Source organism: bacterium, assembly GCA_021372515.1.
Classification (GTDB): Bacteria; Gemmatimonadota; Glassbacteria; order GWA2-58-10; family GWA2-58-10; genus JAJFUG01.
In genome coordinates this window covers 1-45951 of the sequence record JAJFUG010000146.1, presented here as the reverse complement: position 1 = coordinate 45951, position 45951 = coordinate 1, and the positions used below count along the sequence as shown (strand labels likewise).

General features: G+C 63.7%; 36 protein-coding genes. 17 read left to right on the top strand and 19 right to left on the bottom strand.

The features are described from left to right. Nucleotides 1-210 (top strand): hypothetical protein (locus tag LLH00_13975; GenBank protein MCE5272382.1); only part of this gene is annotated, 210 nt, incomplete at its 5' end. Nucleotides 211-1171: 961 nt separating this feature from the next. Here LLH00_13975 and rsfS read toward each other — a convergent pair. The 6 genes from rsfS to LLH00_13945 all read right to left on the bottom strand — a co-directional run bounded on the left by rsfS (nucleotide 1172) and on the right by LLH00_13945 (nucleotide 5441). After that, nucleotides 1172-1594, bottom strand: a complete 423-nt coding sequence (gene rsfS / locus LLH00_13970) for a ribosome silencing factor (protein MCE5272381.1) — start codon at nucleotides 1592-1594, stop codon at nucleotides 1172-1174. Between the two features lie 66 nt (nucleotides 1595-1660). Beyond that, nucleotides 1661-2074, bottom strand: a complete 414-nt coding sequence (gene folK, locus LLH00_13965) for a 2-amino-4-hydroxy-6-hydroxymethyldihydropteridine diphosphokinase (protein ID MCE5272380.1) — start codon at nucleotides 2072-2074, stop codon at nucleotides 1661-1663. Then, nucleotides 2071-2430 (bottom strand): dihydroneopterin aldolase, encoded by a 360-nt coding sequence (locus LLH00_13960; protein ID MCE5272379.1) that lies wholly within the window; start codon nucleotides 2428-2430, stop codon nucleotides 2071-2073. The genes folK and LLH00_13960 overlap by 4 nt, the downstream gene beginning before the upstream one ends. Continuing rightward, on the bottom strand, nucleotides 2430-3149 hold the full coding sequence (locus LLH00_13955; GenBank protein MCE5272378.1) for an SDR family oxidoreductase: 720 nt from the start codon (nucleotides 3147-3149) through the stop codon (nucleotides 2430-2432). The genes LLH00_13960 and LLH00_13955 overlap by 1 nt, the downstream gene beginning before the upstream one ends. A 200-nt stretch (nucleotides 3150-3349) precedes the next feature. Next, entirely contained in the window at nucleotides 3350-4354 is a 1005-nt protein-coding gene (locus LLH00_13950) for an aldo/keto reductase (protein ID MCE5272377.1), read from the bottom strand. A gap of 604 nt (nucleotides 4355-4958) precedes the next feature. Then, the gene (locus LLH00_13945) at nucleotides 4959-5441 is read right to left on the bottom strand and encodes a ferritin family protein (GenBank protein ID MCE5272376.1); all 483 of its coding nucleotides are present in this window, start codon (nucleotides 5439-5441) and stop codon (nucleotides 4959-4961) included. Nucleotides 5442-5643: 202 nt separating this feature from the next. On the opposite strand from LLH00_13945, the gene LLH00_13940 reads away from it, so the two are divergent. The 8 genes from LLH00_13940 to LLH00_13905 all read left to right on the top strand — a co-directional run bounded on the left by LLH00_13940 (nucleotide 5644) and on the right by LLH00_13905 (nucleotide 16066). Beyond that, nucleotides 5644-7101 (top strand): menaquinone biosynthesis decarboxylase, encoded by a 1458-nt coding sequence (locus tag LLH00_13940; GenBank protein ID MCE5272375.1) that lies wholly within the window; start codon nucleotides 5644-5646, stop codon nucleotides 7099-7101. After that, complete coding sequence (ubiA, locus tag LLH00_13935; GenBank protein ID MCE5272374.1) at nucleotides 7091-7981, top strand: putative 4-hydroxybenzoate polyprenyltransferase; 891 nt, start codon at nucleotides 7091-7093, stop codon at nucleotides 7979-7981. The genes LLH00_13940 and ubiA overlap by 11 nt, the downstream gene beginning before the upstream one ends. Nucleotides 7982-7987: 6 nt before the next feature. After that, entirely contained in the window at nucleotides 7988-8596 is a 609-nt protein-coding gene (locus LLH00_13930; GenBank protein MCE5272373.1) for a UbiX family flavin prenyltransferase, read from the top strand. Between the two features lie 738 nt (nucleotides 8597-9334). Further along, on the top strand, nucleotides 9335-10156 hold the full coding sequence (locus tag LLH00_13925; protein ID MCE5272372.1) for a class I SAM-dependent methyltransferase: 822 nt from the start codon (nucleotides 9335-9337) through the stop codon (nucleotides 10154-10156). Nucleotides 10157-10767: 611 nt separating this feature from the next. Then, complete coding sequence (locus LLH00_13920) at nucleotides 10768-10944, top strand: hypothetical protein (protein MCE5272371.1); 177 nt, start codon at nucleotides 10768-10770, stop codon at nucleotides 10942-10944. Nucleotides 10945-11167: 223 nt separating this feature from the next. Continuing rightward, nucleotides 11168-12853 (top strand): amidohydrolase, encoded by a 1686-nt coding sequence (locus tag LLH00_13915; GenBank protein MCE5272370.1) that lies wholly within the window; start codon nucleotides 11168-11170, stop codon nucleotides 12851-12853. A gap of 40 nt (nucleotides 12854-12893) precedes the next feature. After that, nucleotides 12894-14336, top strand: coding sequence for a DUF4832 domain-containing protein (locus LLH00_13910; GenBank protein MCE5272369.1), 1443 nt, complete (start codon nucleotides 12894-12896; stop codon nucleotides 14334-14336). Nucleotides 14337-14620: 284 nt separating this feature from the next. Further along, a complete protein-coding gene (locus tag LLH00_13905; GenBank protein ID MCE5272368.1) occupies nucleotides 14621-16066 on the top strand; it encodes a hypothetical protein in 1446 nt (481 codons plus the stop codon). Between the two features lie 80 nt (nucleotides 16067-16146). On the opposite strand, the gene LLH00_13900 is transcribed toward LLH00_13905, so the two are convergent. Further along, complete coding sequence (locus tag LLH00_13900) at nucleotides 16147-16674, bottom strand: hypothetical protein (protein ID MCE5272367.1); 528 nt, start codon at nucleotides 16672-16674, stop codon at nucleotides 16147-16149. 45 nt (nucleotides 16675-16719) lie between these two features. After that, entirely contained in the window at nucleotides 16720-18597 is a 1878-nt protein-coding gene (locus tag LLH00_13895) for a hypothetical protein (protein MCE5272366.1), read from the bottom strand. A 166-nt stretch (nucleotides 18598-18763) separates the two neighbouring features. On the opposite strand from LLH00_13895, the gene LLH00_13890 reads away from it, so the two are divergent. Further along, on the top strand, nucleotides 18764-21346 hold the full coding sequence (locus LLH00_13890) for a PEP/pyruvate-binding domain-containing protein (GenBank protein ID MCE5272365.1): 2583 nt from the start codon (nucleotides 18764-18766) through the stop codon (nucleotides 21344-21346). Nucleotides 21347-21436: 90 nt separating this feature from the next. Here LLH00_13890 and gdhA read toward each other — a convergent pair whose 3' ends face one another. From gdhA to panB, 10 genes are all read right to left on the bottom strand, one after another. After that, entirely contained in the window at nucleotides 21437-22780 is a 1344-nt protein-coding gene (gene gdhA, locus LLH00_13885) for an NADP-specific glutamate dehydrogenase (GenBank protein ID MCE5272364.1), read from the bottom strand. A 173-nt stretch (nucleotides 22781-22953) separates the two neighbouring features. Beyond that, a complete protein-coding gene (locus LLH00_13880; protein MCE5272363.1) occupies nucleotides 22954-23472 on the bottom strand; it encodes a bacterioferritin in 519 nt (172 codons plus the stop codon). 418 nt (nucleotides 23473-23890) lie between these two features. Continuing rightward, nucleotides 23891-26458: a hypothetical protein gene (locus tag LLH00_13875; GenBank protein MCE5272362.1), complete on the bottom strand. Its 2568-nt coding sequence runs from the start codon at nucleotides 26456-26458 to the stop codon at nucleotides 23891-23893. Nucleotides 26459-27137: 679 nt separating this feature from the next. Then, nucleotides 27138-27806: a peroxiredoxin gene (locus LLH00_13870; GenBank protein ID MCE5272361.1), complete on the bottom strand. Its 669-nt coding sequence runs from the start codon at nucleotides 27804-27806 to the stop codon at nucleotides 27138-27140. 248 nt (nucleotides 27807-28054) lie between these two features. Beyond that, nucleotides 28055-29215: a hypothetical protein gene (locus LLH00_13865; protein MCE5272360.1), complete on the bottom strand. Its 1161-nt coding sequence runs from the start codon at nucleotides 29213-29215 to the stop codon at nucleotides 28055-28057. A 57-nt stretch (nucleotides 29216-29272) separates the two neighbouring features. Further along, a complete protein-coding gene (rfaD, locus tag LLH00_13860) occupies nucleotides 29273-30253 on the bottom strand; it encodes an ADP-glyceromanno-heptose 6-epimerase (protein ID MCE5272359.1) in 981 nt (326 codons plus the stop codon). 374 nt (nucleotides 30254-30627) lie between these two features. Continuing rightward, nucleotides 30628-31980 carry a Gfo/Idh/MocA family oxidoreductase gene (locus tag LLH00_13855; GenBank protein ID MCE5272358.1) on the bottom strand — a complete coding sequence of 451 codons (1353 nt, stop codon included), beginning with the start codon at nucleotides 31978-31980 and terminating at the stop codon, nucleotides 30628-30630. Between the two features lie 433 nt (nucleotides 31981-32413). Next, complete coding sequence (locus LLH00_13850; protein ID MCE5272357.1) at nucleotides 32414-34720, bottom strand: hypothetical protein; 2307 nt, start codon at nucleotides 34718-34720, stop codon at nucleotides 32414-32416. 179 nt (nucleotides 34721-34899) lie between these two features. Beyond that, on the bottom strand, nucleotides 34900-36132 hold the full coding sequence (locus tag LLH00_13845; protein ID MCE5272356.1) for a Xaa-Pro peptidase family protein: 1233 nt from the start codon (nucleotides 36130-36132) through the stop codon (nucleotides 34900-34902). Further along, nucleotides 36129-36962 carry a 3-methyl-2-oxobutanoate hydroxymethyltransferase gene (panB, locus tag LLH00_13840; GenBank protein ID MCE5272355.1) on the bottom strand — a complete coding sequence of 278 codons (834 nt, stop codon included), beginning with the start codon at nucleotides 36960-36962 and terminating at the stop codon, nucleotides 36129-36131. Before panB ends, LLH00_13845 begins: the two co-directional genes overlap by 4 nt. Nucleotides 36963-37152: 190 nt before the next feature. Here panB and LLH00_13835 point away from each other — a divergent pair, with 190 nt between their 5' ends. From LLH00_13835 to LLH00_13825, 3 genes are read left to right on the top strand one after another with little or no spacing between them, the layout of a single operon-like run. Beyond that, nucleotides 37153-37998 (top strand): RNA methyltransferase, encoded by an 846-nt coding sequence (locus tag LLH00_13835; GenBank protein MCE5272354.1) that lies wholly within the window; start codon nucleotides 37153-37155, stop codon nucleotides 37996-37998. Between the two features lie 51 nt (nucleotides 37999-38049). Then, entirely contained in the window at nucleotides 38050-38775 is a 726-nt protein-coding gene (locus LLH00_13830) for a prepilin peptidase (protein MCE5272353.1), read from the top strand. Between the two features lie 37 nt (nucleotides 38776-38812). Beyond that, the gene (locus LLH00_13825; protein ID MCE5272352.1) at nucleotides 38813-39127 is read left to right on the top strand and encodes a hypothetical protein; all 315 of its coding nucleotides are present in this window, start codon (nucleotides 38813-38815) and stop codon (nucleotides 39125-39127) included. Between the two features lie 102 nt (nucleotides 39128-39229). Here the strand turns inward: LLH00_13825 and LLH00_13820 are convergent, their stop codons facing one another. Further along, nucleotides 39230-39715, bottom strand: a complete 486-nt coding sequence (locus LLH00_13820) for a hypothetical protein (GenBank protein ID MCE5272351.1) — start codon at nucleotides 39713-39715, stop codon at nucleotides 39230-39232. Between the two features lie 313 nt (nucleotides 39716-40028). Here LLH00_13820 and LLH00_13815 point away from each other — a divergent pair, with 313 nt between their 5' ends. From LLH00_13815 to LLH00_13800, 4 genes are all read left to right on the top strand, one after another. Continuing rightward, on the top strand, nucleotides 40029-41018 hold the full coding sequence (locus LLH00_13815; protein ID MCE5272350.1) for a 2-hydroxyacid dehydrogenase: 990 nt from the start codon (nucleotides 40029-40031) through the stop codon (nucleotides 41016-41018). A 249-nt stretch (nucleotides 41019-41267) separates the two neighbouring features. After that, nucleotides 41268-43001 carry a beta-galactosidase gene (locus LLH00_13810; protein ID MCE5272349.1) on the top strand — a complete coding sequence of 578 codons (1734 nt, stop codon included), beginning with the start codon at nucleotides 41268-41270 and terminating at the stop codon, nucleotides 42999-43001. Between the two features lie 49 nt (nucleotides 43002-43050). Next, a complete protein-coding gene (locus LLH00_13805) occupies nucleotides 43051-45381 on the top strand; it encodes a hypothetical protein (protein MCE5272348.1) in 2331 nt (776 codons plus the stop codon). A 140-nt stretch (nucleotides 45382-45521) separates the two neighbouring features. After that, nucleotides 45522-45951: hypothetical protein (locus tag LLH00_13800; protein MCE5272347.1), on the top strand; the 430-nt coding region annotated here is incomplete at its 3' end.

The following is a 45951-nucleotide window of genomic DNA, read 5'->3' as shown; positions in this document are numbered from 1 at the left end:
GGCTACCGTGAGGTGCGCGCACCGGGCATGGAGGCGGCCCGCCGTGCGGTGGGGCTGCTGCTCAGGAGCGGGGCACAGCCGGAGCCGGAGATGGAAAAAGGAGACACGAACGGCAACGGGGCAAACGGTGCAGTGGCGGGTTTCGGCTGGAGCCGGATCGGGCCGGCCTCGCGGCTGCTCAGCAAGCACAGGCTGGTGGAGAAAGGCTGAAGATGGCGTGCCTCCACCTTTTTCAAAGAGGGATCGAGGCAGCAATGTCCGGTTAGGGAGTTGCAGTGAGAAGCCGAAAGACCCTTTTCTGCTTTGGTTTCGGCCAAAGCAGAAAAGCCAGCGGGGGCGGCTTGCCTCGTCCCAACCGCGCCACTATTTCTGACTATCGAGTTCGCAAAGCATCGATTCCGCTGCCGCGTTGCAGCGGCGGCGCTGCCGCGAATCGCCGCCGGACAGTACGGCAATTTGAGCCCTGGCCGTTTTACGCTCGATAACACGCTGCCCTGGCGGGAGGCTCAGACAGGTGCGGCCCCCAAAGGCAACAGCGGCGGCCTGTCAGCCGCGCGGGGCTTGGCTTTGACCCAGGATCGAATCATTCCGATACGAACACTGTGTTCGCCCAAGACATTCTATGCAAAAACCTAACCGGACAAAGCTGGGACCGAGGGGGATTCGATCGAAATAAAAATGGCACGGCGCGCCGTGCCCCTGCATCTGTAACATCCTCACTGTGTTTTTCATCCCCCCGCGGCCCGCAGGGCCGCCGGGAGGCCGTATGTCCGAGCCTCGCCGGAGGAGCGGAGTAGCCGCCCCGTGCACACCGAAACCAGGAGCGTAGCCGCAGGCCCGGCGGGCAATCAGCGCCAGCGTCGCCCCGCAGCGTGGGCAGCGTGCAGGAGCCCCGTGCACACCGACGGTTGAAAAGCCCAAAAGGCCCGGGCGAGTTTACGGCCCCCCAATGGCTTCTGGTTCTCTTGGCCGTCACCAAGAGAACGAAAAGCCTTTGCAGCGATTATACAGTTAATCCAGACATAAATGCTGGGCGACATGTATGTCGCCCCTACGACAGGAATGCAGTATGTAGCGGGAAGTGAATAAAAAAAGGGACACGGCGTGCCGTACCCCTTCATTTATCGACATATTTAACCACGCCGGGCGTAGCCGCCCGGCCTCGCCTCAATCACTCGCCCTTGCTCTCGGCCGCCGCGGCCGGCTCATCCTCGATCTTGCGCGCCGGGGCATCCCCCCACAGGCGTTCGAGCTGGTAGAAACGTCGCGCCTCGGGCTGGAACACGTGCACCACGTAGTCGAAATAATCCAGCAGCACCCAGCGTCCGTTCTCCATGCCCTCCACGTGGTTCGGCCGGCTGTTGAAACGCTTCTCCACCTCGTCGATCACGAACTCGGCCACCGAGCGTACGTGGATATCGGTATACCCCTCACACACCACGAAAAAGTCCGCCAGGTCCGAAACTTTCCTCAGGTCCAGAATCTGCACGTCCTCAGCCTTTTTCCCCAGGCAGCAGCGCCCGGCGAACAGGGCCTGCTCCTCGACTTCTTTGTTCGGCTTGCGCGGCCCGGCGGGCCTTTTGGCTCTCGGCATTCAGTCACCTTTCAGGAATCGTAAGTTAACGAGCGGGGCAGGCACGCGCCGCTCAGTCTGCACCTGTCACGCCGCCCCGTGCGCCCCGCCGAAACGGCCGGACTTGACCGCCGGCAGAAGCTCCAGCACGGCGTGACGGACAAAATCGCGTTCATAGAAATCCCGATCCACCACCCAGCCGTTCCAGACCACAATATCCAGGTCGATTGTGCGCGGCCCGTAGCGCGGCCCCTGGCGCAGGCGTCCCAGGCGGTCCTCGATCCCGCGCAGACGGTGCTTTAGCGCCGCGCGCTCCAGCTCGGTCTCGACCAGCACCGCGCCGTTCAGGAAATCGGGCTGGTCGGTGATCCCCAACGGCGCGGTGTGCACGAAAGCGCTCACACTGCGCAGCCACCCCTCACGCCGCAACAGGGCCAGGGCCCGCCGCACGTGGCGCTCGGGCTGGATGTTCGAGCCGACAGAGAGCACCGCGCGGTTCATGGCTGCCTCCGGGCACTCAGCGAGGCCGAGACCGAATCGGCGAAACGCAGGCTGTGTGGCTTGTCCACCTCCACCGTGGCCTCAGTCACCCGCGGCTCCTGCATGACCAGTTCCAGCACTGCGGCGGCCAGGGATTCGAGCATGCGGTAGCTGGTCGCCTCCACCGCGGTGATTATGCGCTTGCTGACTTTTTTGTAATCCACCGCCTCCTCCACCACATCACCCGCCAGCGCCGCGCCGGCCTCGTATTTCAGCTCGACATTCAGCACCACGTCCTGCTTTTTCTCGCGCTCCCAGTCGTTCAGGCCGATCACGCAGCGAAGGCGCAGGTTTTTGATTTTCAGGCTGACCAGCATCAGAGGCTCTCCCCCCCGTCGACGAAGAGCACCTGACCGGTGACATAATCATTCTGCAGCAGGTAGACCACCGCCGAGGTGACCGCCTCCAACGAGCCCACGCAGCCCAGCGGCGCCTTGAGCGCCAGGCGTTCCAGGTACTCGGGGCCCTCACCCTCCGGCGGCAGGATCAGACCCGGCGCCACGGCGTTGACCCGCACTGCCGGGGCGAACTCCACCGCTGCCAGACGGGTCAGCTCGGCCAGGGCTTTCTTGGACAGGGTGTAGGCGGCGTAAATCGACCCGCTGGCCGCGACCCGGGTGTCCAGAAGGTTGATCACCACGCCCGAGGTGCAACTGGCGGCGAAATCGCGGGTGAGCAGGAACGGGGCGATGAAATTCACCTCCAGGTGCTCATCCAGCAGGCTTTCCGTGGTCTCGGCGATCGGCCCGCGGCGGAAGATCGAGGCGTTGTTTACCAGCACGCTCAACTCGGGGAACGCCTTGCGCGCCTTGGAGATCAGGCTGCGGGTCTCGGCGCGGCGGGACAGGTCTGCGCGCAGCAGGCTGCAGCTCACACCCAGGGTGCGCACCTGCTCGGCGGTCCGCTCGGCCTCCTCGCGCGAGCTGCGGTAGTGCAGGGCGATGTCGTAGCCCAGCGCAGCCAGGCTGAGGGCTATCGCCTGCCCGATACGGCGCGCTCCACCGGTCACCAGGGCGGCCCTGCCGCTCGTTTCCATCCGGGATACTCTCCTTTTGCTTGGCGCGGCTTCGCCGGAATATCCAAAAACTCCTTCGTAATTGTAACCCCGGCGGGAGGAATTCTCAAGGGCTTTCGGCCGGAGGCCCTCTGATCGCCGGTCCCCGCGTGGGTCATAAAAAGGGGCCGCCCGACTGATCCGGCCGGAACGGCCCATACGGAATACAAATGCGCCGAGGCTCAGGCTTTGAGGTCCTGGCTCCAGGGGTCGCGGTTCCATTCAAATTGCGCCAGCTCGGCCAGGGCCGCGGGCTTGAACAGCTCCATGCCGGTCACTTTCAGGTTCTGGCGCAACTGCTCGCGGTTTTTCAGCCCCACGATCACCGTGCCGGCATCCGGGTGGCTCAGGGTGAACAGCAACGCCAGGTCGACCAGGCTCAGCTCCGGGTGGCGCTCCGCCTTGAACCGCCGCACCAGTTCCACATGCTCCAGGGTGACTTTCAGGTTGCCGCCGCGGAAATAGTGGCGGCGGAAATCGCCCTTGGCAAAAATTGTCTGCGCGGTGAACTTGCCGGTGAGCGAGCCCTCGTCCAGCGGCACACGGATGATCGTGGCCACGCCGTTACGGCCGCAGGGGGCGAGAACGGATCGCCCGGTGCCCTGCTCGAACAGGTTGTAGATCACCTGCACGCTGTCTATCCGCCCGGCCTCGACCAGGGGGGTGACATCCGCCGGACGCTGCTCGCTGGCCGAGATGCCGTAGGCCAGCAGCTTGCCCTGGCGGCGAAGGTCCTCCAGAGTTTCCTGCCACTCGGTGTACTTGTTGAACCCCGAGGTCCAGGTGTGGAGCTGGATCAGGTCCAAGGTCCCCACTTTCAGGCGTTTCAGCGACAGCTCCACCCGCTCGCGCAGGTAGGCGGAGGGGTAGAAACGCTGGATGTCATCGTAATCCGGGTCCACCCACCAGAGTTTCTTGTCCGCGGGCGGTATCTTGGTGGCCACGTAGACCCGCTGTGCCCCGCTGCCCCGCGCGGCGAGCGTGCGGCCGATCAGTTCCTCGCTGTGCCCGTCGCCGTAAGCCTGGGCCGTGTCGATGAAATTGATCCCCGAATCCAGGGCCTCCTCCAGGGTGCGGAGCGACTCGCTGTCATCGGTGGCGCCCCAGGCGTCCCCGCCGATAGCCCAGGCCCCGAAACTCAGCTCGCTTACTTGCCAGCCCAGGCGTCCGAAAGTTCTGTAACGCATTCTTTGCCCCCATACTTACCGTGAACGAACCTTCCGGGACAGCCGTTCTCAATCCTTTTTTAAAGTACCGGCCGGGGCGCGTGCCTGTCAAGCCGCGGGCCTGTAACGGCCTTGTTGATGAATTTTACACTGAAGGAGCGACTCATATTTCCACTCGGTTTTCCTTCCGCCCTTTCGGTCTTGCCCAGCAATGTCCGGTTAGGGAGTTGCAGTGAGAAGACGAAAGACTCTGTTCTGCTTTGGTTTCGGCCAAAGCAGCAAAGCCAGCGCAGGCCGCAAACTCGTCCAGACCACGCCTCCGCTTCGATCTTAAGTGTTTACGGAGTGTTGATACCGCTCGCGCGATGCAGCGGCGGCGCTGCCGCGAATCGCCGCCGGACAGTACGGCAATTTGAGCCCCGGCCGTTTCACGTTCGATTGCACGCTGCCCTGGCGGGAGGCTCAGACAAGTGCGGCCCCCAAAAGAACTGCGACGGCCTGCGGGCCGTTTGGGACGGAGTGACATCTCTGATCTTATTCGTGCAGGGGCGGACCGCCCACAAAAACACCCCCGTCCGGTGCGGACACCGGCGGGGGTGCGGGATACTCTCTGTCCGGACAGCTCTCAGAACTTGTCCAGGTTGGTGAACTCGCGGTCGGCCAGCCAGTTCTCGGGACGGCTCACGAACTGGATGATGTGTTCGAGGACGAAATAGTGACGGTGCTCCTCCTCGGCCAGGCGCGCCAGGATGTCTTTCTGGGCGGCCTCTTTCACTTCGGCGGCCTTGGCGCGGTAGAAATCCTCGCTCTGCTTCTCCAGCTCCTGGGCGTGCTTGTACAGCTCCACCTGGGCCTTGTCCGGATTGAAAAAGCCCTTGTTGCCGGCGTTCTTCTCGAATACGTTCTTCACGTTCTTCAGGATGTCGGTCGGGGGCAGCTTGGGCGTGCGTCGTTTCATCTCGGAAAGGACCTGCCAGTGGTGCTCCTCCTCATCCGCCAGCATGTTCATGATTGTCGCCAGGCCTTTGTCTCCAGCCTTTGCGGCTATTTCACGGTAGTAGTTTTCCCCATCCTTCTCGAACTTCATCGCAAATTCGAAGATATCCATTTGAAGCCTCCATATATCGTTTGATATTTTTGGGCACGGCTCAATGGTTTAAGATAATCCACGCGGTGAAAGGTGTCAATCCTGACTGGCAGGTTTTCGGGCCGCGTTGCGGCTTGACAGGCGGGGAGGGCGGACTATCTTTAAGCCATGAGTTCCGGAAAATCAAGGCAGTGGAACATATAATACTTTTTCGGCGGTGTAAATGGCTTACAGGGACCAGCGGGAATTTATCATACGCCTGGAACGCGAGGGCGAGCTGCGGCGTATCCGCGAACGGGTCAGCCCGAATCTCGAAATCACCGAGATCGCCACGCGGGTGATGCACGCCGGGGGGCCGGCGCTCCTGTTCGAGAACGTGGAGGGCAGCCACTATCCTCTTTCGATCAACCTCATGGGCAGTGCGCGGCGCATGGCCCTGGCCCTGGGAGTGGAGAATCTGGAGGAAATCGCCGGCCGGATCGAGGGCCTGCTCGACACCCGCGTGCCGGAATCCCTGCTGGGCAAGCTGGCCCTTCTGCCCAAGCTGGCAGAGATGACCAAGTACCCGCCGCGCACGGTCAAGAGCGAGGCGGCAGTGCAGGAGGTGCTGGCCGAGGGGGAGGCGGTGGACCTGGGTACGCTGCCCGTACTCACCTGCTGGCCGCAGGACGGCGGCCCGTATTTCACCCTGCCGCAGGTGATTACAAAGGACCCCGAGACCGGCATGCGCAACGTTGGCATGTACCGCATGCAGGTGTTCGACCGCCGCACCACCGGCATGCACTGGCACCTTCACAAGCACGGGGCCGTGCATTTCGAGAAAGCGCGACGGCTCAGGCAGCGCCTGGAGGTGGCCGTGGCCCTGGGCGGCGACCCGGCCCTGACCTACGCCGCCAGCGCCCCTCTGCCAGACAGCATCGAGGAATACCTGTTCGCCGGGTTCCTGCGCCGCGAGCCGGTGGAGCTGGTCCGGGCGCGCACGGTGGACCTGGAGGTCCCGGCCGGGGCGGATTTCGTGCTGGAGGGCTATGTCGACCCGTCAGAGCCGTTGCGCCGCGAGGGACCCTTCGGCGACCACACCGGCTACTACAGCCTGGAGGATGACTACCCGGTGTTCCATGTGACCGCGCTCACCACGCGCCGCGACCCGGTCTACCCGGCCACGGTGGTGGGGCCGCCGCCCATGGAGGACTACTGGATGGGCCACGCCACGGAACGCATTTTCCTGCCCCTGCTGCGTCTGGTGGTCCCGGAAATAGTGGACTACCACATGCCGCCCGAGGGGGTGTTCCACAATCTGGTCTTCGTCTCTATCCGCAAGCGCTACCCGGGGCAGGCGTTCAAGGTGATGCACGCCCTGTGGGGCCAGGGTCTGATGATGCTGGCCAAGGTGCTGGTGGTGGTGGATGAGAGTGTGGACGTGCGCTGCCCCGCCGAGGCCTGGTGGGCCGCGCTCAACAACATCGACCCGCAGCGCGACTCCATATTCACCCCCGGCCCGGTGGATGCCCTGGACCACGCCAGCCGCCTGCCGCACTACGGCAGCAAGCTGGGGCTGGACGGCACCCGCAAGATGGCCGAGGAGGGGTTCAGCCGCCCCTGGCCCGACAAGATCGTGATGAGTGACGAGGTGAAAAGCAAAATCGACCGTCTGTGGAAAGGACTGGGGCTTGAAAGCTGAGCGTACGGAAGCGTCGGGGGAGGGCCTGAACGGCCTGGCAGCGGATTTCAGCGGGCTGGTGATGCTGCCGCACACACTTTTCGCCTTGCCCTTTGCCCTGACCGCGGTGGTGCTGGCAAGCTACAGCGCGGATGTCACCTGGCTCAAGGTGCTGCTTATAGTTACCGCGTTCACCGGGGCGCGCTCGGCGGCCATGGCGTTCAACCGTCTGATAGACCAGCGGGTGGACTCGGCGAACCCCCGCACCCGGGGCCGTCACCTGCCCGCGGGGCGGCTCAGCCGCTGGCAGGTCTGGCTGTTCGTGGCCGCCGCGGTGGGCGTGTTCGAGGTCTCGGCCGCGCTGCTGGGAAAGCTCTGCCTGGCGCTCAGCCCGATTGCCCTGGCCGTGATATTCGCCTATTCCTGGACCAAGTATTTCACCGCGGCCAGCCACCTGGTGCTGGGCCTGGCCCTGTCGATCGCGCCGGTGGGGGCGTTCATCGCGGTGACCGGCACGCTGACGTTCGGGGTGCTGATGCTGGCCCTGGCGGTGGTGCTCTGGGTGGCCGGGTTCGACATCATCTACTCACTGCAGGATGAGGCTTTCGACCGGGAGCAGGGCCTGTTCTCGGTCCCGGCGCGCCTGGGCGCGGCGCGGGCGCTGTGGCTGTCGCGCGCCCTGCACCTGCTTTCTTTCGCCGCCCTGGGCGCGGTGGGCTCGTATTTCCCGGTGGGGATCCTGTACTGGGTGGGGGTGACGCTGATCGGCGCGATGCTGGCTTTCGAGCACTCGCTGGTGTCACCGGATGACCTGAGCCGGGTCAACGCGGCTTTTTTCACGGTCAACGGCGCGGTGAGTATCATTTTCCTGGGCCTCAACCTTGCCGACCGGCTGCTCTGAGGATAAATGTCCACGGATAACAAATCTCCCCTGACAGTGGCGGTCACCGGCGCCAGCGGAGCGCCCTACGCCCTGGCCCTGCTGCGTGAGCTGGCTCGCCTGGGGCAGAGCGTGGAGCTTGTCGCCAGCGATATGGGCCGCGACATGCTGCGCCGCGAAACGGATGTGCCCTCCGAGGGTGCGCTTCTGCCGCACCTGGACGGAAAGGGGATCGGCACGAGCCGTTTCCGCGAGTACGCCAACGACTGCCTGGGCGCGCCCCCGGCCAGCGGCAGCCACCGCACTCTGGGCATGGTGGTCTGCCCGTGCAGCGTCAAGACACTGAGCGCTGTCGCTGTCGGGGCCTGCCGCAGCCTGATAGAGCGCGCGGCCGAGGTCTGCCTCAAGGAACGTCGCCCCCTGGTGCTGGTGCTGCGAGAGACTCCCTACAGCCTGACCGTGATCGAGAGCATGCGCGCGGTCACCCTGGCCGGGGCGGTGGTGCTACCGGCCAGCCCGGCGTTTTACCACAATCCGCAGAAAATCGAGGACCTGGTGGATTTTGTCGCCGCGCGGGTGCTCGACCGCTTCGGCCTGGAGCACGGGCTCCTGCGGCCCTGGGATGGCGGCCAGTGAACCGGACTTCGCCATGTCGAGAGTGCAATTGGTTTTCTAAGCCGTCCCTGGGTATTATATTGCTGCGAAAATTACGAATTAACAGGGCGAGTATATTTCGACTCAAGGTGAAAGGTCAGTTTTGACAGTATTAGTCTCCGACTGGAATTTCAGGCTTCAAAGGTTACTTCTGAGGCAAGTCTCAATGCTTACCGTGAGCCTGGAGGCATTGGGATTATTCGAGTCTGGGTTAAAAGTCTCAGCGATAGAGGGACTGGACGCCACGTTCAGCATAGGATAGAGATTCCGTCACGTCAAGCGGCAGCAAGTCGTCTTGGTGGATACGGGGATGTCAACCGTTCCGTTCGGATGGGCAAAGACCAAGTGATGTAAGCCATCGCCGGGAAGAAGAATCTCAGGAAGAACGCTTAAAGCGCCAGCACGATGGTATTATTTGAGGCTGAAATGTTGGCGATCAGAGGCAACCAAGCAAACGCGAGTCATTTTTTACATTTTCAATTCCAATATGGGAAATATCGGTTAAGGCGTGGTGTATGCTTCAATAATCGCAAATCCTTTAGTAAAGAGATTTCAGGAAAATGCTGCCTCCGTGGAAAGCTGCGAGATAATACGCCAAGATCATGGCGTTTCGCGCATCATGCAAATGCCATACTCTATGTGAGAGCTCCGAGGGATTCTTTTCTACTGAATTCGGATTGTCAGTTTTATCTCGATATCGTTTAGTGGAGGATGGATAGAATGGATACAGCTAAAGAAACCGAGAATACCATTAAACGATTCGGTGAACAATGGTTACTTTTTAAGGAAAATCCTGGTTATTATGGATCAATAGAGGACTTGCAAAATGTTTTAGGACCTCTCCTGGAAATTGCATCTCTAAAGAATTGTAACGTGGCTGAGATAGGCAGTGGCACCGGTCGGGTTGTAAACATGCTATTAGATGCAGATGTGGCCGCAGTTACAGCCATTGAACCTTCCGCGGCATATGATGTGTTGAAAATCAACACATCCGCGCGATCAAAAAGAGTAAACTATATCAAAGCGAGGGGAGAAGAAATCCCTCAGAACCAGAGTTTTGACTATGTTTTTTCAATCGGAGTCATTCATCATATACCGGAGCCGAATCCTGTAGTAAGAGCAGCCTTCAGCGCTTTGAAACCCGGGGGGAAGGTATTGATCTGGGTGTACGCTCGAGAAGGTAATCGGTTGTACCTGAGTATAGTCCAGCCGTTGCGTTTTATTACGGTTCATCTGCCGTCTTGCTTTCTCAATGGGTTGGTGTACCTGCTGAATTGTTTTCTGGATTTGTATCTGCTCCTTTGTCGGTTTCTCCCCCTTCCGATGCGGGATTACATGAGGAATAAGTTGGGACGTTATTCCCGCAAAGTGCGCCATATGACAATTTATGATCAATTAAATCCCACGTTCTCAAAATATTATCGTCGAGAAGAGATTAAAAATCTACTGGAGTCGGCTGGGTTTCAACAGGTGAATATCTATCACAGAGATGGTTACAGCTGGACAGTTATAGGTACACGACCAACGGCAGGCAACCTTTGATTCAATGGCTTTTGGCGTTAAGTCTTTTTTCTGAGCGTGCATTCAGGTGTAGATCAGGTTTGGAAGCTCCAAGTTATTCCTTTCTTTGTAATATGCAATCCTGAAACAGTAATTTGTCATTTGAAAGTACAAGGCATGCTGCTTGTGTGTGTTGATACTGACATGGGATTGAAAGAGTAGCTCTCCCAACTCATCCAGGCTGTTGGGCGTGCGATCTGTAAAATGATTCTCTCAAAAGTGGTCCCGTAAATATTCTGAAGACGTTTAGAGTGTGTAGAGGGTCTGTTTGCATGCAGTCTCAACTGTTTCAGACACTACGCCTGGGTACGGTTACACCAGTAAGCTTCCCGTGACCGCCGTCCACTTCCTTATCAACGCTGTGTCCGGCCCTTCTGCGAGCAACGCAACCTTGCCATCCAGAACATTCTGAGCGGTGAGGGTCATGTGTACCCATAAAGGAAGATCTGCAGTCGGCTCAGAAAAGATTTGCCTGACTGTGTAGGTTAAAGCTCCCGCCCCGGTCTGCCGATATAATCCAGTGGAATGGAATCCCGAAGGGCGGCTCGTGGGCTGCCCGGAACAATCGGCGCCAGGACGAAAGAGGCACAGAGATGAATCTCGACAGCATCAACCTGGCGCTGCAAGTCCAAACCACCCTGGAGCGCAGGGCCCTGGACAACCAGGCCTCCAGCGTGATGCAGCTTATCAGCAGCGTGACCGAGCAGGAACCCGCGCCAGCGGGCGGCCGCGATGACAGGCTGGGCAAGGTGGTGGACCTGCGCGCCTGAGCGGGCGCAGAGAGCCCCCGCTGCAAGGCAAAGAGAGGGCTGCCGGCATAGATGCCGGCGGCCCTCTTCTGTTTGTATCCTCAAAAATACTTTCCTGTTTGACCTTCCGGCCCCGATTCCTTATTATGTTGTTTCCGGGCTTTAGGGCCCCAGCTCGAATCAATCCCCCCGCAGCGGCGTTTATGTGGCGGGCCGCTCAACACTTTTTGCGGATGACAGGCACATGCTGAACCTGACTCAGGCCTCATTGCTGCTTCTGCTGGCGGTTCTCGGTGTTTCCTGCGCCAAGGCTCCGGTGGCCGACCTGGTGCTGCTGGGCGGCGCGGTGATCACCGTGGACAAGGCCAATCCCCACGCCAGCGCGGTGGCCGTGTCCGGCAAGCATATCCTGGCCGTGGGCACGGATGACCAGATACGGCGCCATATCAAGGACGGCGTGACCCGCGTGATCGAGCTCAAGGGCCGCTCGGTGCTGCCGGGGTTCAATGACGCCCACGCGCACATAATATCAAACGGCGAGGCCCTGGAGAAAATCGACCTGGGCGGCGTGGACACGTTCGAGGAGTTCGCCCGCCGGGTCAAGCAGCGCGTGGCCACGGCAAAGCCCGGCGAATGGCTGTACGGCCGGGGTTGGGACCAGAGCATCCTGCCCGGCAAGGCCTGGCCGACCAAGGAGCTGATCGATTCGGTCTGTCCGGACAACCCGGTGGTCCTGAGCCGTCACGACAGCCACAGCCGCCTGGTCAATTCAGTTGTGCTCAAGCTGTCCGGAATAACGAAAGACACCCCCGACCCCGAGGGCGGGCAGATCCTGCGCGATCCGGCCAGCGGCGAGCCCACCGGCGTGCTCAAGGAGAACGCCATGGGCCTGATGGCCTCAGAGCCGCATGACCAGATGGAGGACAGGCATGTCGCCGGGCAGCGCCACCTGCGCCTGTCCCTCGCTGAGGCCCGCCGCCTGGGCGTGACCAGCCTGACCCATTTCAACGGGTCGGAGGACTTGTTCGAGGAGGCCCTGGCCGCGGGTGAGCTGACTTTCCGGGTCAACGTGGGCCACCCCCTGACCGCAGACCCGGAAAAGCTGGCCGAGTACCACACTCTGCGCGACAAGTACCGTGACAACGAATATATCCGCTTCGGGCCGCTCAAGGGGTTCATCGACGGGACCCTGGGCTCGGCCACGGCCGCGATGTTCGAGCCGTACAGCGACGACCCCTCCACCAGCGGCACAGTGGTCACGCCGGTCGAGGAGATGGAGGCCATGATCCTGGCCGCCGACCGCGACAGTTTCCAGGTGGCGATCCACGCCATCGGCGACCGGGGCAGCAATATCGTGCTGAATGCGGTGGAAAAGGCCATCGCCGCCAACGGCCGCCGGGATGCTCGTCACCGCATCGAGCACGCCCAGATCCTGAAAAAGGACGATCTGCCGCGCTTTGCCGCCCTGGGGGTGATCGCCTCGATGCAGCCCACCCACTGCATCTCCGACAAGCATTTCGCCGTGGACCGTCTGGGCTGGGAGCGCTGCCGCTACTCCTACTGCTGGAACAGCCTGCGCGAGGCCGGGGCGGCCCTGGCTTTCGGCACCGACTGCCCCATCGAGCCGCTCGACCCGCTGCAGGGCCTCTACGCCGCGGTCACCCGCAAGGACCGCAAGGGCGAGGAGGGCCCCGGCTGGATACCGGAGGAAAAGATCACCCTGGAGCAGGCCGTCGAGTACTACACCCTCGGCTCGGCCTACGCCGAGTTCCGGGAGAACGAGAAAGGCTCGCTCACACCCGGCAAGCTGGCCGATATCGTGGTCCTGAGCTCCGACATCGCCCAGACCCCGCCCGACAGCATCATGCAGCTCAAGGTGGATTACACGGTGTTCGACGGCCGAATTGTCTATGAAAGCGGCAGCAATTGAGAATCTCACCATCAATTCCAACCGGTACAAGGAGAATACGATGAAAGTATTTCGGCTGGCGGCGCTGCTTTCCGTGCTCGTCGCCTATGGCTTCCTTTACGCCCAGGAGACAGTGCTGGTGCGGTTCAACGAGACCGATGAGGTGCTGATCAATCCCGGAATCGGGTTCAACACGTTCCAGCGCTTCAACGGCGACACCTTGAACGGCGGCTCCGGCTGGACCGAGGGGTTCCCGATCGATTACCAGAAATTCGACGGCGACCTGACCAACCCCGACCACCCGGCCACCACGACCGCCTATTTCCGGGTCTACTGGAAATTTCTGGAGCCGGAAAAGGGCAAGTACAACTGGGAGATGATCGACAAGGCCCTGAGGACCGCGGCGGAGCGCGGCCAGACACTGCTTCTGCGTATCGCGCCCTACGGCACCGGGCCGGAGCGGGATGTGCCCGAGTGGCTGCGGCAGGTGTTCGGGCCGGAGAAAGTCAGTCACCCGGAGGACGAGGACGATGAGCAGGGTTCAGCGCGCTGGCGGGTCAGCGCCAACGATGAGCGCTATATCACCGCCTTCACCCGCATGATCCGTGACCTGGGGGCGCGCTATGACGGGAACCCCGACCTGGAACTGGTGGACATGGCGATCTGCGGCTACTGGGGCGAGGGCGCCGGAAGCAGCGAGCTGACCGAGCAGTCCCGCCATGCCCTGGTGGATGCCTACCTGGAGGCGTTCCCCAAGACCGACAAGGTCATGCTCCTGACCGACGAGAAGACCAACAAGTACGGCCGCGCCAAGGGCAATGTGGGCTGGCGCGTGGACTGCCTGGGCGACCTGGGTTTCTGGGCCAAGGAGCAGAAAGGCTGGACCCACATGTACGACTACTATCCCGAGGGAATAATCAATTTCGGGATGGAGGATGCCTGGAAGACCGCCCCGGTGAGCCTGGAAATCTGCGGGACCATGCTGGGCTGGCGGGACCATCAGGGCTATGGGCTGAAAGAGGTAAAGTACATCTTCGACCAGGCGCTCAAGTGGCACATCTCCACGTTCAACGCCAAGAGCAGCCCGGTGCCCAGCCAGTGGTGGCCCCTGGTCAACGACTGGCTGCGCAGGATGGGCTACCGTTTCGTGCTGCGCAAGTTCACCTACCCCGACCAGGTCAGCCCGCAGGGCAAGCTGGCTTTCACCTCCTGGTGGGAGAACACCGGCGTGGCCCCGGCCTACCGCGACTGGCCCGTGGCCCTGCGCCTGAAGGGCGCCAAGCGCACCGAGGTGCTGCTCACGGACAGTGATATCCGCAAGTGGCTGCCCGGGGATGCCGTGTTCGACAGCGCGGTGTTCGTGCCGCTGGACATGCCGGCGGGCGAGTACGAGCTTTCGCTGTCCATCGTGGACCCGCGCACGCGCAAGCCGCACGTGCGCCTGGCTATCCCCGGCCGGGACGCCGAGGGCTGGTACCCGCTGGGCAAGATCACGGTGAAGTGACCCTCTATACATACGCTTCGCACGGACAAGGCCGCTCCGAACCGGGGGCGGCCTTTCCATTTTATGTGCCACACCGCAAGCGTTGACACCCGGCCGCCGGTCGTGTAATCTTCTGTTGGTTTCTTTCCTTCCGCCTTTAGTCGCTCGGTTCCCAAAGCCGTTTGTTTGGTTGTCCGGTCCGGAAAGCTTCGTTCGTCAGACTTGGCCCGAGGTCTTTCACGAATACGACCTTCTGCCACATTCCGAAACAGCGATCCCGCAACGTCCGCAACGAGGAACCCGCCATGTCCACACAGAAACCTGTCTGCCAGCCTGAGAAGTGTTCCAGACGCTCCTTTTTCAGCACCTGCGGCGCGGTGGCCGCCGGAGTGGGGGTGCTCTCGATGCTTCCCTCCACCCGGGGCGGAGTACTGGCCGCCACCGGGGCCGCACCCTCCGTCAAATCGCGCATCCGGCTTGTCTTCGCCTGGCCCGACCCTTCCAAGCCGATCTGGCCCAACATCGGCTACGATTTCGAGACCCACACCCGTGAGGTTCTGGCCAAACTCACCACCGGTTGCCCGTCGGTGGAGTTCCTCCCGGTGACCGTGACCTCGGGCAGCCGTGAGGCGGCCGAGAAAGTGATCGCCGGGGACGGGGCCGACATCGACGGCTACCTGGTCTACCTGGCCGGCTGCCTCTGGGGCGAGACTCCGGAGACAATCGCCGCCTCGGGCAAACCGGCCGTTTTCGCGGACAACCTGTTCGCCGGCTCGGGCAAGTTCCTGGTCGGCTACGCCGCGGCCAGGCGCGCCGGGCAGCGGGTGGTGGCTGTTTCCAGCTCCGACTTCCAGGACCTGCTCAACGCGGTGCGGTGCCTGAACACAGTGGGGGCCCTCAAACGCTCGAAAGTGCTGGTCGTGGGCGGCGAGCCGAGCCAGGAGGCGATCCAGGCCTACGGCACGGACATCCGGGCGGTGGATTACGGCGAGGTGAACGCCGCCTACCGTAAGGTGGACCCGGCCCAGGCGCAGGCGGTGGCCGGGCGCTGGATCGCCTCGGCGGAAAAAGTGATCGAGCCGTCACGTGAGACGATCACCCAGTCGGCGGCGATGTACCTGGCCATGGAGGCCCTGCTGGCCGAGCAGGGGGCCGAGGCGATCACGGTCAACTGCCTGACCGGCATCTACGGCGGCCAACTGGTGAACGCCTACCCCTGCCTGGGTTTCATGGCCCTGGACGACAGCGGCAAGGTGGGGGCTTGCGAGGCCGACCAGCGCGCCACTATCACCAAGCTCCTGATGAAACACCTGGTCGGGCGGCCCGGGTTCATCTCCGACCCGGTGATCGACACGGCCCGCAACCGTATCATCTACGCCCACTGCGTGGCCCCGACCCGAGTCTACGGCCCCGAGGGGTCCTCCAACGCGTACCACATCCGCGACCATTCCGAGGACCGTAAGGGCGCCTGCAACCGCTCGCTGATGCCTCTGGGCGAGACCGTGACCACGATCATGTTCGACGCCGCGAAGAAACAGGTGATTATGCACCAGGGAGTCACGGTGGAGAACGTGGACGAGGACAAGGCCTGCCGCACCAAGCTGGCGGTGGAGGTGAAGGGAGACGTGCACAAGCTGCTGGAGCAGTGGGACGAGTGGGGCTGGCACCGGGTGACCTTTTACGGTGACCACCGACGGCAGGTGATCGACACCGCCTCCCTGCTGGGTTTCGGAGTGGTGGAGGAGGCCTGAGCGCGGGACAGGGAAACACGAAGGGGCGCGGACCATTCCGCGCCCCTTTCTTTTTCTGCTTCTTAGAAGCCGACGGCGGCTCAAGTTTTCCCTTCCATGAACTCCCCGTAATGCTCCCGGGCGCAATCCGGGCAGAAACTGTGGCTGAACTTGGCCTCGGAGTGCTCGCCGATGTACTTTTCGAGCTGCACCCAATCGTCCTGCCCGACCCGTATTTTCTTGCAGAAACAGCAGATCGGAAGGATGCCGGTCAGGACATTCACTTCCCGGGCAAGCTCGTTCATCTGCTTCGAATTTCTGTCCACGAGGTAGGCGAACAGCAGGAGTACGGTCACTTGAATAAACAGGTTGACAAGCCCTGCTTTCCAGGAGAATTGCTCGCTCCAGACAATCTCGAACCCCATCCGGATCAGCGGAAGGCTGATCGAGTAAAATGCGCCCCACAGGCGGCGGTTTATCCAGCAGACCAGGGCCACCGGCGCCAGGAACAGGATCGGGAACTGGATGAACGGCCCGGTGAAATAATCGGCCACCAGGATCAGCACAGCCAGGGACAATGTCCCGTAAAGGTACGGCTTCGATTGCTTGAACCGCATCAGGCGTAGCATGGCCTCGTCCTTTTGGAAGCGAGCTTAGAACCTGCCCGGGAGACCCTATTTTATTTCCAGCCGGTGCTCGCCCAGCCCGGCCGGGATTCTTACCTGCTGCACTCCATCCTGCGCCACGCTGCCGGCCTCTTTGCCATCCGCCAGGATCGCCTTGCCGGCCAGGCTCTTGCGCTGCCAGTCGGCGATATCCAGGCTCCAGACCGCCGGGTTGTCCTTGAAATACTGGCAGTAATGACTGTCGCAGTTCCAGGCCAGCCCGCGGGGCAGGGCACGGCTCTGGCGCGCGGCGTGCATGTAGCCCACGTACTCGTTGAACCCGGTGTAGACCGCCTCCGGTCCGGCATCCTTGAACGTGTTCAGGAATTTTTCCGGGTGCTCGGCTATGCCCTTGTCGTGGGCATCCGGCTGGGCCTCGATCGTGGCCGGGGCATCCGGCGTGCCCTCGAACAGCCAGCCGCGCACGGCCAGGTCCGGGCCCAGGTAGCCGCCGTGCCAGCAGAACCAGCCGAAACCCTCGCGGGCGGCCAGTTTCCAGGTGTGGGCCTCCGGGGTCAGGGTGATCCCCAGCCCGCCCGAGACGAACGAGAGAGGATCGATCCCGAACAGCCCGGTCAGCCACTGACGGCCTTTCTGCAGGTGCTCAGCCTGCACCGCGGCCGGGATGGGCTGGACCCCGCTCATCGGGTCGGCGCGGCGGGTGTCGCCAAACTCGCGGTACCAGCCCACCTCGGCTTTTTCGCCATCCAGCGGTGCACCCCACCAGGGCCCCGGTTCTCTCTCCAGGTCGGGCTGCATGTGGGTCCAGCCGTGGCTCTGCAGCTCGAACACCCCGGCCGCCAGGCCCTCGCGCAGGCCCTCGCCGGTGGAGACGAAATTCTGGCGCGCGCCGAACTTGTCGGTGAAATCCTGCTGGAAACTCAGCTCCACCGTGCGTTTCTCGTCGTTGACAAACCCCGGCACCACGTTGATCACCAGCTTGGCCTTGTGTGCCTTGAGCGGGGCGATCAGGCGCTCCTCGATCTGCTCGCGGGTCAGGGTGGGGTAGTGCCAGGAATCCAGCCAGGCGCACTGCGCCCCGCCCGGATCGTCCATCACGATTATCTTGCGGTTCTCCCAGGTCTTGAACACGCTGTAGCCGACCGCCTCGGTCAGGGCGCGGCGCAGAAGGGTGCGCATCGCCTGATGCTCGAGGTTCAGGTAGCGGTCGCCGCCGATCCAGATCGCCACGGTGCTCTCGTTCGCGCGCAACTCGGTCAGGGCCGGATAGCTGCCGTGCGTGGCCAGCACCTGCACGTCCTCGTTCAGCGTTTTCACCCGTGTCCGGTGCACGTAGCCCGATTCCGGCACCGGGACCAGCACCGGCCCCAGGCCGTGGGTCAGGAAATGCTCCCTCTTCACCTCGATCCGGTCGGCGGTCATGTTGTAGCCCTCGTAGCTCAGGCCGCAGAGCCAGCCGATCTTTTCGGCGTAAACACTCTTGTTGAGCGCCACCAGGCTGATCCCGTACTTGGCAACAGCGTCATGCAGGCACTGCCCGCTGGCCTCGTCCCAGTAATAGGACTCGCCGTCCAGGGCAAACAGCATGCAGCCGTAGAGCGCCTTGCCGTGCCCGTCCAGCAGACGTTCCGTGGTGATACGCTCCTGATCCAGGCGCAGGATGTCGAACGGGACGCCCCAGCTCTTGAGCAGCACCACGAGCTGGAAAAAGTCGGTGCCGGCCGGGCGGTAGCTCAGGTCGTAGTTGGGTATCTCGGTCTGCTGCACGTCCAGCACGAAGCTTTCCTGATCCTGCCACTGGTTGTCGATCACCAGCAGGACGCGTCCGGGTTTGAGCTCGTCAACATCCGCGGCCTGGAGCGCGCCGAAAGCGAGCAGGCTTGACACAGCGAGAAGCATCAGGGTGGTGGAGCCAAAATGCGGCATACTCTCTCCTGGTAAAATGATTGGTGGCATTCGTGATGGATTAATCTAAAGCCCGTATGCCGCCGCGTGCAATAGAGAGCCGTGCCGCTTGATTAGAATTGACTGTGACTGGCGGTGGAATAAATTTCAGCATACGGCAATCCTTCAACTCCGACACGGGCCGCAAATGGAAAAACAAAGGCTTTCGACCGGGCTGGACGGACTGGACCGCGTGCTGGACTGGCTTCGGCCGGGCGACAACGTGGTCTGGAGTGTCGACGACCTGGAACACTACCAGGGCTTTGTGCGGCCGTTCGCACGGCTGGCTGCCCGGCAGGGCAGGCGTCTTGTCTACATGCGTTTCGCCCGGCATGCCCCGCTGGTGGAATGCGCCGCCCGGACCTACGAGCTGGATGCCAACCGCGGGTTCGAGTCTTTCACCGGCCGCATACACGAGATAGTCGGAGCGGAGGGCGAGGGTGCCTTCTATGTCTTCGACTGCCTGTCCAACCTGCTTTCGGCCTGGGCTACCGACCTGATGGTCGGGAATTTCTTCCGGGTCACCTGCCCGTATCTGTTCGAGCTCGACACGGTGGCCTATTTCGGACTGCTGCGCGAGAGCCACTCCTTCAAGACCATCGACCGCATCCGCGAGACAACACAGCTCATGCTGGAGGTGCATTCATTCGAGGGGCGCCTTCACGTGCACCCGCTGAAAGTGGACGGGCGCTATTCGCCGACCATGTTCCTGCCGCACGTGAGGCAGGGGGAGAGTTTCGAGCCGGTGGCCGACAGCCACCGCGCCACCCGCCTTCTGGCCGGGATGTTCAGCCGCGGCGCCTCCCGCGACAGCCGCCGTCTGGACTACTGGGACCGCCTGTTCCTCAGGGCCGGGGACATCGCGCGCGCGGGCCGCAGGGAAGAGCAGGCGGCCATGGTGGACCAGCTCTGCCGCGTGCTGGTGGCGCGCGAGGAGCGCATGCTCGGGCTCGCCCGGCGCTGGTTGGGCCTGGATGACCTTCTCGAGATAAAAAGCCGGATGGTGGGCACCGGGTTCATCGGCGGCAAGGCACTGGGGATGCTGCTGGCCAGGAGCATCCTGCGCGCCGACCCGGAGACCGACTGGCAGGAGCAGCTCGAACCGCACGATTCGTTCTTTGTCGGATCGGATGTTTTCTATTCTTTCCTGGTGCACAACGGCCTCTGGCGCACGCTGATGCGGCAGAAAAGCCCGGAGGGCTACTATGAGGCCGCGCGCGAGCTGCGCGAGGGCATGCGGCTGGGCGAATTCCCCGCCGAGGTGCGCGGGGAGTTCAGCCGGATGCTCGATTATTTCGGCCAGTACCCGATCATCGTGCGCAGCTCCAGCCTGCTGGAGGATGCTTTCGGCAACGCTTTCGCCGGTAAGTACAAGAGCTTTTTCCTGGTCAACCAGGGGGACCCGGACCAGCGCCTGGAGGCGTTCGAGACCGCGGTGCGCGAGGTGTTCGCCAGCACGATGAGCGAGGAGGCCCTGGCCTACCGCAAGCGGCGGGGCCTGGACCGGGCCGAGGAGCAGATGGCCCTGCTGGTGCAGCGGGTCAGCGGACGGTACCGGGGGGATTATTACTATCCCGACCTGGCCGGCGTGGGGGTTTCGTTCAACACTTTTGTCTGGAACAAGGGGCTCGACCCGCAGGCCGGCATGCTGCGGCTGGTGATGGGACTGGGTACGCGGGCGGTCGACCGGGTGGAGGGCGATTACCCGCGCATCGCCGCGCTGGATGACCCGATGCTGCGGCCGCTGAAAGACGGGACGGACCTGCGGCGCTACTCGCAGCGGGATGTCGACCTGCTGAACCTGCGCCGCAACGCGCTGGCCACCCTGCCGGTCAGCGCGCTCCTCGGGGCTGACTCCGGCCTGCCTGCCGGCCTTTTCTGCACAGCCGACACCTCGGGCGGCGAAAACACCCGCCAGCGCGGGCAGAGGCCCGCACGCTCCTGGGTGCTCACTTTCGATCCCCTGCTGGAAAGCACGGATTTCTGCCTCACGATGCGGCGGATGCTCGGGTGCCTGGAGCGGGCCTACAGCTATCCGGTGGACATCGAGTTCACGGTGAATTTCGGGCCGGGCGGCGAGCGCAGGATCAACCTTCTGCAGTGCCGTCCCCTTCAGACCCGCGGGATTGGCCTGGCTGTCCAGTTCCCGGAAAAACCGGACGAGGGGCGCGTGTTTTTCCGCTCGGAGGGGAATTTCATGGGCGGCAATCTCCTGCTGCGGCCCCGGCTGCTGGTCTGGGTCGACCCGGCGGGATACTCGGGGCTGAGCCTGTCCGGTAAGTACGAGCTGGCCCGGCTGGTGGGTGCCCTGGGGCGCAATTTCGCCCACCCGGAAAACTGCCCGGCGATCCTGGCCGGGCCGGGCCGCTGGGGCACCACCACCCCCAGCCTGGGCGTGCCGGTCTCCTTTTCCGAGATCGGGTCGTTCAGCGCCCTGGCCGAGGTCGCGTTCGAATGCGGACCGGCTGTGCCGGAGCTGTCGTTCGGCACGCATTTTTTCCAGGACCTGGTGGAAAGCGGTGTTTTCTACGTGGCGCTCTTTCCCGGCCAGGCCGGCTGCAGCCTGGACAGCGGCTGGCCGCTCCGCCTTCCCAACCGCCTGGAGGAGTGCCTGCCCGGAGCCGGGGCCTACAGCGGGGTCCTGCGGGTCTGCGAGGTCGAGGCGACCGGCCTGACCCTGGCCTCGGACATCATCGGCCAGCGGGTGCTCTGCTGGCGGGAACGGGACTGAGCCGCATCCTGCCTGATGCCGTACAAAAACGAAGGCCGCCCGGGTTGCCGGACGGCCCTTGCTGTTTCCGAAACTGAATCGTCGTAACGGTCAGACCAGGCCCATCGCCACCATGGCCTGGGCCACCTTGATGAACGCGGCGATGTTGGCGCCGTTGACATAGTTGCCCGGCGTGCCGAATTCCTCCGCGGTCTCGTAGCAGTTGCGATGGATGCCGATCATGATGTTTTCGAGACGCTTTTCCGTGTACTCGAAAGTCCAGGCGTCCCGGCAGGCATTCTGCTGCATCTCCAGCGCGCTGGTGGCCACTCCGCCCGCATTGGCCGCCTTGCCGGGGCCGTAGGCGATCTTCGATTCCAGGAACACCTTGATCCCCTCGGGGGTGGTGGGCATGTTGGCGCCCTCTCCCACCGCGATGCAGCCGTTTTTCACCAGGGTCGCCGCATCCTTGCCGTTGATTTCGTTCTGCGTGGCCGAGGGCATGGCCACCTGGCAGGGTATCTCCCAGATATTCCCGTTGGCCGTGTAGGTGGCGTCCTTGTGGTAGAGCGCGTAGTCCTTTATCCTGCGGCGCTCCACCTCCTTGAGCTGCTTGACCAGCTCGATGTCGATCCCCTTGGCATGGTAGATGATGCCGTTGGAGTCGGAGCAGGCCACCACCTTACCGCCGAGTTCGGTGACTTTCTCGATGGTGTAGATCGCCACGTTGCCGGACCCGGAGACCAGGACTGTCTTGCCGTCGAACGAATCCTTGTGCGCCTTGAGCATCTCGTTGACGAAATAGGTGCAGCCGTAACCCGTGGCCTCGGTGCGGACCAGCGAGCCGCCCCAGTCCAGTCCCTTGCCGGTGAGCACCCCGCTTTCATAGCGGTTGGTGATCCGCTTGTACTGGCCGAACATGTAGCCGATCTCCCGTCCGCCCACGCCGATATCCCCGGCCGGGACATCCGTGTATTCGCCGAGGTGACGGAACAGCTCGGTCATGAAACTCTGGCAGAAACGCATGATCTCACCGTCGGATTTACCCTTCGGGTCGAAATCCGAGCCGCCCTTGCCGCCGCCTATCGGCATGCCGGTGAGGGCGTTTTTGAATATCTGCTCGAACCCGAGAAACTTGATGATCCCGAGATAAACCGAGGGGTGGAAACGCAGGCCGCCCTTATAGGGGCCGAGCGCGCTGTTGAACTCCACCCGGAAACCGCGGTGAATCTGCACCTCGCCCTTGTCGTCCATCCAGGGGACCCGGAAGATTATCTGGCGCTCGGGTTCGCAGATACGCTCGATGATCTTGTGATGACCGAATTCCGGGTACTTGCTGAGGACCGGCCCCAGAGATTCGAGCACCTCGCGCACTGCCTGGTGGAATTCCACCTCACCCGGGTTGCGTTTGATAACATCCTGATAGGCCAGTTCGATCTTTTCGTTTACTGACATCTGGGACCCCTTGGCGTGACGGTCAACGTATAAGTGAGGGATACAAAAGCCACAAGCATGGACAATACTCAACTGCTGGCGGCTTGGGGGAACCGCATATCAGGGTCTGAAACAACCAAACGCTCGCCCCGTTCGGCGCAAAAGCAGGATGCCGGTCCCGTTTGGCCGCGCTGTCAGGCCTGGCCGCCGGCTGCTCCGCCGCCAGCCGGACGCTGCGAGATTGTCTTGCTGCGCTCGATCGACTGCAGGGCCAGGTAGTTGTCGCCGTAGCGGGCCAGGTTGTCCAACTCGGTGTCGAACTGGTCGTAATGCCGCTCCTCGTCCAGAACCAGGTCCTCGAACAGCTTCTTGGAGACCGAGTCGGCATGGGCCGAGCACTCGTTGGCCCAGAGGTTGTAGTCGCGCACGCTGCCCTGCTCCATGGCGGAGGCCTGCTTGAGCATCTCCCTCACGTCGTGGATTTTCTGCACCGCGCCGGAGGCGAACATCTCCACCTCGCCCTTGAGGAACAGGACACGCTCGGCCAGACGCTCCACGTGCAGCATCTCCTCGATTGCGGTCTGCTTGAACAGCAGCGACAGCGGGTCGAGGCCCATGTCATCGCAGCGGAAATGGAAATACATGTACTGGTGCACGGCGCTCATCTCATCCTGGATCGCCTTGTTCAACAGCTCGATGCTCTTCTCGTGCATAGGAACCTCCAGAAAAAGTGTGGTTTTATTGTTCAGGGTCAGTTCCGCAGGAAATTACCACCGGCTCGCAACTGCGCTTGCCTTGTCTGTGGGGCGGCTGCGGGGCGGCCTGGCTCATAAATATAAGCCCGCGCCCACCCCTGTCAACCGTCAAAGCCGAGTTCGCGGACCAGCGGGGTCAAGCTTCCCGGCTGCCCGGGGGGCGCGCGTCCGGTAAGCGGGTTTTCTCTGTTCCTTCATGGAATTACACTTGTTCCGGCTGCTGAGGGCCCGGACAAAGACCACCGCCAAGAAGCGCAGATAGCCTCGGACCCGGAACGGCGCCGCCACGTAGAGCCTACTCCCGCCTCTGTCTGGATTTTTCACAAGCGACTCAGCCATTGACACTATGTCTCCTGAATATTCCTATCTGTTTCCTTTACCACGGCATTCCGTTTGTCCAGGGAGGCAGACAGACCACGGAGCGGGTCTGCCCGGGCGCGCCGGCCGGCCAGGTGAGCGGTTGTGGCTGTCCTTTTATTTCGGCTTGAAAGTAGTATTCAATGTCCTGCCCCGGAGTATCGAGGCTGAAACGCCAAACTCCACCGTGATATGTATACTCCATCAGACATACGGTGTACTCGCCTTGTCCCAACGGACGCCAGTGCAGGCTGACGCTTACCGCGGGCGCTCCCACAACAATGGCCTGAAGATTCAACGTTTCGTCCGGGGCCAGGCTGGTGCGCTCCACCGGCGAGAACAGGCGCGGCGCGCCGGGATACTCGCGCGGCTGCTCCAGGCTGCACGGCAGCGGGCCCAGGAGGGCGGTCAGCTCGCGGTCCGGGTCGCCCAGGTAGAGCGGGATCACGTGCTGCTGCCAGTTGGTCACTGTGCCCATGGCTCCTGTTGTGGTCACTGTGGGCAGAAGTTGCGCGAACACACCGGCCAGGCGCTCGGCCAGCTCGACCCGCAGGGGCAGGGCCTCCTCGCGGGCCAGCACGGTCTTCGTGTCCGGGTCCTTGCACTGGCGCATTTTGTCCATGGCCTGACGGAACCTCCAGAGCGTGCAGTCGAAATGCGCCACCTCGCGCAGGTAGCCCAGGCTGTGGAGCCAGAACGAGAAACGCTCGCGCGCGCCGGGTCCGGTGACCAGTGGATCGAGCGCGGCCAGGGAGTCGACGAAGCCGTAACGCGGGGCGACCTGGGTTTCCCAGTCCAGGCTGTCCGGGACCAGCCCGCCGGGGCCCTGATCCCAATTCGCTGGCCGCGGCAGGGCGCCGTCGATGGCAGCGAACAGCCGTGCGGCAGGCTCGGCCGCGGCCGGGCCGAACTCGGCGCGCGCCCAGTCCTGGTAGAAATCGAGGCAGGGGAGGTTACGCGGGCGGTCGGAGGAGCTGTCCGGCTGGATCAGGCGCTCAGCGGCCTCGGGGTTCCAGCCGCTCTGGTCCCAGGCGGCGCGGGCCAGGGCGGCCACGTTCGGCCCCAGCTCGCGGGTGCGCCAGTGTATGCCCATCAGACCGTCGCAGCCGTAGGCCAGGGCATCCGCCGCATCCCGCCGCATCCGTCCGGCCCAGAGCTGCGGGACAATCAGCGCCGGGTCGTCCTCCAGCCAGGGGATGGCCCACTTGCCGCGGCCCTCGATCCGGGCGAACCCAGGCTCCACGGGGTCATGCCCCACCGCCCGGTTGATGCAGGACAGGGCCATGCCCGCGGGCAGCTCGCGGTCGAACAGGGCGCGGTCCCACTGCGGGCCCAGCACCCAGCCGCAGGTGGCCAGTTTGAAAGGAGCCTGGACCTCATCCGCCGCCGCGATGGCCGCTTTCAGGTCGGCCAGGGTGGCCTCCACCTGCTCACGGCTGGCCCCGTCCCAGGTCCAGTTCTCCGGGGTCCAGAACCAGTAATAGTCCAGCGGGTGGGTGGAGGAGATATAACTGAACATTCCAGCGTATATTTTGCGTGCTATTTCGTCCGGCGATTCAGATCTGTCTCGGGGCGATAGCCGTGCCCGCACAGCCTCCGGTACGGTGAGCGGGGTCTCGGTGCCGATACAGGTGCGTATTCCCATCCAACGAGCATAAACAAAAGCCCCGTTAAGCAAGCCACCTATATAATGGAACAAAGACACGCAGGCGGCCGAGTCCGGCGGCCAGGGGGCCATGCAGCGCATGTAATCTGCACCGTAGATATTCTCACTGAAGAACTGATCCGCTCCGAAACCGTAGCTTCTGGTTTCGTCAGGGCGGTAGCCCCAGGTGCCGTTGACTGTGGTGAAATGCCGCGCCGGGTAAGCCGCCCGGATATTGTTGATCCGGTCAAGGCTTTCCCGGGGCCCGATCCAGACGGTCGGCTCAGGGCCGACACCGCCCTGGGGGTAAGTGTGCAGGCCGAAGAAGTTCATTCCCAGTTTGGGCAACTGGGCCAGCACGGCCTTGTAGCCGTCCTCGTCCCACCAGTCCGGGCCTTCCGGGAAATCATGAAAGGGCTGGATGCCGCGCAGGGCGAAGAGCGGACGGCCGGTCTCGCGGATATCCGGCGGCACGGGCGGGATTTTGTCATCCGGGAGGACATCCCCGTGCAGGTAGAAACGCGCGCCCAGGCGCCAGGCCAGACGGTAGGCGCCGTAGAGTGTGCCCAGGCTGTCGCCGCCCGCCACCACGAGCACCCGTCCGCCCCCTGCGCTCACGCTTCCCAGCAGGTAGCTTTCCGCGCCCAGGCTGTCGACCGCGGCCTCGAGCGGCGAGCCGTCCAGAATGGCAGCCATCTCCGCCCGGTCGCAGTCGCCCACCGCGATTACGCAGCGGCCGCGCACTGCAGTCACCGGCCCGGTCTTGAGCGGCAGAAGCTCGCCGGTGAGGTGGTAGAAATAGCGCCGGACCTCACTTGCGGCCAAGTGCTCGGCGAAAGAGGCTTTGGCCGGGACATAGACCGCAACGGCGCGGCCGGCACTCTGGCAGGCAAGGCTGAGCAGGGTGACGAGAACGCAGGACAGGAGGATAATCCGGCGCATGGGACGGCCTCCGGGCGATGAGTGAGATTGGCAGGAATCGAGTCGGCAAGGCGGGTGCGGAGGGAAAGATAAGCGCGCGTCGCGGCGAGGACAAGGGAGAGAATGGACCGATATTTATCTGTACAGGCATCAGGATGGACTGGGTGCTCGATGCGGGTCCTGGCACACCGTATCCATAAGGATACAGGCAGCAATGTCCGATTAGGTTTTTGCATAGAATGTTATGGACGAACACAGTGTTCGTATCGGAATGACTCGATCCTGGGTTAAAGCCAAGCCTCGTGCGGCTGACAGGCCGCCGCTGTTGCCTTTGGGGGCCGCACCTGTCTGAGCCTCCCGCCAGGGCAGCGTGGAGTTCCGCCCGTGAAACGGCACAGGCGGTAAATGCTCAGCGGTGTGGCGGCGATTCGCGGCAGCGCCGCCGCTGCAACGTGGCAGCGGAATCAAAGCGCCGGGCACACCACCGCCAGAAGAAGAGTCGTGGTGCGGACGAGTTTGCGGCCCCCGCTGGCTTTGCTGCTTTGGCCGAAACCAAAGCAGAACAGAGTCTTTCGTCTTCTCATTGCATGTTACTGACCGGACATTGCTGGGAGCGAGGGGGATTTAATGCTAATAAAAAGGGCACGGCATGCCGTGCCCCTAACAGTTCAACCATATCAAATCGTTACTTTGAACCCGCTCAGGCGTTGCGCTCGGGATCGGGCTTGGTGCAGAGGAACCAGTCGTGGCACTTGTAGCCCGACTTGTCCGCCGTATCCACCCGGTCCTTGGCCGCGCCGCAGGAGCCCGGAGGCGGGATGATCACGTCCTCGCCCGGCATCCAGTCGGCCGGAGTGGCCACCCCGTGCTTGTCCGTGGTCTGGAGACCGGCCAGCAGGCGCTTGATCTCGGGCACGTTGCGGCCGTTGGACAGCGGGTAGTAGAGCACCGCGCGCACGATTCCCTTGGGATCGATGATGAACACGGCGCGCACAGCCTGGGTGGTGCTGGCCTGGGGCTGGAGCATCCCGTAGCGCATCGAGACTTCCATCGACAGGTCGCTGATCACCGGGAACTTGACCTCCACGTCCTTCATCCCGCGGTACTCGATCTTCTCCTTGATCGTCCTGAGCCAGGCGATGTGGCTGTAAGTGCTGTCGATGGACAGGCCCAGCAGCTCGGCGTTCATCTTCTTGAACTGCTTCTGCATCGAGGCGAAAGTCATGAACTCGGTGGTGCAGACCGGGGTGAAATCGGCCGGGTGCGAGAAGAAAATCACCCACTTGCCCTCGTAGTCCTGGGGGAACTTGACCGGGCCCATGGTGGTCTCGGCCTCGAACGCGGGGGCCTTGTCCCCGATCAGCGGCATGGCGTAGTACTGGCCGTCATCCTCCTCGTCACAGCCGCAATCGCAATCACACTCATCCTCATAGTGCTCGTGCTCGTGTTCTTCCTCATGGTTCTTCTTGCCCATCAAAAAGCCTCCGAAGCTGAATAGTTTCGCCGGCGACTGCGGGGTCGCCCGCTTGTCTGAAATCCTCCACGGCGTATGCCCTTTCCGCGTCGCTGCCCTGCAGCGGTGTGGAAAAAGCGGGGGCCGTCCTTAACTATAACGTTTCAGCCCTCGCCGTTCAAGCGGGCCACCTGCTCGCCCAGGGCGATCACCTGGCTGAAATCGCCGTTGGGCGGGAGGATATCGCCCACGTTGATTATGGCCCGGCCGGAAAAAACACGGTGGATCCGGTCGGCGTAAGCCAGGATATCCGCGGTCGGCTCGCCGGTGCAGAACAACGTGGAGGGCACGCCGACCCAGGCGCGCATCCGCGCGGGGAGCGCCTCGGCCAGCTCCTCGACCTCATAGTTGTTCATCGGTTTGGGCGTGCAGCCGTCCAGAATGTCGAACGGCAGCCGGGGCAGGAACTGGAACAGGCTCTTGTGGTTGCCGTCCCAGTGCGTGCTGACCAGCTTGCCAGATTCATGCAGAATTCTGCAGGCTTTCTCATAGTAGGGCATGCAGTACTGCTCGAACCAGGGCGGGGCGAGCAGGTTCTCATCCGCGTGGTCGCTCAGGATCACTACCCGCCCAAGGCAGTGCGCGGCCAGCCGCACCTGCTCCAGGTCCTTCTGTTCCTGGAACGCGAGGAACGATTCGAGCGCCTCGGGCTGGTCGAACAGGGCGAACGCCACCCGCTCCAGGCCCATGTACTCGTGGACCAGCTTGCCGAACGGCGAACGCATCACCGGCAGGTCGATCACTCCCTGTCCGCCCAGGGCATCCAGCACGGCCTGGGCCCGGTCGTAGCGCGCGACGAAACGGGTGTGCTCCACCACCTCGCGCATTATCTCCAGGTCGGCGACCGCTTTGACGAAATGCTCGGCCGGGGCCCAGGAACCGTCATCGCACAGGCGCTCCACCTTGACCAGCTCGCCGCGCGAGGCGATAAGGCGGGTGGTGCGGGTGTGGCCCTGGGTCACGCACTCGCGGCGCACCGGGGCGGTGTACTGCGGCTCGAACCACTCGTAGCAGTGGATCGGGCAGCCCCAGCCGAATTTCTTGAACAGGTCGAGGAATGTGAGCCCGGCCAGTTCCTCGGGCATGTCGTGATTGCGCGCATGCAGCGGGCTGTCGTCCGGGATGAACTGGCCCGGGGCGTATGGGAACGCCTCGCCCGGGTTGATACGGCGGGCCATGTACCAGTCGGTCAGGTCGGGGAAGAACGGCAGGTCGCGGCTGCCGCTGTTTTCCACCAGGTTGAAAAAGCGCTCGCGTGGGGTCATCTTTAGCCTTTGTCTTTGACCTTGGGGCTTAAAGGGTTGAGAACGTTCAGTGTGTAATTACGCCTCGCTCTGTTCCTGCCGGGCGAGGTAGTCCTGCACGTAGCGGCGCACGCCCTCCTCCACAGTGACAAAGGGGGCGGTGTAGCCGGCGCGGTGGAGCTTGTCAACCTCGGCGCAGGTGTGGTACTGGTACTTGTCACGCAGGTGCATGGGCATGTCGATGAACTCGATTTTAGGCTCACGGCCCATTGCCGCGAAAAGCGCCCGGGCCAGGTCGAGCCAGGTGCGCGCCCGGCCGCTGCCGCAGTTGAACAGGCCCGAGACCTCCGGGTGCTCGTAGAAGAACAGGCTTACCGCCACGGCATCCGCCACGAACACGAAATCGCGGTCCTGCTCGCCGTCACGGTAGTCCGGACGGTGCGAGCGGAACAGTGTGATCCGCCCCTCTTTCTTGACCTGGGCGTAGGCCTTGTGCACCACGGAGCGCATGTCGCCCTTGTGGTCCTCGCCGGGGCCGTAGACATTGAAATACTTGAGGCCCGCGATTTTCTTTATCGCCCCGTTGCCCATGGCCCAGAGGTCGAAAAGCTGCTTGGAGCGGCCGTAGAGGTTGAGCGGCTCCAGCGAGGGGGTCACGGCGTCGTCGTCGCTGTAGCCACGGGAACCATCCCCGTAGGTCGCCGCGCTGGAGGCGTAGACAAAGCGCGCCCCGGTGCGAAGGCACCACTCGCAGAGGTCGCAGGTGTACTGGAAATTGTTGTCCTGAAGGTAGGCCTCATCGGTCTCGGTCGTGGAGCTGCACGCCCCCAGGTGGAACACGCCGCGCACGCGGGGGACTCGGTCCTGTCCGAGCAGCTTGCGGAACTCGGCCTTGTCCAGGTAGTCGCGGTAGCGCAGTCTGTCCAGATTGCGCTGTTTGGCCGGGTGGTTCAGGTGGTCCACCACCAGGATATCCGTGCAGCCGCGCGCGTTGAGCCCGCGCACGACATTGCTGCCGATCAGCCCGGCCCCGCCGGTGACGATGAAAGTTTCCTGCATTGCGAATTTCCTTATCAAAGATGTATTTGCCGCCCTCTGTGTCCACTCCGAAAAGCTTTTTGGGCACGGTGCCCCGTGCCCCTACAACAGCGGCCTACCCCTTACGGAGGGGCGAACCTTGTGTTCGCCCGGTTTTTTCTTTGTCCTTCCGGTCTTGCCCGAAAGGACCAACGGGCGCGGGGGCCGCTTGCCTCGTCCCGGCCACTCTGGGCTATATTGTACGTCCGCCATTGTAGGGGCGGACCCATGTGTCCGCCCGGGCGTACACGCGGGTGCGTCCCTACAGAACGATCATAATCGAAAGTAAGCAAATGTAGGGGCGACCGGCCGGTCGCCCCTGCGGTGTAAATCTTTCCGTTCGAACAGTTCCGACCTTACGCTTCCACCTTGCGGGTCTGCTTGTTCCACTTGACCATCTTGCCGGCCTTGAACGAGATGTTGCACATGTGGCCGACCAGGGCGGCGTGGTGCCCGAACCTCACGTCCTCGATGGGCTTGCCGCCGGTGCGGATCGCCTCGACCCAGTTGCGGATATGCGCGCGGGTGTCTTCCTCGTCGTTGGGCGAGGTGTACTCGACCGGCGCGGCCGCCGGGGGACCGTCCACCGGGCTCAACTTCTCGTCCAGGTTCATGATCTGGCTGAACTGCTTGACCGTGGCCTTGGGCCAGGAGTGGGTCGGGTACTCGAAATTCTCGCTGCGCGGCTCGTAGTAGAATTTGAACGAATCGCCGTTGTATTCCAGCGTGCCCTCGGTGCCGTAGAACGTGAGCGCCGGTCCGGGGTGGCCGTTGTTGGCCGTGCTGGTCAGCTTGAGCACGAACCCCTCGGAGTACTTGACCAGGGCGGTCATCTGGTCCGGGACCTCGCGGTAGTTTTTCCAGCGGTAGATGTCGCCGAAACTGACCACGCTTTCCGGCTCCTGAACCCCCATGAGCTGGTGCGTGGCAGTGATCAGATGGACAAACAGGTCGGTGGGAAGGCCGCCCGAATAGTCCCAATACAGACGCCACTGGAAGAAACGTCTAAGGTCGAAATCATGCTGCGGCGCGGCGCCCAGGAAACTTTTCCAGTCGATCGTGGCCGGCGAGGCATCCGGCGGGATCGGGTAGTACCAGGCGCCGGTGGAGCTGTTGCGATGGATCTTGCCCTCGACCATGGTCACCTGGCCCAGCTTGCCGCTCTTGATGAAATCGGCGGCCATCTGGGCGCAGCCCATGCTCATGTACTGGCTGCCCACCTGGAGCACCTTGCCGCTCTTGTCCACGGCCTTGATGAACTCCTCGCCTTCCTCCCAGGAGTGGGTCATGGGCTTCTCGACATAGACATGCTTGCCCGCGGCCAGGGCCTGCTGGACCATCGGCAGGTGCCAGTGGTCCGGGGCGGCGATGATAACGGCGTCCACATCGCTGCGTGCCAGGACCTGCTTGTAGTCGCCGGTGACCTGGATCGAGGGGAAATTCTCGACCGCGCGGTCGAGGTGCCCCTTATAGCAGTCGGCGGCGGTCACTATCTCCACCCCGCTGATCCCTGCGGCGGCCTCCATCAACAGCGTGCCGCGGATACCCACGCCGATGAATCCGATCCCGACCCGCTTGGCCGGACCGACAGTGGAGTTGTTTATCTGCGCCTGGCCTTTGGCGGCCCCGGCTGCGACTGCGACAGCGGCGGCGGCCAGGGTGGTCTTTTCGAGGAACTGCCTGCGGTTGAGCGAATCCTGTCCTGACATCTTGCGCTCCCGGAAAAGGATATGCGTGACAAGCGGAACGGGCTGTGTTGGCTCGCCGTGGGGGTTGTATCTGTCCGTGAACCATTATAATCCCGAAAGCGCCGCAAGGCAATGCTGGATGAACGGCCGAGGAGAGAAGGGATAAAACTAAGAAGGAACGCCGTCCTGCGTAGGGGGGCAGGCCCCTGTGCCTGCCCAATTCTGTCAGGGCGGCCACAGGGGGCCGCCCCTACGGTTTACGATTCAGCGGAGATAGCAAAAAAGACACGATGGATTGCACCTCTTCCGTTTTAATCGAAAAGAATTCCTCGCGGCTTGCCGTGGTGTTTAACGGACAAATCCAGCGGAGAGGCGGGTTTCAAACCCGCCTCTACATTTTAACACCTCACGGCTCTGCCGCGGCTTAGTTCATTCTACACGGCCAAACAGCAGATCACATCAGCACCTTCACCTCGTGCACGCCGCCGTCAACCAGCAGCGGCAGGAGCTGGCCCTGTACTTCCCTGCCGTCCAGCGTGATCCGGCGCACCCCGGTCTGGCGGCCCTCCGGGTTCTCGATTTCCACCCGGTAGCGCACCCCGCGGAACGAGCGCTCCAGCGAGGCCCGTTTCCAGGCCGAGGGCAGGCAGGGGTCGATCAAAAGGCCATTGTAGTCGGCGCGCACGCCCAGCATGTGCGAGGTGAGGGCCTTGAACAGCCAGTCGGCCGTGCCGGTGACCCAGGAGTAGAGGATCTGCCCGGCACGCGGGTGCTCGGGCCCATAGTACATGTTGGTCACCTGATAGGGCGGGCAGCCCGAGTGCGTGCAGGGGTTCCTGGGGTTATCCGGCAGCACCTTGAGCATCGACTCCAGCGCCTTGTCGCCCCGGCCGATGAACGTGTCGGCCATGATCTTGAAACTGGTGCCGTGGCAATAGGGCGAGGCGTTCTCCCACATCCCGGGTATGAACCAGGTGATCCGTCCGACCCCGGGGTCGGGCTTGCGGTAGGCCGGGGTGAGCACGAGCGAGCCGTAGTCGCATTCCAGGTCGTTGTCGATGACCTTGAGGATATCCTTGAGGCGCCCGTCGCTGGCGATCCCGCCCAGGATGGCCCAGGACTGCGGGTTGAGGAACACCCGCCCGGTGGTCTCGCTGTGGCTGCCCACCGCCCGGCCCTCGTCGTTGTAGCCCTCCAGGTACCAGGCCCCGTCCCAGGCGTGCTCCTGGATCGCTTTTTCCAGGCGCTCGGAGCGGGTGCGCAGCTCCTTGTCCAGGGCCGGGTTGTGAAGTACGTTGTTCACGATCTCGCGCGCCCGGGCGATGGCGAAAATCATGGCGATGGAGGTCCAGGCGCTTTCGCCGCGGCCGGCCAGGCCCATGCCGTTGAGCGAGTCGTTCCAGTCGCCATAGTGCATGCGCACCAGGCCGTGCCCGCCGGTGTCATCCGTGGCGTGACGGATCGCGGTGAGGGTGTGCTCCCAGACCGTGCCCTCGCCACCGTCGAAATAGGGGGCTTTTTCATCCAGGAAACCGTAGTCACCGGTCTCCTTGAGGTAGCTGTCCACGGCCGGGGCGATCCACACCGGCCCGTCGCTGTAGTGATGGTCGTCCACCGGGTTCCAGCCGCGCAGGGTGTGGCCCTCGCGGTACTGGTGGGCCAGGGACTCCAGTATCTTCTGACGGGCGTTGGCCGGATCGTAGGAGCTGACCGCCCAGGCCGCCTGGAGCACATCCCGCAGGCCGCGGCCGGTGTCGGTGCCCACCTCCGTATGCAACTGGATCGCCCGCTTGATCCAGCCGTTGAACAGGTAGTTCAGGCGCTCGTCCGGGGTTTCCACGTGCACGCTGCGGTACTTGGCGGCCAGGTTGTCACGCATGCTGGTGAACAGGCTTTCGGCCGCGCCCGGGGCGAACACGGCCCGGCAGATCGCGCGCGTGGTCTCGAACGAGTCCGTGCTGCCCAGGGCCAGGTTGAAAGTCACGCTCTGGCCGGGTTCGAGAGTGAAATTGTGTTCCAGAGCACCGCACAGACGCTCGCAGACACCCTCGCTGCCGCGCATGCGGCCCTCAACAACGGCCTGGGGAATTGCCGCCGAGCCGAGGCGGCCGAGGAACGCGGCGCGCGAGCTGTCGAAGCCCGAGGGGGCGATATCCGAGGCGATGAACGCGCTGAAACGCTCGTGCGTGCGCTCCGGGGCCTCGTTGAACCCGTTGAGCGCGTTCACCGTGCTGTCGAAATGCGCGTGCAGGGAGCCGTGGTAGTCGGAGTATTCCTGGTAGCCCTTGAGCAGCCAGTCCACGAACCCGTAGAACCGTATCCGGCGGCGGCGTTCGCTGCGGTTGGTGAGGGTTACGGTCCAGAGCTCGGTCTCGTAAGCCTCGGGCACGAACACGCGAAGCCGGGTCTCTATCCCGGCGGTCTGGGCGGTCAGGATCGAATAGCCCAGACCGTGACGGCACTCGAAACGCTCGGGCTTCAGCGCGGCCGGGTAGGCGCCCGGACTCCAGAACTCCCCGCTATCGTCATCCCGCAGGTAGAAATGGCGGTTCTCCTCACGCACGATCAGGCAGCGGGTCACCGGGTGCATGTACTGCATCGGGCGCTCGGTAAAACAGCCGATCCCGGCCATGTGCTGGCTGACCCCGGAGATGAACCGCTCGTTCCAGAAATAGTTGACCAGCGGCAGCGGCGTGTCGTACTCGGTGACCGCGAACTCGGCGCCCTCCCGGTCGAAATACCCGAAACTGGCCTTCAGCATGGGGGTCCCCTCTGGCGGATACTCTATGGTATAAGAAGATGGGCTTGGTCGTTCTGGATAGTGCGACTACGTTTCTAAAGGTGGGCAAATATATTCGGGTGAGAGAAAAAGAGCAAGCTTTGGTTTAACGCAAAAAACAAATTCCGGTTTCGGGTGGTCACAGGCGGATTTCCCGGCCCTCATCCCTCCGGGACCAGGACCGGGTATTTCGGGTATTGGGCCAGGAATTGCGGGTTGCCCGCGCTGTCCAGGTAGAGGCTGTCCTCGATACGCACACCCATGCCGCGCCCCGGGTAGTACAGGCCCGGCTCGATGGTGAACACGCTGCCAGGCAGAAGGCTGTTGCGCGAGATCGGGGTGTCGTTGAGCCGCAGGTAGGGGTACTCGTGCACCTCCAGGCCCACGCCGTGGCCCAGTGAGTGTACATAGCCCTCGGACGTGCGCGGGTTGGAGCGCACGGTCGGATGGCCGGCGGCCTCGAAATGCTCGCAGACCAGTTCCTGAAGGCGCGAGCCATCCAGCCCCGGACGTATCGCGGCGATGGCTTTCTCCTGGGCCTCGAGCACGCAATCCCAGAGCTGTTGCTCCGCCTCGGGCAGGAACCCGATCCCGAAACTTCGCGTGATATCGAAATAATACCCGCCGCCGCGCGTGCAGGGGAAAAGGTCGAACACCACGGTGCTGCCGGCGCTGAACACTGTTTCCGGGGCGCTGCTGGCATGCGGGATTCCGGCCTCGCGGCCGATGGAGAGGATCGTTTCGTGGGTTTCCTGAAGCCCCTGACCGGCCAGGCAGGCCGAAATTGCGGCCTTGACCCGCCCCACCGTGATCCCGCGTCCCTCGCCATCCAGCAGGAGACCCTCCTCCAGGCGCCCGGAGCGCAAGAGGTCCAGCGCGGCGTCGATCGCCACCAGCGAGCGCGCGGCCACCTCTTTCATCAGCTCGATCTCGGCCCCGTCCTTGGTGATCCGGGCCTCCTGGATCAACGAGGGCGTGTCGCGCACCACCTCGATCCCTCTTATCCGGTGCTGCAGCTCGGTCAGAAGGACATGCGCCTCGCCGGGGTCCATCATCCCGTGCACGGCCAGGCGGCCGCTCAGGTTCTCGCGCTCGGCCAGGCGCACGAACAGCTCCAGGCGCAGTGCCAGCGGGTCGGAAAAGCTGCGCGAGAGTTCTTCGATCCCGAGCGAGGAAAAATCGATTGTCCGGCAGCCCGAGCGCGCGGCGGCCTCGCGCTCCATCGCCCCGTGGACCAGCAGCGGCTCGTGGCCGCGTTGCAGGATGATCCAGGCCAGGGTGAGCGGCTGGCCGCCGGCCAGATAGTAGACATCCGGGCAGTCGTGGGTGGCGCCCACCGCCCAGAGGATGTCGATGTTGCGTTCGGCCAGCAAACGCAGCAGGTCGGCTTTCATAGCTTCTCGATTATGGAATCATCCACGCGGAAACTGTGCGAGTCATCCGGGAACGCACCGCTCCGGACCTCGTCGCAGTAGGCTTGCACCCCGCGCAGGACCTCGGCGGGAAGGTCGGCGAAGACTTTGGCGAACTTGGGCGCGCGCGGGCTGAGGCCCAGTATGTCGTGCAGCACCAGTATCTGGCCGTCGCAGTCCGGCCCGGCCCCGATGCCGATCGTTGGGATATTCAGCCGCGAGGTGATGAGCGCTGCCAGACGGCGCGGCACGGCCTCCAGGACCACGGCGAACGCCCCGGCCTCCTCCACGGCCCGGGCATCGGCCAGGATACGGCGAGCGCTTTCCTCGTCCTTGCCCTGCACTTTCAGCCCGCCCAGCATCGAGCGGAACTGCGGGGTGAGGCCCACGTGGCCCATCACCGGGATGCCGGCCCCGACCACGGCCCGGATCACCTCGGCCGAGCGGATTCCGCCCTCGATCTTCACCGCGTCCACCCCACACTCCTTGAACACGCGCACGCAGTTGGCCAGGGCGTCGTTCACCCCGGTCTGGACCGAGCCGAACGGCATGTCGGCCACGCAGAACGCGCGCTGCACCCCGCGGGCCACCGCAGTGGAGTGATGCACCATCTGGTCCAGGGTCAACGGGACAGTGCTCTCCAGGCCCAGCATGGTGTTGGCCAGGGAGTCGCCGCAGAGCACGATATCCACCCCGGCCTGGTCCACCAGGCGGGCGAAAGTGTAGTCATAGGCTGTCACTGCGCACAGATGACCCTCGGGGGCCTTGCACGAGCGGACCGTGAGCAGGCTTATTTTCTCGGGTGAGGTCATGGCTTATCTGTCTTCGGTTGAGTGGTATTAGTTCGCAACGACGGATGATTCAATATAGTCCGGGGCGCCCAAGTCAACAAGAAATTGGTGCCCCCTCCGCTGTCCGCAGTTGACAGCCGCGCCGCAGGGTTGAATATTATTTTCAGTCTATCCGACCGACACCCGTCCCTCGACCCGCCCGGAGGCATGCTTGGACCGCCCGCCTGTACCCGACAGCTATCCGCCCCTTTCCCGGAACAACGAAAAGCTCCTGGGCAAGTTGAGCCAGCGCAAGTGGCGCGAGGAAACCGGCCTGTTCGTGGCCGAGGGCGTGCGCCTGGTGGAGGAGGCCCTGGCTTGCGGGGTGGATATCGCCTGGGCGGTGCGCGGCCCGGAGGGCTCCGACACGTCGGCCAGAGCGCGCGGTGAGGCCCTGGCCGCGGCCCTGGCCGCTAAGGGCGTACCGGTCTACCGGGCGGAGGAGGCCGCACTGCGCCGCGTCCTGGACACGGTCACTCCGCAGGGGGTGGCCGCGGTCTGCCGTATCCCGCACCGGAGCCTTCCGGAATGGACCCCTCCGCAGCAAGCGGTGCTGGCTATCTGCGACGGCCTGAGCCAGCCCGGCAACCTGGGCTCGCTTGTACGCGCTGCTGCAGCGGCCGGGGCGGCGGCGGTTGTTCTGGCTCCAGGCACGGTGGACCCATACAATCCCAAGACCGTGCGCGGGGCGATGGGCGCGCTGTTCCGCCTGCCCGTGTTCCAGGCACGGGATGAGGGGGAGTTGAAAGAATTTCTGGCCCGCCACTCGTTTAGCCTGTACGAGGCCGCTGTGGGGGGCGAGGACATTTTCGCCGGCGCGGGCTATCCCGACCGCACCGCGGTGATATTCGGCTCCGAGGCGGCCGGGTCTGGACTGAGCTTGGCCTTGGGCGGGGCGCGGCGGCTCTCGGCGCCCATGCAGTCCGGGGTGGAGAGCCTCAACGTGGCCGTGGCCGCCGGGATCGTGCTGTACGAAATATGCCGCCGCGTGGGCCAACCCTCCGTCGCGGGGAGGTGAACCCTGGAACTCCGGATACTCATAGCGCTGTATCTGGGTGTGCTGGGCGCGATGCTGGGCAGTTTCCTCAATGTCTGCATCTACCGTCTGCCGCGAGGCGAGAGCGTGGTCACCCCCCGCTCGCACTGCCCGCGCTGCGGACGGCTGATACCGTGGTACGAGAACGTCCCGGTGGTGAGCTGGATTTTCCTGCGCGGGCGCTGCCGCGGCTGCCGGGGGGCGATTTCGATCCAGTATCCATTGGTCGAGCTGGCCGCAGCCTGCCTGGCCGCCGGGTCCTGGCTGCGTTTCGGCGCGAGCTGGGACACTCCGGCTATGGCCGTGCTACTGCTCATCCTGCTGGGTATCCTGGTCACGGACCTTCAGACCTACACCATCCCGGACTCTTTTTCCCTGGGCGGCCTGGCCGCTGGTGTCGCTTTCTCGTTCCTGCCCGGCGGGATCAGCCCGCTCCAGGCGGCCCTGGGGACGCTGATCGGAGGAGGGGTGCTCTACCTGGCCGCAGTGGCCGGGCAGGCCGCCCTGGGGCGCGAGGCCATGGGCGGCGGCGACATCAAGATGCTGGCCGCCATCGGCGCTTTCACCGGCTGGACCGGAGTGCTGTTCACTCTCTTCGCCGGGTCGGTGGCCGGCAGCCTGATCTACGGCTGGATCAACTACGTACAGCGCAGGAAACGCCTGGTGCCGTTCGGCGTGTTCCTGGCCCTGGGGGCGGCCCTGTATGTGTTTCGCGGCCGCGAGCTGACCGCCTGGTACCTGGGGCTTTTCCATTTCTAAGCCGGCTGGCGCAGTGGACTCAACCTGGAGGCGACCGATGAACGTGGGCTGGAGCGATTTCGAGGCTGTCCAGTGGCGCGAGGGCATCCCTGGGGTGCGGTTCAAGATCCTGCAGCACGCGGGCTGGCGCGTGCGCCTGGTGGAGTTTGCCGCCGGGTTCCGCGAGCCGGATTGGTGCCTGCGCGGGCACAGCGGCTATGTGCTCTCCGGAAATGCCGTTCTGGAGATGGACGGCGGGCAGTTGGGGCTGGCCCCGGGCCAGGCTTTCATCCTGCCCCAGGGCGAGGAGAACCGTCATATCATCCAGGTGGGCGGCCAGCCGATCCAATTGCTGCTGGTGGAGCTGGATTAGAGTACGTGCGGAGAGGCTCGGCCGATCCAGGGGACAAAACGAACAGGGGCACGCCTTGGCGCGCCCCTTTTTTTCCATCGAAATAAATTCTCAGGCAATTGCCTACCTGGAGCAGTGCCCCGATCCGCCGCAGCCGCCGCTGCCAGAGCCTGCGCCGCTGCCGCTGCACGAGCCGGAACCCGATCCGCCGCAGGTGCCACTACAGGTCCCGGTGCAGGTGCCGCTGCAAGTGCCGGTGCAGGTCGCCGTGGCGGCCACGTCATCGGCGTCGGCCAGCAGTGTCTGCGGAGTGACGATGGACAGCAGGCCCTGCAGCACCGCGCGCAGGCGGGGCATCTTGTCCAGAAGGGAAAGAAGGGACGGCGACAGGCTGACATTCAGGGTGCCGCTCTTTGTCAGGCAAGCGGTGTTGGTGCAGCCGGTGCAGGTGCAATTGGTGCAGGTGCAGGTTCCCGAGCCGCATGTGGCCAATGCCGTGACCGTGCGCCCTCTCGTTCCCGAGCAGGCGGCCTGGAGCGGGGAGCCCAGGCAAAGGACCAGGGACAGAATCAACAGAGTTGACGCCCAACCGCTCAACCGTCTCGACATGACAACCTCCCGGCTTGTTCCGTTTTCGCTTCGTTGGAGCAGGGGAATGGAACGAAGATACTCCGCTTCCGGGATCATCCGGCTGGAATCGACTGGATTTAAGACGGAGTTTCAGCCGCCCGGGATTGGGAGCATTTTGTAATAAATAATGTGTAGCATTGATTGCCCCGAAATGCAAGAATAATCTCAAGCTGTCCTGCGGGCTTGCTCCGAGGGAACCGTTTCAGTATGCTTATAGCGATGCTGCGGGCTTCGCTCCCGCGGCGCACCCGATTTTTGGACAGGGATACCGAGTGAATGACTGGAGGCTGGGATGAAAGTGGCGTTTTTTGACACACGACCCTACGACAAGCGAAATTTTGAAAAAGAGACGCAGATCGAATGGCGCTTCCTCGAAATGCGTCTGAGCTGCGAGAGCGCGCCCGCGGCGAACGGGGCGGATGCGGTCTGCGTGTTCGTGAACGACCGGGTGGACAGCCGCTGCCTGGATTGCCTGAAACGCGAGGGCGTGCGCCTGGTGGCCCTGCGCTGCGCCGGGTTCAACAATGTCGACCTCAAGCACGCCGCCGAGATCGGCCTGCCGGTGGTGCGCGTGCCGGCCTACTCGCCCAACGCGGTGGCCGAGCACACGGTGGCCCTTCTGCTCTGCCTGAACCGCAAGATCCACCGGGCGTTCAACCGTGTGCGCGAGCTGAATTTCTCGCTCAACGGGATGGTGGGGTTCGACCTCTGCGGCAAGACTGTCGGCATCCTGGGTGCGGGCAAGATCGGGCGGATCGCGGCCCGGATTTTTCGCGGCTTCGACTCGCGCGTGCTGGCCTGGGATGCCTATCCGGACGAGAAATGGGCCGCCGGGTGCGGGGTGTCTTTCGCCCCGCTGGATGAAATCCTGGCCCAGGCGGACGTGCTCTCCCTGCACACCCCGCTCACGCCCGAGACCCACCACCTGATAGGCGACCGCACGATCGGCCTGATGAAGCGCGGGGTGTACATCATCAACACCAGCCGGGGCAAGCTGATCAACACGCGCGCCCTGATCCGCGGCCTCAAGACCGGGCAGATCGGCGGCGTGGGCCTGGATGTCTACGAGGAGGAGGAGGGCGTGTTCTTCGAGGACCTGAGCGGCGAGGTGCTGGAGGATGACGAGCTGGCGCGCCTGCTCACTTTCCCCAACGTGCTGATCACCTCGCACCAGGGTTTCCTGACCCAGGAGGCGCTGGCCGAGATCACCCGCGTGACCGTGCAGAACCTGGCCGCCCTGGCCGAGGGCCGTCCGTTCCTGCCCGAGACCGTGCTCGCCTGAATTGTCGTGTGGCTTGGCTTTTCAACTTGCGGCCGGGACTGTCGCACCATGGTCCCGGCCGCCTCTTTTTTGCTTTTCATTCCGCCCGGACCGGTTTATTCTTCTGTCATCCCTGCCTGACGTCGCAATCATCGATACGACTACCAATTCTTCCGGAGGCCGACTGTGATCAGACCTGGTTCATTCCACCGTTTGCTGTCAGTTTCCCTCACCCTGGCCTGCCTGGGCCTTTTTGCCGCGGCCACGGCCCTGCGCTGCGCCGACATCCCCCGTCCCGAGCACCCCGAGCCGCAGCTCGAACGCGCCGACTGGATTAACCTCAACGGCCCCTGGGAGTTCGAGCTCGACCCGGGGGTTTCCGGCGAAGCGCGCGGCCTGCAGAATGCCGGGGCGGCTTTCTCGAAAACGATCAACGTGCCGTTCTGCCCGGAAAGCCGTCTGTCCGGGATCGCCAATGTCGATTTCATGAGCAGTGTCTGGTACCGCCGGACCTTGGAAATCCCCGAAGCCTGGCAGGGCAGGCGAGTGCTGCTGCATTTCGGGGCCGCGGACTACGAGACGAAAGTCTGGCTGGACGGCGAGCCGGTGGGCGATCACCGCGGCGGATACACCCCGTTTGTCTTCGAGTTGACCGGCAAGGTCAAGCCCGGCAGAGGTGTGCTGGTCGTGTGCTGCACGGATGACCTGCGCGCCGGGGTCCAGCCCGCGGGCAAGCAGTGCCCGGAATATTTCTCGGCCGGCTGCAGCTACACCCGCACCACCGGCATCTGGCAGACAGTCTGGCTGGAGGCGGTGGGCCGCTCCTACGTGAAAAGCTTCCGCGTCTACCCCGACCTCACCGCGGGCGCGGCGCTTTTCAACGCCAGCGTGGTGGACCCCACGCCCGGCCTGCGCCTCAAGGCGGTTGTCTCGGCCGGGGGAAAGAAAGTGGGCGAGGCGGTTGTCCCGGCCGGCCAGGGTGCGCCTTTCAGCGTAAAAATCCCCAAGCCCCGTCTCTGGCAGATAAGCGACCCGTTCCTCTATGACCTGGAACTCACGCTGGAGCAGGACGGGAAAGTTGTCGACCGGGTGAAAAGCTATTTCGGGATGCGCGAGGTGACGGTCGAGGGGATCAATGTGCTGCTCAACGGGAAGAAAGTCTTCCAACGCCTGGTGCTGGACCAGGGTTTTTACCCGGAGGGTATCTACACCGCGCCCACGGACGCGGACTTGAAGCGTGACATCGAGCTGTCGCAGGCCGTGGGGTTCAACGGCGCGAGGCTGCACCAGAAAGTGTTCGAGCCGCGTTTCCTCTACTGGGCCGACCGTCTGGGCTACCTCTGCTGGGGCGAGTTCCCCAACTGGGGGATCGACCACGCCAGCCCGGCCACCCTCGAGCGCGTGCTGCCCGAGTGGCTCACCGAGCTGGAACGGGATTTCAACCATCCCTCCATCGTGATGTGGACCCCGTTCAACGAGACCCCGCGCGACACCGACCCCTGGCTGCTGCGCACGGTCTACCTCGCGACCAAGGCCCTCGATCCCACCCGACCGGTCCACGATGTCAGCGGTTTCCGCCACGTCCAGACCGACATCTACAGCGTGCACAACTACGAGGGCGACCCGGCCAAGTTCGCCGCCTTTTTCGAGCCTTTCCGCGCCGGCGGCGAGCCCTGGCGTTTCGACCCGGAGCATGACGCTCCCTATGCCGGCCAGCCCTACATCGTGGACGAGTACGGCGGCATCTGGTGGAACCCCGGCCAGGCGGGCGGACCGGCCTGGGGCTACGGAGGCCGGCCCAGGAGTGTGGAGGAGTACCTCCAGCGCTACCGCGGCCTGACCGACGCCCTGCTGGACAACCCGAAAATGTTCGGTTTCTGTTTCACCCAGCTCTACGACATCGAGCAGGAGGTGAACGGGATCTACACCTACGAGCGCAAGCCCAAGTTCGACAGCGCGGTGCTGCGCGCGATCAACTCGCGCCAGGCGGCCTACGAGAAATAGATATTCCGGGACGATTGCGAAACGCTTACCTGAGGAGAGAGGAAAGAGGATGTCACGGCTTAGAATCGCATTTCGGTCCACACTCTGCCTGTTGCTTGCCGGGCTGGCCGTCTCCTGCGGGCGAAGCGCCGCGCCGGGAGCACCGGCCCGGGCCGGCGGCCACGCCTATGTGGTCGTGCCGCCGGGGACGCACCCCGGGATTATCTTCTCGAAGCAGGAGCTGACCGCCCTGCGCGAGCGCGCCAAGGCCGAGGGCCTTCCCGGCGAGGCCTGGCAGAAAATTGTCAGCCTGGCCCACTCCGACTCCACGGTGCGTTTCGAGGGGGCCTGGGAAGCCCATCGCCTGCGCGCCATGGCCCTTCTCTACCAGGTCAGTGGGGAGAAGGCCGACGCCCGCGCGGCCATCGATACTTTCATGCAGGTGCTGCGCAGCACCGACCCGGTCGAGTACTACAAGAAAGTGAACGACGATTTCTTCGAGACCGAGAACTGGCCCCTGGCTTTCGCCTGCGCCTGGGACTGGCTGTACGAGGCTATGACCGCCGAGGAGCGCGCCGAGGCCCTGCCCAAGCTCGAACTCTGGTGCCAGGCCCTCTACGACCACACGGAATCCTGGTGGTGGCGGGATGCCTCCTACAACTGCGGGGCGATCCCGGTCGGGGCGCTGGGGCTTCTGTGCACCGCGATCCGCGGCGAGGCCACGCACCCGGATTTCGGCAAATGGTTCGAAAGCTGCACCCAGCGCATCCGGGACAACTATTTCCCTACCGCCTGGCGCGCCAACGGCATCTGCTACGAGGGCCCCTGCTACGCCCAGTACACCCGCAACGCCCTGGAGTTCGGCGAGGCGCTGCGCCGCACCGGCGGGGAGGACATCGTGCACGGCAGCGGCGCGATCAACGCCATGCACTATCAGGTGTTCCAGTGGCTGCCCCAGGGCGGCTGCGCCCCGGTGGGCGACAACACCGAGTACGGTCGCCGGGTGTTTGTCGGCTCCTATATGCTGGGCATCGGCGAGATGCAGGACTCGGCTGCGCTCTGGACTTTCGAGAAATACACCGACCGCAAGCGTCTTGACCCCCTGATGACGTTCCTCTGGTGGCCGGACAGCCTGGCCGCGGTCAGCCCGGGGCAGGCCGGCTGGCCGACCTCCTGTTATTTCGAGATCGCCCCGTTCCGCGCCGGGTACATTTTCTCCCGCTCGGAATGGGACAACGAGCGCGCCCATTTCTTCGCTTTCGTCACCCGCTACACCGGGGCCAACCACCAGCACTACGACCACAACACGTTCCTGTTCCACGCGTTCGGGGATGAGTTCGGCACGCACCGCAATATATACAGCTATTCCGACCCCGACCACGGCGCGGACAAGGAGCACAACATCGTGATCGTGGACGGAGGCGGGTGGCCGGCCCACGACCGGCCCGGGTCGGCCGGGGATGACTGCTCCACCGGCGGGCTGATGGTGGGCCTGGGCCTGGGGCATTTCGCCGACTACGCCCGCGGGGATGCCCGCAACTCCTACCACGACAACTCGGTGCCGGGAAGCTGCCCGGCGTTGCGCGCCGACCGCGCGGTCCTGTTCGTCAAGCAGGGCGCCGCGCCCTACCTGCTGGTGACCGATGACATCCAGCAGAGCACCGGCCGCCACGCTTACGACTGGCAGTGGTTCTGCCCCGACAGCACAGTGAGCGGCACGGGCGCCGCGGCCGACCCGGTCCTGCTCCACGGACAGAATGCCGACTGCTCGATCACGCTCCTCGAACCGGCCCGGCCAGCGCTCGGTTTCAGCCGGGTGGTCAGCCCGGGAAAGCGCCGCAGCAATGATCTGGGCCTGATCAAGGTGCACCAGAACGGCAGCCGGGTGCGCTACGTGGCCCTGGCAGCGGCCTGGGCCAAGGGCGCACCGCAACCCACGGTCAAGGCCGGCCCGGCGGTCACAGGCAACCCGCGCGCAGTGAGCCTGACCGTGGAGGGCGAGGGGTTCAGCGACCTTCTGCTCTGGCAGCCCGAGGACTCGCTGGATGGGCCCGCGCCGGAGATCACCTGCGGCGGGATGCGGCTGCAGGGCTACCTGGGACTGGTGCGGGTGGGCACGGACGGCGCGGTGAGGGGCTATGTCCTGGGCGAGGGCGGCGCTCTGGCCTGGAACGGCAGCGACCTGGCCCGCTCCGGCCGCACGGCCAGTGTTTCGGCGGATGGCGTCCAGATCTGGGTTTCCGGCAAGCTGGAGAGCCGCCAGGGCGACGCCCCCACGCCGGGCGAGGCCACGGTCCGGACGCTTTCTGACCGGACCGCCCTGTATTTGGACAGTCAGCCGGTGACCGGTCAACCTGCCGGAGAGGGCTGTCTGCATGTGGGTGTGAAAACGGTGCATTGAAAGTAATGTATTGCCTTGAACGGGGTTTTTGTGCTAATATCTTTACGTGAATGAACGTAAGATGTCAGCCGAAAACCCCGTTTTGGATGGAGCGGCTCTTGCCAGGTTCCAGAAAGAAAAGCCTCCAAGGCCCGCCGGCTGTGAGCCGGCAGGCGACCCTGGAGTCCGAGTTGGCCTCGCTGCAGACCCGCCTTCAGCTCGTACAGGCCGCGCGCGACCGGCTGAGCCTTCAGTTGGCCACTTACCGTAACAGCCTCGGCATTTGCGAGCTGTACCTCGATGAAAACCTGAATATAACAGGTTGCTCGGATGATTTTCCGGCCCTGGCGCCGGAGATAAGGTCCCTGGTGGTCAACCGGGACAGCCTGGCCGAGCTGGTCGAGCCGCAGGCTTTCGAGCGCCTCCGCAAATTCTTCCAGGACCTGGCGACCCTGCGCAACAAGCCACACGAGCTGGAGAAGGACTGGTCGCTGTTCTACAGCGGACCGCAAAGCGAGGAAATCGTCGGCGTGGACTGGCGCGTGTCCAGCCTCTGCCGGACCGACAAATGGAGCATCCGCTCACGGGACG

Bases quoted from the DNA above. Each gene is read 5' to 3' on its own strand.
- LLH00_13850 (MCE5272357.1), bottom strand. From the start codon at position 34,720: ATGCTGAAGGCCAGTTTCGGGTATTTCGACCGGGAGGGCGCCGAGTTC.
- LLH00_13920 (MCE5272371.1), top strand. From the start codon at position 10,768: ATGAATCTCGACAGCATCAACCTGGCGCTGCAAGTCCAAACCACCCTG.
- LLH00_13820 (MCE5272351.1), bottom strand. From the start codon at position 39,715: ATGTCGAGACGGTTGAGCGGTTGGGCGTCAACTCTGTTGATTCTGTCC.
- LLH00_13865 (MCE5272360.1), bottom strand. From the start codon at position 29,215: ATGACCCCACGCGAGCGCTTTTTCAACCTGGTGGAAAACAGCGGCAGC.
- LLH00_13925 (MCE5272372.1), top strand. From the start codon at position 9,335: ATGGATACAGCTAAAGAAACCGAGAATACCATTAAACGATTCGGTGAA.
- LLH00_13845 (MCE5272356.1), bottom strand. From the start codon at position 36,132: ATGAAAGCCGACCTGCTGCGTTTGCTGGCCGAACGCAACATCGACATC.
- LLH00_13875 (MCE5272362.1), bottom strand. From the start codon at position 26,458: ATGCGCCGGATTATCCTCCTGTCCTGCGTTCTCGTCACCCTGCTCAGC.
- LLH00_13855 (MCE5272358.1), bottom strand. From the start codon at position 31,980: ATGTCAGGACAGGATTCGCTCAACCGCAGGCAGTTCCTCGAAAAGACC.
- LLH00_13890 (MCE5272365.1), top strand. From the start codon at position 18,764: ATGGAAAAACAAAGGCTTTCGACCGGGCTGGACGGACTGGACCGCGTG.
- LLH00_13805 (MCE5272348.1), top strand. From the start codon at position 43,051: ATGTCACGGCTTAGAATCGCATTTCGGTCCACACTCTGCCTGTTGCTT.
- folK (MCE5272380.1), bottom strand. From the start codon at position 2,074: ATGAACCGCGCGGTGCTCTCTGTCGGCTCGAACATCCAGCCCGAGCGC.
- LLH00_13945 (MCE5272376.1), bottom strand. From the start codon at position 5,441: ATGGATATCTTCGAATTTGCGATGAAGTTCGAGAAGGATGGGGAAAAC.
- LLH00_13870 (MCE5272361.1), bottom strand. From the start codon at position 27,806: ATGCCGCTGATCGGGGACAAGGCCCCCGCGTTCGAGGCCGAGACCACC.
- LLH00_13910 (MCE5272369.1), top strand. From the start codon at position 12,894: ATGAAAGTATTTCGGCTGGCGGCGCTGCTTTCCGTGCTCGTCGCCTAT.
- LLH00_13815 (MCE5272350.1), top strand. From the start codon at position 40,029: ATGAAAGTGGCGTTTTTTGACACACGACCCTACGACAAGCGAAATTTT.
- LLH00_13895 (MCE5272366.1), bottom strand. From the start codon at position 18,597: ATGCCGCATTTTGGCTCCACCACCCTGATGCTTCTCGCTGTGTCAAGC.
- panB (MCE5272355.1), bottom strand. From the start codon at position 36,962: ATGACCTCACCCGAGAAAATAAGCCTGCTCACGGTCCGCTCGTGCAAG.
- LLH00_13930 (MCE5272373.1), top strand. From the start codon at position 7,988: ATGTCCACGGATAACAAATCTCCCCTGACAGTGGCGGTCACCGGCGCC.
- LLH00_13905 (MCE5272368.1), top strand. From the start codon at position 14,621: ATGTCCACACAGAAACCTGTCTGCCAGCCTGAGAAGTGTTCCAGACGC.
- LLH00_13915 (MCE5272370.1), top strand. From the start codon at position 11,168: ATGCTGAACCTGACTCAGGCCTCATTGCTGCTTCTGCTGGCGGTTCTC.
- rfaD (MCE5272359.1), bottom strand. From the start codon at position 30,253: ATGCAGGAAACTTTCATCGTCACCGGCGGGGCCGGGCTGATCGGCAGC.
- gdhA (MCE5272364.1), bottom strand. From the start codon at position 22,780: ATGTCAGTAAACGAAAAGATCGAACTGGCCTATCAGGATGTTATCAAA.
- LLH00_13950 (MCE5272377.1), bottom strand. From the start codon at position 4,354: ATGCGTTACAGAACTTTCGGACGCCTGGGCTGGCAAGTAAGCGAGCTG.
- LLH00_13880 (MCE5272363.1), bottom strand. From the start codon at position 23,472: ATGCACGAGAAGAGCATCGAGCTGTTGAACAAGGCGATCCAGGATGAG.
- LLH00_13900 (MCE5272367.1), bottom strand. From the start codon at position 16,674: ATGCTACGCCTGATGCGGTTCAAGCAATCGAAGCCGTACCTTTACGGG.
- LLH00_13960 (MCE5272379.1), bottom strand. From the start codon at position 2,430: ATGCTGGTCAGCCTGAAAATCAAAAACCTGCGCCTTCGCTGCGTGATC.
- LLH00_13830 (MCE5272353.1), top strand. From the start codon at position 38,050: ATGCTGGGCAGTTTCCTCAATGTCTGCATCTACCGTCTGCCGCGAGGC.
- LLH00_13955 (MCE5272378.1), bottom strand. From the start codon at position 3,149: ATGGAAACGAGCGGCAGGGCCGCCCTGGTGACCGGTGGAGCGCGCCGT.
- rsfS (MCE5272381.1), bottom strand. From the start codon at position 1,594: ATGCCGAGAGCCAAAAGGCCCGCCGGGCCGCGCAAGCCGAACAAAGAA.
- LLH00_13825 (MCE5272352.1), top strand. From the start codon at position 38,813: ATGAACGTGGGCTGGAGCGATTTCGAGGCTGTCCAGTGGCGCGAGGGC.
- LLH00_13940 (MCE5272375.1), top strand. From the start codon at position 5,644: ATGGCTTACAGGGACCAGCGGGAATTTATCATACGCCTGGAACGCGAG.